Raw genomic sequence first — 47465 nt, forward strand, 5'->3', positions numbered from 1 at the left:
GACAAGCTCAACATCATGGGCCTGTCCTCGCCGGACTCCGCGATCCTGTCGGCGGTCATCTTCAACGCGCTGATCATCATCGCGCTGGTGCCGCTGTCCCTGAAGGGCGTGCAGTACCGGCCGGTGAGCGCCGACAAGTTGCTGCGGCGCAACCTCACGATCTACGGCATCGGCGGGCTGATCGCACCCTTCATCGGCATCAAGATCATCGACCTGCTCATCTCCCTCATCCCCGGGATCGGCTGACGGCCATGAACAACTCCGTAACGAACACAGCCCGGTTGCTCTGGGCGGGCCTGCGGGCGCTGCTCGTGTTGACACTGGTAACAGGTGTGATCTACCCGCTGGTCGTCACAGGTGTGGCCCAGGCGCTGTTCAACAACAAGGCGAACGGCTCGGAGATCAAGTCGGAGGGCAAGGTCGTCGGTTCCTCGCTCATCGGCCAACAGGGCTACAGCCTGCACTACTTCCAGCCGCGACCCGCCGACGGACTGGGTGTGAACTCGGTCAACACGCAGTACAAACTGATCCTGTCCGGCGCCACCAACCTCTCCGCCGACAGCAAGGTGCTGGTCGAGCAGGTGGAGAAGGCCAAGGCACAGGTCGTCAAGGACAACTCGGTGCCCGGCTACACGGTCAAGGCGTCCGAGGTGCCCGCCGACGCCGTCACCTCCTCCGGTTCCGGCCTGGACCCGGACATCTCCCCGGCCTACGCCGAACTGCAGGTCCACCGGGTCGCCGCGAAGAACGGCCTGTCCGTCTCCGCGGTGGAGAAGCTGGTCAAGGACCACACCGAGGGCCGCACGCTCGGCTTCATCGGCGAACCCCGCGTCAACGTCCTCGAGTTGAACATCGCGCTCAAGGATCTCGTGGCGAAGCAGTGACGGGGTTACGCGACCCGCGCGTGAGTCGGCGGTCCGGGGGCTGTCTCCGGTCCGCCGACTCCCGCCGTCCTGAAGGCGGTTGTGTCGCGGCCGGCGCGCACGGCCCGACGCACGACATGAGAGGCACACACCCATGACCCGGGTGCTCGTGGTGGAGGACGACCCGCAGTTGGTGCGGGCCCTCGTGATCAACCTGCAGGCTCGGCGGTACGGAGTGGACGCCGCCCCCGACGGGGCCACCGCGCTGCGGCTCGCGGCGGCCCGCCAGCCGGACGTGGTCATGCTCGACCTCGGGCTGCCCGACATGGACGGCGTCGACGTGATCAGGGCGCTGCGCGGTTGGACCCGCGTGCCCGTCCTGGTCCTGTCGGCACGGCAGGCGTCCGACGAGAAGGTCGCCGCGCTGGACGCCGGCGCCGACGACTACATCACGAAGCCGTTCAGCATGGACGAGCTGCTCGCCCGGCTGCGGGCCGCGGTCCGCCGTACCGAGGAGGCACCGCTTGCCCCCGAGACGACCCGGGTCGAAACGGACGACTTCAGCATCGACCTGCTGGCGAAGAAGGTCGTCTGTGGCGGACGGGACGTGCGGCTGACCCCGACCGAGTGGCACCTGCTGGAGATCCTCGTGGTCAATCCCGGCCGGCTGATCACGCAGAAGCACCTCCTCCAGGAGGTGTGGGGCGTGTCGCAGAGCAACAAGAGCAACTACCTGCGCGTCTACATGGCCCAGCTCCGCCGCAAACTGGAGACGGACCCCGCCCACCCCCGCTATCTGATCACCGAGCCCGGCATGGGCTACCGCTTCGAGGGATGACATGGCACGCGGCAAGCTCCGGATCCACCTCGGCGCGGCACCCGGCGTCGGCAAGACCTACGCGATGCTGTCGGAGGCACACCGCCGTACCGAGCGGGGCACCGACTGCGTGGTCGCCTTCGTCGAACGCCACCATCATCGACGTCGTCTCGACCGGCGGGCCGACCAGATCGAGGTGGTCGACATGTCGCCGGAGGCCCTGCGCCGCCGTATGGCGCACGGGAACATCTACCAGCCCGACAAGGTCGACGCGGCTCTGTCGAACTGCTTCCGGCCCGGCAACCTCACCGCCCTGCGGGAGTCCCCGGAGGACATCCGCAGCCGCGACGTCGGTCTGTAGCCCGCCCCCGAACACCCGGGCGGGCCGGTCACCCCTCACCCACGCCCGGCCGGCCCGCCCGGGCCCTCCCGTGGAGCGTGCCTACACCTCGATGTGCGAGCCCATGATGACCGTGCGGTCGCGAGGCAGGCCGAAGTACTCGGCGGCGTCCGCCGTGATGTAGGAGGTGGCGATGAACAGCCGCTTGCGCCAGGGCGCCATCGTCGGTGACTTCCCGCGCCGGAGCTCGATCGTCGACAGGAAGTAGGACGCCTGGTCGAGCTGCAACGGGCCCTCGGTCTGGGCCGGGTCGAGCATCGTGAGCGTGCCGGGCACGTCCGGGGTCTCCATGTAGCCGAAGCGGGCCGTCACGTGGATGATCCCGTCGTCGGCGTAACCGAGGCTGTCGACGAGGAGTCGCTCGGCGGCCGGGACGCGGGGCACCGGCTCGGTCTCGATGGACAGGATCACGACCTGGTCGTGGCGCACGTGGTTGTGCTCGACGTTGGCCCGCATGGCCAGCGGTGCGGTCTCCTTGCCCCGGTTGAGGAAGACGGCCGTGCCGGGGGCCCGGAGCGTCGGCAGCTCACCGCTGCGGAGTTGCTCGACGAACTCGGGCAACGGCCCCTCCTCGCGGGCGCGTTCGGCGGTGACCAGGTCCCGGCCGCGCTGCCAGGTCGTCATCACGGTGAACACGGTGAGGCCGATCAGCAGCGGCAGCCACGCGCCGTGCACCAGCTTGGTGAGGTTGGCCGCCACGAACAGCAGGTCCACGAAGAGCAGCACGCTCGCGCCGATCGCGATGAGCCACGTGGGCGTGCCCCACTTGGCGCGGGCGACGTAGAAGAACAGCAGCGTGGTGATGGTGATGGTGCCGGTGACCGCCATGCCGAAGGCGAAGGCCAGCGCGGTGGAGCTGCGGAACGCGAAGACCAGGGTGAGGACCGAGACCATCAGCAGCCAGTTGATCCACGGGACGTAGATCTGACCGATCGTGGACTCGGAGGTGTGCGCGATCCGCAGCCTCGGCAGATAGCCGAGCTGGGCGGCCTGCGAGGTGACCGAGTACGCGCCGGTGATCACCGCCTGGGAGGCGATGACGGTGGCGGCCGTGGCGAGGAGCACCATCGGCCAGCGCCCCCAGTCGGGCACCAGCAGGAAGAACGGGCTGCTGATGTTGGCCGGGTCGTCGAGGATCAGCGCACCCTGGCCGAGATAGCTCAGGATGCACGCCGGGAAGACGAGGAACAGCCAGGCCCGGGTGATCGCCCGGCGGCCGAAGTGCCCCATGTCGGCGTAGAGCGCCTCGGCTCCGGTGACCGCCAGCACGACCGCGGCCAGTGCGAAGAAGGCGGTGCCGAAGTGGCCGAACACGAAGCTCAGCGCGTAACTCGGCCACAGCGCCCGCAGAATGCCCGGGTGGTCGGCGATGCCGGTGATCCCGCACGCGCCGATGGCCGTGAACCAGGCGATCATGATCGGCCCGAACACCCGGCCCACCGCCGCGGTTCCCCGGCGCTGCACCAGGAACAGCAGCACGATGATGACGGCGGTGATCGGCACGACCGCACTCTCCAGCGACGGCTCGACGACCTTGAGACCCTCGACCGCGGACAGCACCGAGATCGCCGGGGTGATCATGCTGTCGCCGAAGAACAGCGAAGCACCGAAGATGCCGAGCGCGGCGAGGACGACGGCGGCCCGCCGCCCCTGCTGTGAACTCCACCGGCGCAACAGCGTGATCAGCGCCATGATGCCGCCCTCGCCGTCGTTGTCGGCGCGCATCGCGAGCAGCACGTACGTGACCGTGACGACGACCATCACCGACCAGAACACCAGGGACACCACGCCGTACACGTTCTGGGTGCTGACCGGGACCGGGTGCGGGTCGCTCGGGTTGAACACGGTCTGGAGGGTGTAGATCGGGCTGGTCCCGATGTCGCCGAAGACCACGCCGAGGGCACCGATCACGAGCGCGAGCCGCACGGCATCGCGCGCGCCCGGGCCGTGGGTTCCCGCCGGCACCGACGTCGATCCGCCGTCCGGCGTGGCCCCTTGCCGGCGATCGGCCATGGCACTCCTCCTCCGCTCGCGCGGCCCCGCTCCGGGGCCGACGCATCACGGCGGACGATACCGATCTCCTGCACAGCTGTTCGCAGCGCATGCCCCTGCGCGTCGTCAGGCGGCTCCGCCACCCGGCCGCCACCCCAGCGCCGGCCCCAGCTTCGTGGCCATGTCCGTCAGGATCTGCACGTAGTCCTCGTGCTCGAAGGTGAACGGCAGCGCGAAGGCGACCTCGTCGACCTCGCGGAACGCGGCGTGCGCGTGCAGCCGTTCGGCGATCTCGGCCGAGGTGCCGACGAGGTCGGGCGCGAACAGGAGCCGGGCGGGGCCCTGCGGCGACGTCGTACGAGGGGTGCGCTTGGCCGCGTACTCCTCGTACCGGGCGCGCTGCTCGGGCGAGGCGGAGTCGGTCGGGATGACGACCAGGCCCTGCGAGACGCGGGCCGCGTCGCCGTCGGGGTGGGCGGTGCGGAAGGCGCGGATGTGGGACAGCTGGATCTGGGCGAAGTCGAAGTCCGGTCCTTCGGCCCCCTCGGCCTTGACCACACTGCTGGTCAGGAAGTTCATGCCGTGCTCACCGGCCCAGCGCGCCGAGCTCAGGCTGCCGCCGCCGTACCAGAGCCGCTTGCCCAGGCCGGGCGAGTGCGGCTGCACCCGGTCGGAGAACACCTCGAAGCCCTCGATCCCGCTGAAGTCGGTCGCGCTCTTGCCCCGTACGAAGTCCAGCAGCCGCCGCACCCGCTCGTACGAGAAGTCCTCGGCGTCGGCCGTGTCCGGGTAGAGCGCCTCCTTGACCTGGTCGAAGTGCATCGGCGGACCCACGCTCACGCCCGGGTTGATCCGGCCCCCGGACAGGATGTCGACCGTCGCCAGGTCCTCGGCCAGCCGCAGCGGGTTCTCCCAGCCCAGCGGGATGACCGCGGTGCCGAGCTCGATCCGGCTGGTGCGCTGCGAGGCCGCCGCCATCACCGCGACGGGGGAGGAGATGCCGTACTGCAGGTGGCGGTGGCGCAGCCACGCGCTGTCGAAGCCGAGCCGCTCGCCCAGCTCGATGATCTCCAGCGTGGACTCGTGGCCCCGCCGCGGATCCGCCTCGTCGAACAGGCCGATGGTCAGGAAGCCCAGCTTGCGCAGGGGGCGAGGGGACGGCGACACGGGTTCCTCCGCTGTTGCTTGATGAATCAAGTATTACGGCAGTGCCAACCCGGTCGCCACGCGAACTGTTCCCATCACCTCGGTCAGGATCGGGTCAGGTCAGCGGGATCGTGACCTCGTCCTCCACCGGCGGTTCGACCTCCTGAGCGCGGTTGCCCGTGGCCGCGTAACAGCGCAGCCGGACGGCCTCCGGCGTGACGTCCAGGCGCAGGAAGCACTTGAAGAAGGGCGGGCTGTAGGTCGCCGAACCCGGCGAGAACAACTGCGTGTAGATCTTGCGCACCGGGAGGCGGAAGCGCGAGGTGCGGTCGGGGCGGCCGCCCGCGCCGAGCAGGCTCGCCACCAGGCGGGTACGGCGGGTCACGCGTGCCGGGGTGCCCGGGGCGCGGGTCGGCTCGATGCCCACGCGCTCGGCGATCACCGCCATCGCCTCGGCCTCGGTGAGCGTGAAGAACCGGCGCAGGCGCAGGCGGCGGCCGTAGAGCCGGCTGTAGAACGCGAGGGAGTCGCCGCGCAGCGGATAGCAGCGGAAGTCCTTCTCGGTGACGTTCGCGATGTCGACGCGCGGGATGGTGTGGGTGGCGTGCATGAACGCACCGCCACCGCCCGAGACCACGTACTGGAGGGTGCGGCCGTCCTCCAACTGGACGGGATAGCGCTGGTAGTTGTGGATGTCCCCGCCGATCGCCGCCACATAGTGGTGCGCGGGATCGCGGACGATGTCGTCGACCGTCCCGCCGCCGCCCTCGATCGTGCACGGGTCGTACTTCCCGTCCACGTACAGCGGCGAGCCAGTGATCAGGATCTTCGGACGGGGACCCTTCGACACCTCGCGCAGCCAGGCGCCCTGTTCGGCGTCGATGGTGCCGAGCAGACCCGTGTCTATGCCTATGAGGCGTACGGGTCCCGCGTCGATGGCCCAGTACGGGCCCGGCTGGACGGCCTGTTGGGCCGGTGCCGAGCGCAACTTGCGTGCCTCGTCCAGGTGTTGGCCGTCTGCCTTGCGGGGCCGGTGCCACAGCAGCGAGCGCAGCCAGGCCCCGGTGAGCGGGCGGGGCGCGGGTTCGGCGGTGAGCGGCGGGGCGTCCGCGCAGAAGACCCGCATGAACGCGCCGAGGCCCTCGTACCAGTCGTGGTTGCCCGGGACCGCGTAGATCGGCGCCGGGTAGTCCTGGTACGGCTGGAAGAACTTGGTGCGGTAGTCGTCGGCGGCGCCCACCGGGTAGATGACGTCGCTGGCGATCACGGAGAAGTTCGTGCCCTGACTGATCTTCAGGAAGCCCGGTACGACGGCGTATTGGGGATCGTCGCCCTCGCCGGTGTCGCCGATGACCATGAAGGAGAAGCGGTCCGGGTCGTCGCGTCGGATCACCTTGTCGGCGGGCGCGCCGGCGGCCTCGCGCTGGGCCACCCAGCGGCCGCGGGTACGGCCGGTCGGGTCGCCGAACCACGAGGCCAGCACGCCGTTGCGGGCGGCCCACAGCGTCCGGGGGTTGAGCCAGGAGAGCTTCTCGACCTTGTGCGGCATCAGCCGCTTGTACTCGCCGCGTTCGGCGGCACCCCAGCCGGCGCCTTCGGCGGTATCACGTGAAGAGTCAGACACCGGGGCACCGTAGCAACGTCGATCTTCTGTGCGCCTCGCGGGGTGAATTCCCCTGTGGTGGTGGGGAGGTGGATGCCCGGTGGCCGACACCGACGAACCCCAACCGGGCCCCGGGGAGCGGTCGGTGCCGCTGCGGCCGGCCACCGGCATCGCCGAGCGCGTGCGCACCGCGCCCTTCAGCCGCCCGGCCCCGGTCGTCCTGGGGGAACGCGTCGACACGGGCGAGGGAGCCTGAAGGCGGTCACGCGGGGGTGCCTCTGTCGGAGGGCGGGCGGCGGAGGTGGTGCAGGCAGATGACCGAGGCGAGGACGGTGCGTCGTTCGCCGGGGTCGAGGCGTGGGTCTGTCTCGACCCCGTACTGCTGCAGGCCGATCCACGAGTCGACAGTGCTCACCGTGACCCGGCCCAGGATCTCCGGGGCCGGGCTCTCCTCCGGGTCGGTCTCGGTGAGTTGCCATTGGATGAAGGGGAGTCCGGGCCGGGTGAGAAGGAGGCGGCGCTGCCCGGGCGTGTGGAGTCTCAGCTGACGGGTCTTCATGAGTCCAGGCGCATCGGCTGATCCGACCTCCTGGCCCGCGGCGTCGGTGAAGCGGAACTTCCTCGACCTGAACTGTTCGATACGGGCGATGAGTTGGCCGGCCGCTTCCGTCACGACCAGGTGTGTGTCGTCCGTGTACGTGACGGAGGCGAGCGGGGTCCCCGTCATGGTGGACACGGACAGGACGGGGCCGGTGTACCGGCGCCACAGCGAACGCTTCGGCTGCCTCACCACGACCGCTTCCAGGTCGAACAGACCGGCTTGTGTCATAGGAAACTTCCTTCCCCCTGCCCTGCCAAGTCCTTGTCAGCTCCGTCCGGAGTATCGGTAGCCTGCCTTGCGGATCGGCCAACGGGAAGGAAGACCAACCGTGATCCTGCCGAAGGTCAGAGATCCCCGCTTCGTCACCATCCGCCGTGGCGGCACTCTGACGGACGCGGATCACCATCTCCTCGCCCTGTGGGCGGCGGCTTGTGCCGAGCACGTTCTCGATCTGTTCGAGTCGGCTCGCCCCGAGGACCCACGGCCGCGGCAGGCGATCGAGCACGCCCGCGCCTGGACGCGGGGCGAGGTCCGGATGATGCAGGCCCGCGCGGCGGGCGGCCATGCCATGGGCGCGGCGCGCGACCTGCGCGGTGCGGCACGGCATGCCGCGTACGCCGCAGGACAGGCCGCGGTCGTCGCGCATGTCGCCGCGCACGAACTCGGCGCGGCAGCCTATGCGATCAAGGCCGTGCGCGCCGCCGCGCCGAAGGACGAGAGCGAGGCCGCCGGGCGACGGGAGTGCCGGTGGCAGCGCGAGCGGCTGCCAGAGGCGATCCGCGAACTCGTCCTCGACGACCAGCGGTTGCGGAACGACATCTGCTGGTCGGTGTTCGACTGCTGAGGTCCCGGCCCGGCCTGAGAGGATCAACGGCAAGCACCGCCCCCCGAAAGGCCACGCATGCCCGCCGACTTCATCGACCTCGTCCCCGACCCGGAGCAGGGCCGGCTGCTGCTGGGCATCCGCCACTTCGACGAGCCCTTCCTGCTCACCGTCTCCCTCTCCCAGGGCCTGGGTTCGAGCGAGTTGTGGCTGGACCGGGGGAGGGCGGGCAAGGCGCGGTCGGCGGAGTTCCGGCGGGTCGGCGACCGGGTGCTGTTCGTCGTACGCAACAAGCACTTCCTGACGTCCGGCGACGACGCGGCCGTGCGGGCCGGGCAGGAGTCCTTCGCGCTGTCCGTCGTGTGGAGCGGGCCGGTGCTGCGAGAAGCGGACGGTGCGGTGGTCGTGGACGCGAGCGGGCTCGTCCTGGCCGACCACGACCGCGTCGCGGAGCACCTGCTCGACAAGGAGCAGGGGGAGTACGTCGTCGACCAGGCGCGCAGTCTGCCGCTCGTCGCCGACAGCCGCACCGGACCGGCCGGGGCCCGGCTCCCCGCGCTGCTCACCTTCCGCGGCCCGGGTCGTGGCCCGGCGATCCGCGCGGTGGCCGCCGATCCGCGCGCCCTGACCCTCGTCCAGCAGCTCAACCTGGTCCGGCTGCCGTCGGATCCGATGCCCGCCCGCCGCTTCCACCCCAACTCCGGTGGTTACGGCGTCGGTTACGCCGATCACGGCAACGTCGGCCTGCGCGACACCCAGGTCAAGGTCCAGCCCCGCTTCCGCGTCGGCCCGGGCCGCGCCCCGATCGTGTTCCGGGTCGACCCGGCGATCCCGGAGCCCTTCCGTTCGGCGGTGATCGAGGGCGGCAACTGGTGGCAGGAGGCCTTCGAGGCCGCCGGACTGCCCGGCGCCTACCGGGTGGAGGCGGGCGACGCCGGCTTCGACCCGTACGAGCCCGGCGTCAACGGTGTCGTCTGGGTGCACCGGGCGGGCCGCGGCTGGTCCCTCGGGCAGGGGCTGACCGACCCGCGCACCGGCGAGATCCTGCATGCCCGGGTCCGGCTCGGCTCCCAGCGCGTCGAGCAGGTGCGCGCCCTCGGCGAGGCCCTGCTCGCCCCCTACGGCCACCCGGACGAGGCCGAACGGCTGGCCACTGTCGAGGAGTTGGTCCTCGCCCGGCTGCGCCACCTCGCCGCCCATGAGATCGGCCACGCGCTCGGCTTCATGCACAACTTCGCCAGTTCGACCCACCCGAAGCCGTCCGTCATGGACTACCCGCATGCCCGCGTCCGCGTCACCGACGACGCCCGCCTCGACCTCTCCGCCGCGTACACCACGGGCCTCGGCCCCTGGGACCGCTTCCTCGTCGCCCACACCTACGGCGACCACGAGGACGCGGCCCTCGCGGAGTTGCGCGAGGAGGCGGCTCGCGCGGGCCTGCACTTCATCGCCGACGAGGACGCCCAGGGCGCACACGCAGCCCACGCCGACGCCGTGCCCTGGGTGACGGGAGGGCACCCGCTGGAGGCGCTGGAGACCATGACCCGAGCCCGGCGTATCGCACTGGAGGGATTCAGCCGTGCGGTGCTGCCGCCCGACCGGCAGACCGGTGAACTCGAGGAGCGGGCCGTCCTGTTGCACCTCCTGCACCGCCACGAGGTGACCGCCGTGGCCCGCCTGGTCGGGGGAGTGCACTACGCGTACGGCCTCGCGGGCGATGCCGGTCAGGGCCCCCGGCCCGTCGACGCCACCACCCAGCACAGGGCACTGGCCAGGCTCGCGCAGCTCCTGCGCGCCGAGCAACTCGCCCTGCCGGACAGCGTGTTGAGCACCCTGACCCCGCCCGCCATTCGCTACGGACGCACCGACCAGTACCTCGACACCGACGCCGGCCGCGTCTTCGACCCCTTCGCGGCGGTCCGCGTCGCCGTCACCCTGGTCACCGAACCCCTGCTGGAGCCGGCCCGCCTCAACCGCCTCGCCTGGCAGCACGCCGCCGACCCCGCGGTACCCGGAGCCACCGACCTCGCCGACGCGCTGCTCGCGGCCACCTGGCGCCGCACCGACCCGGTCCCGGCCGAGGTCGTGGGAGGCGCGGCGGTGCAGCACACGGCCGACTGGACGCTCCTCAACCACCTGCTGACCGTGCTGCGGGACGGCGCCCTGCACGCCCAGGTCCGCGCGGCGCTGCGCGGTGCCCTGCGCCGGTTGGCCGGTGAGCTGCGGGAGGAGTACGAGGACGGCCGGCGCGAGGCGGCGGACCTGATCGACCGCGCCCTGGCCGACCCCGCCTCGGTGCGCCTCGACCCGCTGCCGCGCGTGCCGCCGGGCGCGCCGAACTAGGCGCGTCCCGCACGCCGTGGAGAAGGCCCCGGCTCAGCGGTCGCGCGAGCGTGGCGGGGCCCAGCGTGGTGCGGACTGCGGCGGGGTGCCGTACGCACCTTGCTGTCTCGGTGGCGTGGTGTACGAACCCTGCTGCCTCGGCGGGGCCGGAGCGTACGCGTCCTGCCGTGACCGAGCTGTTCGCGTGGCACCGTCGAAGAAGGGCTCACCGGCGAGCGGCGTGTTCTTCTGCGGCTCCTTGGCCGTGGCGGCGCGGCGGGCCGCGGCGGACTGGTTCCACTCGCCGTCGCCCAGCACCAGCAGCGGGTCGAACATGACCACCACTCCGGCCAGCAGCAGGAAGACCACCGGGCCCAGCAGCATGGGCAGCAGCAGGGACGTGGGCGAGTCGCCCGCCCAGGTCCCGGTGCCCTTGCCGTGCACATGGACGCTGACGGCGGCCATCGCCGTGTAGTGCATGCCGGACACCGCGACGCCCATGACCAGGCTTGCGCCGAGGCTCGTCAGGAAGCCCCGGACGGTGACGGCCGCCCACAGCGCTGCGGTCGCCGCGACGATCGCGATCGCCACCGACAGCAGGACCGTGCCGGTGTTGTACTCGATGTTGCCGTTCAGCTCCATCGCGGCCATGCCGAGGTAGTGCATCGCGGCGACACCGAGGCCGGTGATGGTGCCGGCGACGGCCAGCGTGCCGCGGCCTGCGCCGCGGTATCCGACGATGAACACGCCGATGCCGACCACGACGATCGCCACGGCCAGGCTGAGCAGGGTGAGACCGATGTCGTAGCGGATGCCGGTCTCCTCGACCTGGAAGCCGAGCATCGCGATGAAGTGCATCGTCCAGATCCCGCAGCCGATCGACGCCGCGCCGAGCGCGAGCCAACCGGGCTTCCAGGACTCTTCGTTGAGCAGGGAGCGGACGATGCAGCGCAGTCCGAGCGCCCCTCCCAGGCAGGCCATCAGATAGGCCGCCACCGGGGTCACCGCACCATAGCGGAACCCGTCAACCGTGCCTTGCATGTGCCAACTCCCCCCAGAGCCATGGCAGATTGTGGAGCAAGGTCTACGGGTGCGCGGCCAGTAAACGCAAGGGATTACCGCCGGTAAGTGATTAACTCTCAACTCTCAGTGGTTAACTCTTGTCTTACGATGTCGAGTTCCGGCCATGATCGGTCGACGCGGTCGGGCACGGTGACGTGGGCGTCCCCGACGCCCTCCGCACCGGCGGTCACCGCAGCGAACCGGCCACCTGCTCTACCGGCTTCTCGCCGGGCGATGGTGTTCATGGCCGGATCCGTGATGCGCGCCGGTGCGTCGGTAAGCGCGCCCGGCGTCACCCCTGTTGGACCGGGACGATGATCAGTTCCGCGACGTTCACATGCGGCGGCGCACTCACGGCGAAGGCGATGGCGTCGGCGATGTCCTCGGCGACCAGAGGCCGGATGCCGGTCCGCATGTCGTCCAGCGCCGACCGCAGACCGGCGTCCTGCATGTCCGAGCCCAACTCTGTGACGGTGACGCCGGGTTCCACGTTCTTCACGCGGACGCCACGGGGTCCCAGCTCGGCGCGCAGGTTGCGGGTGAGGTGGGCGACCGCGGACTTGGTGGCGCTGTAGACGGACCAGTTGGGGTAGAGGGCGTGCCCGGCCACGGAGCCGACGTGCACCAGATCCGCGGCCCGGCCGAGCTCCGCGGCGGCGAGCAGGTCGCCGGTGAAGGCGCGCGCGGTGTGCAGCAGCCCACGCAGATTGACGTCGATCATGCGGTCCCACTCGTCGGCGCGGCCGTCGGCGAAGGGTGCGCCGAGCATCGCCCCGGCATTCGCCAAGACGAGGTCGACGGGCCCGAGTCCGTCGCGGACGGCGCGGGCGGCGGTGTCCAGGGCGTCGGGATCGGTGAGGTCGACGGCCACGGGCAGCACGGCACCCGTGGCGATGGACCGCAGCTCGTCGGCCAGGGTCTTGAGCCGGTCCTCACGGCGGCCCAGCAGGGCGACCGCGGCCCCGTCGCCGGCCAGCCGGCGGGCCGTGGCCTCACCGATACCGCTGGAGGCGCCGGTCACCACCGCGACACGGCCGATGAGGGGCCGGGCGAAGTCCTTGCTCTTGCTGAGAAGTTCGGAAGTCATGCCCCACAGCCTGCGGCGATCCCGTATCCGGAACCAGGCAGCGCTTCTCGTGGGAGAGACGAACGTAGGAGTACGGCGGCCACCTTCCGCGCTCGCCGCCACGGCGGGGCCGTGCTTACGCTCGTGGGCATGGACAGCGCGAACCCGCTCGGGGAGTATCTGCGAGCCCGCCGTGCACAGGCGCGGCCCGAGGACTCCGGCCTGCCCGTCTCCGCCCGGCGCCGGGTCAAGGGGCTGCGCCGCGAGGAGGTCGCGATGCTGGCCGGGGTCAGCACCGACTACTACGTACGGCTCGAACAGGGCCGCGAGCGAAACCCCTCCGCCCAGGTGCTCGACGCCCTGGCCGGGGCCCTGCGCCTGGACGCCGACGCGGTCGACCACCTCCACCGGCTGGCCCGCCCGGCCCGAGGGCGGGTCCGCACCCGCAAAGCGCCGGAACAGGTCAGCCCGGCCCTGCTGCGCATGATGGACGGCTGGCACACGACACCGGCGGTGGTCCTGGGGCGTTGCATGAACGTCCTCGCCCACAACCCCCTGGGCCGGGCCCTGTTCGCGGGCCACACCCACAGCGACGACCTGCTCCGCCTGGTGTTCCTCGACCCGGACGCACGCGAGTTCTACCCGGACTGGGAGCGGGCGGCGGCCAACACCGTGGGCGCACTCCGTGCGGCCGCGGGCACCGACCACGACGACCCGCACGTCATCCGCACGGTCGGCGAACTCTCCCTGAAGAGCCCGGAGTTCCGCCGCCTGTGGGCCCGTCACGACATCCGCCGGAAGACCCACGAGACGAAACGCCTCCGCCACCCCCTGGTCGGCGAACTGACCCTCGACTACGAGTCGTTCACCATCAACAGCGCCCCCGGCCAGCAACTCGTCGTCTACGAAGCCGCGCCGGGCAGCCCCTCCGCGGAGACCCTCGCCCTGCTGGGCAGCCTCACCGCGGACCGCCCCGCCGAGGAACGGACCCCGTCCGGCGCCGACTGACCCCTCACCCCAGATCGAGCCGCATCACCACCCGGGGATGACCGGCCAGCACCGACCTGGTGTCGGCATGCACGAACCCGGCCCGCTCGAAGTTCTTCCGAACTCCACGGCGCCCGCGATGAGCGCGTGCGAGATGCCGGATGGTGCGGCTGCGCGCATACGTGGTGTCCGCGCGCGGCGCCACGGCGGCCCAGCCGACCGGCACGTCCCCGTCGTAGGCGAGCACCCCGGGCGGAGGCTCCGCACCGCACAGCCCGGCGACGTACTCCCCGCGGGCCGGCCCGCGCAGCTCCTCGTCGAGCTTGGACGCCCGAGAGCCAGAGATTCGAATGCATGTTTGAATCAAACGCCCGATGGTAGTTCCCCTGCGTGACGACACCCCCCTTTCCCGACCAACTCACCCGCACCCGCTGCTTCACCCTGGGCATACCGGACCGCTTCTCCATCACCCCCGACGGCCGTACCGTCCTCTTCCTCCGCTCCCGCTCCGGCGACGATCCGGCCTCCTGCCTCTGGGCGCTGGACCTCGACACCGGCACGGAGGACCTCCTGGCGGATCCGTTACGGCTGCGCGGGCACGCCCGATCGGGCATCGAGGCGTACGCCACCGACCGAACCGGCGGCCTGATCGCCTTCCCCTTGGACGGCGAGCTGTGGGCCGTCCGCCCTGGCCGGACACCACCACGACGCCTGCCGCTGCCGGGCCCGGTGCCCGACCCGCGCCCCGACCCCACCGGCCGGCACATCGCGTACGTCGCCGACGGCGCCCTGCGTGTCATAGCAGCGGACGGCGGCGCCGATCGCGCCCTCGCCCAACCAGGCGGCGCCGACATCGAGTTCGGTGCCGCCAAGCACACCGTCTCCACCTCGCCCGACGATCCGCGCGGCCACTGGTGGTCCCCGGACGGGACCCACCTGCTCGTCGCCCGCAGCGACTTCACCGCCGTCCCGCCCTGGCCGAGGATCGAAGGCGAAGAGCCCAAGCCGCGCTTCTCGGCCGTCGGTTGCCGCAATCCGGACGTCACACTCTGGATCGCCGACCTCAACGGATCGCTCACGCAGGCGCGTTGGGACCGCGACGCCTTCGAGTACGTCGTCGGCGCCGGCTGGGACGCCCACGGCCCCTACGCCGTCGTACAGTCCCGCGACCAGTGCACCGTCCGCTTCCTCGCGATCGACCCCACCGACGGGCGGACGGCGATCCTGGAGGAGCAGCGCGACGACCGCTGGGTCCGTCTCGTCCCGGGACTCCCCGCCCGCACCGCTTCCGGCGCCCTCGTCTCGCACGCCGACCAAGACGGCACCCGCCACCTGGCCGTGGACGGCGTACCGGTCACACCACCGGGACTCCAACTCCGGGCCCTACTGGGCACGGACGACGACGAGCTGCTGTTCACCGCCTCCGAGGAGCCCACCGAGACGCACCTGTGGAGCCACGACCCGGTGCACGGCCTCCGGCGGTTGACCTCCGCCTCGGCGGTCCACTCCGGTGTACGCCGTGGCGGCACCCTCCTCCGGGTGGCTCGCGGCGTCGACCGGCCCGGAGGGCGAGCCGAGGCGCTCCGGGAGGGACGACGCCCCGTGCCCGTCACCTCGTACGTCGAACAGCCGGTCCTCGACCTCCACATGACCCGCCTGGCCCTCGGCCCCCGCCGACTGCGCGCCCGGCTGCACCTCCCGTCCTGGTACCGCCCGGAGTGCGGGCGCCTGCCCGTGCTGGTCGACTCCTACGGCGGCGCGGCGCGCCAGCGCGTCACCGCGGAGGCGGACTGGAGGGTGCTGGTGTCGCAGTGGTTCGCCGAGCAAGGGTTCGCGGTGCTGGTCACCGACGGGCGCGGTACACCCGGGCGCGGGCCGGACTGGGAGCGCGAGGTCCACGGCGATCTGTTCGCGCTCGCCCTCGACGACCAGGTCACCGCGGTGCACGAGGCGGTACGGCGCCATCCCGACCTCGACCCGGAGCGCGTCGGCATCCGCGGCTGGTCCTTCAGCGGGGCGCTCGCCATAGCCGCCGTGCTGCGCCGGCCGGACGTCTTCCGGGTGGCGGTGGCCGGGGCTGGGGTCACCGATCAGCGGCTGTACGACGCCCACTGGCGTGAGCGCTTCCTCGGCCACCCCGAGCGGTATCCGGAGCGGTACGAGGCCTGCGACCTGGTCCGCGAGGCACCCCGTCTGACCAGGCCCCTGCTCCTGATGCACGGCCTCGCCGACGCCAACGTCCCGCCCGTCAACACCCAGCGCATGTCCGAGGCGCTGCACGCCGCCGGGCGTCCCCACGAGGTCTTGTACCTGCCGGGTGTCGGCCATCGACCGATCGGCAGCCCAGCGACCGAGGAGCTGTTGCATCGTCAAGTGCGTTTTCTGCAAGCCGATTTGGGTGCCCCACGCACAGAGGGATAACCCTCGATTACCCCGGACGCTGATGACATGGACTGGTCAAGGCTGCCACCATCCCCCCAACCGCCGCACACACCCCCCACGTTCTCAACACAGCCGGTCCCGCACAGCTCGGCTCGTCCCGGTCAGCACACCCGTCTGCCCGGTCTGGCACCGGCCGCCCCACGCGGCCAACGCAGTAGGAGAACGAGTGAGACGCATCCCCCGCAAGCGGACCGCGGCAGGAGCCCTGGTCTCCACCGCAGCCTTCCTCGCCGTCGGCATCCAGTCGGTTCCGGCGACCGCCACGCCCGCGGCCCCCCACCCAAGTCCCCTGCGCGCCGGGGGCCTTGAGGCCAAACTGACCCCGGCGCAGCACAAGGCGCTCGTCAAGAGCGCGGAGCAGAAGACCTCGGCGACCGCCCGCACCCTCGGCCTCGGCGCCAAGGAGAAGCTGGTCGTCAGGGACGTCGTGAAGGACAACGACGGCACCCTGCACACCCGCTACGAGCGGACGTACGCGGGTCTGCCCGTCCTCGGCGGTGACGTCGTCGTGCACACCCCGCCCGCCTCCCTCGCGGCCGGCACGGTGAGCACGACGTACAACAACAAGCACACCATCAAGGTCGCCTCCACCACCGCGACCTTCACCAAGGCGGCCGCCGCGACCAAGGCCCTGAAGGCCGCGAAGGCCCTCGACGCCGTACGGCCCAGCACCGACAGCGCCCGCAAGGTCATCTGGGCGGGCACCGGCACCCCGAAGCTCGCCTGGGAGACGGTGGTCGGCGGCCTCCAGGACGACGGCACGCCCAGCCAGCTGCACGTCATCACCGACGCCGCCACCGGCAAGGAGCTCTACCGGTACCAGGCGATCAAGACGGGCACCGGCAACACCCAGTACAGCGGCACGGTCACGCTCAACACGACGCTGTCGGGTTCGACGTACCAGCTGTACGACACCACGCGCGGCGGCCACAAGACGTACAGCCTCAACAACGCCACGTCCGGCACCGGCACCCTGATGACGGACACCGACGACGTCTGGGGCACCGGTTCCGGCTCCAACACCCAGACGGCCGGCGCGGACGCCGCCTACGGCGCCCAGATGACGTGGGACTTCTACAAGAACACCTTCGGCCGCAGCGGCATCAAGAACGACGGTGTCGCCGCCTACTCCCGCGTCCACTACAGCACGGCGTACGTCAACGCCTTCTGGGACGACGACTGCTTCTGCATGACGTACGGCGACGGCTCGGGCGGCACGCACGCGCTGACCTCGCTGGACGTCGCCGGCCACGAGATGAGCCACGGCGTCACCTCGAACACGGCCGGCCTGGAGTACAGCGGTGAGTCCGGCGGCCTGAACGAGGCCACCTCGGACATCTTCGGGACCGGCGTGGAGTTCTACGCCGGCAACAGCAACGACGTCGGCGACTACCTCATCGGCGAGAAGATCGACATCAACGGCGACGGCACGCCGCTGCGTTACATGGACAAGCCGAGCAAGGACGGCGGCTCCGCGGACAGCTGGTACTCCGGCGTCGGCAACCTCGACGTGCACTACTCGTCCGGCCCTGCGAACCACATGTTCTACCTGCTCTCCGAGGGCAGCGGCACCAAGGTCATCAACGGCGTGACCTACAACAGCACCACCTCCGACGGCGTCGCCGTCGCGGGCATCGGCCGGGCCGCGGCCCTGCAGATCTGGTACAAGGCGCTGACGACGTACATGACGTCCAGCACCAACTACGCCGGAGCCCGCACCGCCGCGCTCAACGCCGCCGCCGCGCTGTACGGGACCAACTCCACCCAGTACGCGGGCGTCGGCAACGCCTTCGCCGGGATCGCCGTGGGCGGCCACATCACCCCGCCGAGCAGCGGCGTCACGGTCACCAACCCGGGCAGCCAGTCCTCCACCGTGGGCACCGCGGTGAGCCTGCAGATCTCGGCCAGCTCCACCAACAGCGGCTCCCTGACGTACGCCGCCAGCGGGCTGCCGACCGGCCTGTCGATCAGCAGCTCGACAGGGCTGATCTCCGGTACGCCGACCACCGCCGGCACCTACAGCAGCACCGTCACGGTGACCGACAGCACCGGCGCGACCGGTACCGCGTCCTTCACCTGGACCGTGAGCTCCAGCGGTGGCGGCGGCACCTGCACCTCGACGCAGCTGCTCGGCAACCCCGGCTTCGAGTCCGGCAACACCACCTGGACCGCCACCAGCGGCGTCATCACCAACTCCAGCAGCCAGGCGGCGCACGGCGGTTCGTACAAGGCGTGGCTGGACGGCTACGGCTCCACCCACACCGACACGCTCTCGCAGTCGGTTGCCATCCCGAGCGGCTGCAAGGCCACCTTCACCTTCTATCTGCACATCGACTCCGCGGAGACGACCACCAGCACGGCTTATGACAAGCTGACCGTCACCGCCGGAACCACCACCCTGGCGACCTACTCGAACCTCAACAAGGCGACCGGGTACACCCAGAAGTCCTTCGACCTGTCCTCGCTCGCGGGGACGACCGTCACCCTGAAGTTCAGCGGTGTCGAGGACTCCTCGCTCCAGACCAGCTTCGTCGTGGACGACACCGCCCTGACGACCAGCTGACCTGTCGCACGACAAGGGCCTCACCCCGCATCGGGGTGAGGCCCTTCGGTGTCAGCTGAACGGGTCGAGCGTCAGATACGCCTGCTGCGGACTGCCGTCCTGGACCAGCGACTCGTAGTTGCCGACGTCGTCGAAGGCGAACGCGTACGCCTTGCCGTCGGCCATCTGGGCGTGGATCGCGCGGGCGTACTGGTTGGTCACCGCGTCCTGGTAGAAGTTGGCCGAGGACGTGTCCGGCTGGTTCGGGTTGACCAGCAGCGTGGTGCGGTTGAAGCCCGCGCACAGGGTGCGTGAAATGGGGCCGCGCACCTGGTCGTTGGGCGCGTCGAGCAGCTTGTGGCAGCCGAAGACGCTGTCCGCGTCCGGCTTCTGGAAGCTGGTGACGACCGCGCCCGAACTGTTCGTGAAGTTCATGACGTTGCCCGACACCTTGCCGAAGTACTTGGTGTTCGGCTGGTCCGCGAACGGCGTCACCGTCAGGGTCGCCGACGCGTACTTCTGCCAGACGCGGTTGATGTAGTCGTCCATCACGGACGCCGGCAGCGCACCGGACTCCAGTCCGTGCCCCGGCGCGAGCGCCCGCAGCACCGTCCCGTCGGACCGGGTCTGGATCAGCCCGGCCCAGCCGCCGGACTTGCCGCGCAGGTCGTTCAGGACCCCGTTGTAGCCACCCGACTTGAGGTGCCCGGTGCTCAGCGTGCTCCCGTCGGAGCGCTGCACACCCACCGCGTACGGCGCCGAGAACATGTCGACCTGCGTGCTGTTGAGCCACAGACCGGAGTCGCCCAGCGTGTACTCGGACCAGTTGAAGAGGATGTCGTGGTTGGGGTCGGTCGGATTCTGCACGGCGGGCTGCACCAGTCCGCCGGTGGTCAGCTTGAACACGAGCTTCTGCCCGTACGAGAAGTAGATCCGCCCCGAGAACTTGGGGATCTGGATCGTCTTCGACTGACCCGAGGCCGGTCCCGCGATCGACGCGTCCGGTGCGGGCGTCGGCGGGTTGCCCCCGGCCGGCCAGGCGTGGAAGGTGCCGTTCGCATCCGCCCAGCCCTGCTGGCCCGTCGAGAGCAGCGTGCCGATCGTGTAGACGTAGACGGCGTCGCCGCGGCCGGAGTTGTTGGTCACCTTCAGGGGAATCGTCGCCGGTACCGCCGCGTCGGCGGACGAGGGCGACTGGATCGCGATCACCGCGGCGATCAGGGCGGCTGCGGCCGTGGGGGCCGGCATGCGGCGCGTGAGCTTGTGGTGCACGCTCCACCTCCGTGTGTGGGGTCACTCGAGGGGATTGGTCCGTACCTGTTTTTGAGAGCGCTCTCAAACTGGCATCGGGGTGCGTGCATGTCAATGAGTTGAACACAGAACGACGCCCGCGGAGTTGAATCCGCGGGCGTCGCTGTGAGTTCTGAAGCCGGGCGTCAGAACGTACGGCCGAGCAAGTCGAGGAGCGCCGCCCAGTGCCGCTCGTCGGCCTCCTTGTCGTACGCGTCCGTGTCGGCCTGCGTGTACCCGTGCTGTGCACCGGGGTAGACCTCGCAGCGGTGCCGTACGCCCGCCGCCGTCAGGGTCTCCTCCAGCAACTGCTGCTGCTCGGGAGGCATGGAGGGGTCCTCGTCCGCGTGGGCGAAGTACAGCTCGGCGGTGACCTTGTCCGCCACCAGGTGCGGGCTGTCCGGCGCTTCCGTCGCCAGCCGCCCGCCGTGGAAGCCGGCCGCCGCCGCGACCCGGTCGGGGTAGGTGCCGGCGGTGAGCAGTACGAGCCGGGCGCCCATGCAGTAGCCGGTCAGCGCGACCGGTCCCTCGGCGACCAGCGGGGAGTCGGCCATCCATTGCAGATACGCACCCGCGTCCCGCATCGCCAGCTCCGGGGTCAGGGACTGCATCACCGAGGGGATCCGCTCCCAGAGGGCTCCCCGGGTGTCCGGGCCGATGAAGTCGGGGAGGTCGAGGACCGGCGCCCGCCCGTGCCGGTAGAACACGTGCGGAAGCAGAACCGTGTAGCCGGCGGCCGCCAGCCGGTCGGCCATCCCGTTCAGGTGCGGACGCGGCCCGTAGGCGTCCTGGTAGAGCAGTACACCGGGGTGGGGGAGGCCGTCAGCGGGGTGTGCCAGGTAGGCGTCGGCGACGCCGTCCTCGGTGGTGATGTCAACGGCCGTTCCCTGTACGGAGGTCATGGCGGGGGCTGCCTCTCTGCGTGCTCGGTGCCGACCGGCTCTGCTGCCCGACGGGCCGGATGCGGCCATCGTTGCACGAGCCACCTACCGTGCCGGAAGGGGCCCCGGGCTGCCGGAACGCTGGAGTTCACTCGAAGCGGGAGGTGTCCCCGGCTCCGTGGCGGACGATCTCCGCCTCGCCGTCCGAGAAGTCGATGACGGTCGTCGGCTCGGTGCCGCACTCGCCGGAGTCCACCACCGCGTCGAGCACGTGGTCGAGCCGGTCCTTGATCTCCCAGCCCTGTGTCATCGGCTCCTCCTCGTCGGGCAGGAGCAGCGTGCTGGACAGCAGCGGCTCACCCAGTTCGGCGAGGAGGGCCTGGGTGACGACGTGGTCGGGGATGCGCACGCCGACCGTCTTCTTCTTGGGGTGCTGGAGCATGCGCGGCACCTCCTTCGTCGCCGGCAGGATGAAGGTGTAACTGCCGGGCGTGGACGCCTTGATGGCCCGGAACACGTCGTTGTCGACCCGTACGAACTGGCCGAGCTGCGCGAAGTCCTGGCACACGAGGGTGAAGTGGTGCCGGTCGTCCAGGTGCCGGATGGTGCGGATCCGGTCGATGCCGTCCCGGCTGCCCAGCCGGCAGCCGAGCGCGTAGCAGGAGTCGGTGGGGTACGCGATCAGAGCGCCCTGGCGGACGCTGTCGGCGACCTGGGAGATGGTGCGCGGCTGGGGGTTGTCGGGGTGCACGTCGAAGTACTTCGCCATTCGCCGAGCTTATGCCGTGGTCACCTTGGCGACGAACGCGGCGAGGTTCGCCAGGGTGCGGCGGACCTTCTCCTCCAGGGTGATCGTCTCGTGCAGACGCGCGCCGACGCCCGCGTCCTTCTTGCCCCGCACGTACAGCGAGCAGGCGAGGTCGCTGCATATGTAGGCGCCCACCGAGTTGCCCTGCTGGCCCGCCTTGCCCGCTTTGGGCGCCACCATCAGTGAGACGCCGCCGGAGTGCGTGGTCAGGCACATCGAGCACATGCTGCGCCGGGTCTGCCAGGAGCCGGCGTTCGAGGCGCGCATGAAGAGGGCCCTCGGGCGGCCGTCCAGCGCGATCACCAGGTAGGCCCGGTCGGGCGCCTGCGGATCGCGCCAGCCGAGGTAGTCCAGGTCCGCCCAGGGCTGCTCGGCCAGGTCGCGCGGGATGTTCAGCCGCTTCGCCTCGCCCTTGGAGCAGTTCACGAAGGCGGCACGGATCTCTTGCTCGGTCAGCGGTTCCATAAGGCCACGCTAATTTGCCTAAAAGGTTTAGGCAAATGCATAATCGGTTCAGGCAAGCGGAAGGACGCTCATGGCGCGGGTGGGACTGACCACGGACCGGGTGGTCCGGGCGGGCGCGGAACTGGCCGACGAGGTCGGCTTCGACCAGGTGACCGCCTCGGAGCTGGCACGGCGCTTCGACGTCAAGGTCGCGAGCCTGTACGCGCACGTCAAGAACTCCCAGGACCTGAAGACCCGGATCGCACTCCTCGCTCTGGAGGAGCTCGCCGACTTGGCCGCCGACGCCGTGGCCGGCCGGGCGGGCAAGGACGCCCTGGTCGCCTTCGCGAACGTCTACCGCGACTACGGCCGCGAACACCCCGGCCGCGCCACCGCCGCCCGGATGCGGCTCGACCCCGAGACCGCGGCCGCGAGCGCGGGCGTACGGCACGCGCAGATGACCCGCGCCATCCTGCGCGGCTACGACCTGAGCGAGCCGGACCAGACCCATGCCGTACGGCTGCTGGGCAGCGTCTTTCACGGCTACAGCAGCCTGGAGCTGGCCGGCGGCTTCAGCCACAGCGCCCCCGACTCCGAGGAGACCTGGACCCGGGTCCTGGACGCCCTCGACGCCCTGCTGCGCAACTGGCCCGCCACACCCACCCCTTGAGCGACAGGTCGAGGACATGCACACCGAGCACGACTTGATCACCACGCCCGTCACCGCCGACCTGCTGCGCGGCGCCCTCGACGTGGAGCCGACCGAACACGGCCTGCTGCCGCACCGGTTGCCCGCCTGGGCCCGCGCCCAGAACACCGACCCCCAGCTGGCCATGGCGGAGTCCCAGTCCTCGGGCATACGGCTCGCCCTCCGCACCCGGGCGACCGTCGTCGAACTGGACACCCTGCGCACCAAGCGCGCCTACGTGGGGGCACCGCCGCGTCCCGACGGCCTGTACGACCTGGTCGTCGACGGCCGACTGAGCGGCCAGGCCAGTGTCACGGGCGGCAATACCATCACCGTCGACATGACGGCCGGCACCGCCGAGCTCCAGCCCGGCCCCGTCGGCACCGTCCGCTTCGCCGGCCTGCCCGACACGCTGAAGACCGTGGAGATCTGGCTGCCGCACAACGAGACCACCGAAGTCGTCGCCCTGCGCACCGATGCCCTCGTGGAGCCCGCACCGGCCGACGGCCGCAAAGTCTGGCTGCACCACGGCAGTTCGATCAGCCACGGTTCCGACGCCGCGAGCCCTACGACCACCTGGCCTGTGCTCGCCGCCTCCCTCGCCGGAGTGGAAGTGACCAACCTCGGCCTGGCCGGCAGCGCGCTCCTCGACCCCTTCACCGCCCGCACCCTGCGCGACACTCCGGCAGACCTGATCAGCGTCAAGATCGGCATCAACCTGGTCAACACCGACCTGATGCGCCTGCGCGCCTTCACCCCCGCCGTGCACGGCTTCCTCGACACGATCCGCGAGGGCCACCCCGACACGCCCCTGCTGGTCGTCTCGCCGATCCTGTGCCCCATACACGAGGACACTCCCGGCCCGAGCGTCCCGGACTTCAGCGACATCGCCGCAGGACGCCTGCGCTTCGCCGCGCTGGGCGACCCGGCGGAGCGCGCGAGCGGAAAGCTCACCCTGAACGTCATCCGCGACGAGCTCGCCCGCATCGTCGGGCAGCGCGCCGCCGATGACCCGAACCTCCACCACCTCGACGGCCGCGACCTCTACGGCGAGGCCGACACGGCCGAACTCCCGCTGCCGGACGACCTCCACCCGGATGCCGCCACCCACCGCCGCATCGGCGAACGCTTCGCCGAACTGGCCTTCGCCGACGGTGGGGCTTTCGGCGGCACTGCCCAGGGCTCGTGAGACGTAAGCTCGCCCGGCAGCGGCCGAGTCAGTCCCTCAGCCGCACCGGCACGTCCTCCCCGACCGCCAGTTGAAGGCCGGGGAAGCGCTCGAAGAAGGCGGGCAGTGCCGTCAGCGCCTCCACCCGGGCGAGCGACGCGCCGATGCAGCGGTACACGCCATGCCGAACGTCAGGTGGTCGTTGCTCCGCGCGCCGCGTCGAAGTCGGCCGCGTCCGCGCCGTAGTGCGCCGGATCCAGGCCCGCTGCGGCGAACGTCGCGATGATCGCGTCGCCCGCCGGGATCGTCACGACGTCGACCGCGTCCCACCCGATCTCCCCGGCCCGGACGGCCGCCAGCTGCGCGGGCCGCAACAGCAGCGAGCCCACGGCGTTGCCGATCAGCTCGGTCGTCAGATCGTCCCCTGTCCGCGGTCAACTCCTCCGGCACGCCGAAGAGTTCGCAGATGATCCGCATCGGCAGCGGCTGCGCGAACAGGGTCCGTACGTCGACCGCCTCACCACCCGCGCCCGCATCACCTCCGTACGCCGGTGCGTGAAGCTCGGCGTCACCAGCTTGCGCAGCCTCGCGTGGCGATCGGCGGCTACCCACGGTCGCCGACCGCTTCCGTGCGACACCGGCTGATTGCGCGGCGAAGTGCGGGTACTCGGACGGCCCCGCAACGACTACGGCTGGAGGCGGCCCGAATGACCAGCAGCAAGGAGACCGGCGGTGTGACCGGCACTCCGGACAAGGACTACAACCTCATCTGGTACGTCGAGGCGTGCCTGAGCAACGCCCTGCGCCTGGAGACGTACATCCAGGACGCGGAGCGCGAGAAGGACACAGAGATCGCCGACCTGTTCCGCAAGGCCCAGGCGGACAGCCGCAAGGGCGCCGAACTCGGCAAGACGCTCCTGAAGTCACGCCTCAACGGCGGCTGAACGTGCGCCTCCGCCAGTGACGAACGGCCCGGCCACGGCTACGGTACTCGCCAGTAACCGGACCGCGTCCAGGAGGCGACCATGCCGCAGCTCGAAGTCGACGGCGCAGTGCTGACGTACGACGACGAGGGGCCCCGCGACAGCGAGGGCGTGCCGCTGGTGTTCGTGCACGGGTGGACGGCGAACCGCCATCGCTGGGACCACCAGATCGAGCACTTCGCCGCCGGGCGGCGGGTCATACGACTGGACCTGCGCGGTCACGGAGACAGCACCGGGGCGGGCGTACGGGCCGTCGGCGAGCTCGCCGACGACGTCCTGGCCCTGCTGGATCACCTCAAGGTCGACCGGTGTGTCCTCGTCGGTCACTCCATGGGCGGGATGGTTGCCCAGACCATCGCCCTCGGCCGGCCGGACCTGGTGGAACGCCTGGTGCTGGTGGACTCGATCAGCCGGATGACCTACAGCCGCGGGCGGGGCCTGCTCATGGCGGTCTCCACCCGCGTGCCCTTCAAGCTGTTCGTCGCCGCCAACATCAAGCGGGCCTTCTCGCCCGGCTACCCGCGCGAGGAAGTCCGCAAGTACATCGAGGCCTCCGCGGCCACGCCGAAGGAGGTCGTCATGACCGACTACGGCGCGATGCGGGCCTTCGACGTCCTCGACCGGGTCGGCGAGATCGAGGCGCCGACGCTGCTCGTGCACGGCTACCACGACATCCAGCTGCCGCTGAAGCAGATGCTGCGCATGGCGAAGGCCTACCCGAACGCCGTTGTCCGCATCATCGACGCCGGCCATGAACTGCCGGTCGAGAAGCCCACGGAACTGACCGCCGCGCTCGCCGCGTTCCTACCCGAAGGGGCGTGAACGCTCTCCCGTGTTCCGGGACGTCACAGCTGACCGGCGAGCAAGTCGCTCAGCCGGGCGCCCTCCGCCCATCGCCGCAGCGCGGTCCCGTCGAGCAGACAGATCCTGCCCTCGCGGCGCGCCCAGCGGACGTCCCGCGCCCTGAAGGTTCCCCGGTGCACGACCAGGCGCAACGGCGACGCGTCTCCTCGGCGCCGGTGGGGGTGGAGCAGATCCTCGTCGGGGAGGGGCTCCGCCACCGGGCGGAAGGCCACTTCGAGACGGTGGCCGCCCTTGTCCCTGGCGCACAGGTGCGGCCGCTCCGGCGCTGACGTCATCCGCACGCGCCAGCCGTCCCGGCGCAGCATCCGGGCCACCGCCAGCGCGAGGCCCTGCGTGTCGAGTTCGAGCAGTTCGTCCGAGGTGTAGTAGCCGGAACGTCGGCGGTTGCCGGGGCGCCGGCTCCGGGCCCCCAACGCGACCAGCAACAGCACCACGGCGCCACCGGCGACGGGTACGGCGAGCCCGGCGGCGCGATAGCCCGCCGCCAACCCGGCGACCAGCGCGCACACGACCACCGCCAGCCCCGCGAGCGCCGGCAGCACATCGCGCAGTCGCGGACCGTAGCGCCCCTCGACGCGCAGCAGGCGCACCGCGTTCCGTCTCCGCGCTCGACGTGACTCGTTGGGCCGGTGAGCCCACGAAACGCGCGCCACAGTGCCAGCCCCCCAACGCCGCCCGCTTCCACCCGCGTTGGCATCGATACCCGGTCCGCGACCGAGTGCCCGATGGGCGGGAGGGAATCCGGCAGCACACACCGGCGCACGGAGGCGTCAGGGGTGGCTCGTCGCGCGCCCGCGCTCTCGCGGGCCCTGAACTCACGCCGTCAGCAGGCCCCTTCGTCCTGCCAGACACCCCAGTCGGAGGCGGTGGGCACCTCGTTCTGGGTCCACCACTTGGCCTTCCAGTTGTGCTTGTTGTACGAGACCTCGTCGCCGGCGGTGTACACCGCGCTCGAACTCCACGCCGTCTTGCACCCGGTGGGCGTCGGAGTGGGGGTGGGCGTGGGGGTCGTGGACGGCGGGGTGACGCCGGCGAACTTCACCGAGTACTTCGCGAAGTCCCAGGAGTTCTGCGCCACGCTGGAGCAAGTCCCGGACGTACGGCCGCCGTTGTCGGCCGGCGTGCACTGGCGGTCCCGGTTGAGGGACCAGAAGGTGAAGCGGTCCATGTTGTGGCTGGTGGCGTAGTCGAGCACGGTCTGGAAGTCGGCCTGGGTGAAGTACTCGCCGGTGTCGCTGCGCCCGTTCATGCCGGAGAAGCCCTCGTGGGCGTAGGCGGTGGCCTGGTCCCAGCCGAAGGTCGACTGGAGGATGGAGTTGAAGTTGGTCAGGGCACTGGTCTGTGAGGCCGCCCCGTTGAAGCCGCCGTCGAAGGGCATGATGGAGAAGTTGTTCGGCGTGAACCCCTGCGACTTGGCTTCAAGGAGCATCTGCTTGCCGAACCAGCCGGTGCCGTCCGCCGTGCCGGCCGTGGTGACGGAGACGTACAGGCCGGGGTTGTTCTGCTGGAGTATCTTCGCGGCGCCGATCTCGTTCTTGATGGCCGCGGTGTTCTCGTACTCCGGCTCCTCCAGGTCGAAGTCGATGGCGTGCAGGCCGTACTTGGTGATGACCTGCTGGTAGGCGGCCGCGGTCGACGCCGCGTCGGAACAGGTCTGGCCGAGCTTCGTACCGCCGTAACCGCCGATGGAGACGGACACGTCGCCGCCCTTGGCGCGGATGGTGTCGATGACCGACTGGACGGCCGTGTCCGAGGAGACCGGTGCCGTGCCGCCCCAAGTGGGCGAGCAGCCACCGCCGTTGGGGGCGAGGACGAAGGCGAGCTGGAAGGCCTTGAGGCCGGTGGCGTCCATGATGGCGGCCGGGTCCGGCGGGTCGTTGTCGAGCGGCATCAGGTAGGGGGCCGCGGCGTACCAGCGGTTGCCGAGCGCGGTGGTGGCGCCCGAGGCGTGGCCCGCCATCAGCGCCGTGGTTCCCGCGGCGGTGAGTCCGACGGCGGCGGCTGCGCCGAGACATGCGCGAAGACGTCTCACGGTGTGCCTCCGGTGAGGTGGGGGAGTGGCCCCCAGCTTCGGGCCGGGCGGTGGGCACGTCTACGGTTAGGTCTAGACCAAACCATCTATTGGCCTAGACCATAAGATTCCTTTGCGCTGGAAGGTGCGGTCGACGCGCACGGGTGCGGTACCCGGGGCATGCTGTCCGGACAAGCCGGTACCCGGGCGGGCGGAGGAGGAACGGTGCCGACGCAGGCGGAGGACGGGACCGACCCCCGGCGGTGGCAGGCGCTGTGGGTCACCCTGGTGGCGGGCTTCATGAGCCTGCTCGACGTGACGATCGTCGCGGTCGCGCTGCCGTCCATGCAACGGGACCTGCACACCACGGCACCCGCCATCCAGTGGGTCGTCTCCGGATACGCGCTCGCCTTCGCCCTGGTCCTGGTGACGGCCGGCCGCGTCGGCGACGCAGTCGGCAGACGCCGTATCTTCCTGCTGGCTCTCGCCGCCTTCGTGCTGTGCAGCGCGGCGGCGGGCGCGGCCCCCTCCATCACCTGGCTCGTCGCGGCCCGCCTCGCGCAGGGCGTCGCCGCCGGCTGCCTCGCCCCGCAGAACTCCGCGCTCATCCAGCAGATGTTCCGCGGCGCCGAACGCGGCCGCGCCTTCGGCCTGTTCGGCGCGACCGTGGGCATCTCGAGCGCCGTCGGCCCCGTCGTCGGCGGCCTGATCCTCGCCCTCGCCGACGGCCCCCAGGGCTGGCGCTGGATCTTCTACGTCAACGTCCCGGTCGGCGCGATCGCCTTCCTGCTCGGCATCCGCCTGCTCCCGAAGACCGCCCCCGGCCACCGGGAACGCCTCGATGTCGTCGGCGTGGCACTCCTCGGCTGCGGAGTCCTCGCCCTGATGCTCCCGCTGGTCCTCGCCGAGTCCGGCGGCGTACGACGGCTGTGGTGGCTCTTCCTTGTCGGGCCCGGCTTCCTGTGGGCGTTCGTCCGCTGGGAGCGACGCGTCGCGGCCCGCGAAGGCCACCCACTCCTGGACCCGCGCCTGCTGACCGACACCCGCGGCTACGCCACCGGCGCCGCCATCGCCACCCTCTACTTCGTCGGCTTCAGTGGCGTCTGGCTCGTCTTCGCCCTCTACTACCAGAACGGCCTCGGCTACTCACCCCTGCGCTCGGGCCTCGCCGTGACCCCCTTCGCGCTCGGCTCCGCACTCGCCGCAGCGCTGGCCGGCCGGCTGGTCGACCGCCTCGGCAGAGTGCTCACCGTCTGCGGCCTCGCCGCCGTCACGCTCGGCCTCGGCGGCACCGCCCTGATCCTGCGCCTCGCCCCCACCGACCTGGCCGCCTGGATCACCGTCCCCGCCATGTTCCTGGGCGGCCTGGGCAGCGGCTGCGTCATCTCGCCCAACGTCACCATGACCCTGCGGGACGTACCCGTCCGCATGGCCGGAGCCGCGGGCGGCGCCCTGCAGACCGGACAGCGCCTGGGCGGATCCATCGGCACGGCGGCACTGCCCGGCCTCTTCTACCTCGTCCTCGCCGCCGACGACCACGACTACCGCACGGCCGTCGCCACCGCCGTGGGCCTGGGTATCGCGCCGGTCGCCTGCGCGCTGGCCCTCGCCGTCCACGACTGGCACCGCGACCACCGCGCCAGAAAACAGCCCTGTCCGCCCGAGGTCTCCCACAGTCACCTGCACGCGGGCCAGGGCTGACGGCCGGGCCGATCCGGTCAGGCGGGCTGCCAGAGCTCGATCCGGTTCCCCTCGGGATCGGTGACCCAGCCGAACCGGCCCACACCCTCCATGTCCTGCCTGTCCTCGGCCACGTCCGCCCCCTTGGCGCGCAGCTGCGCGAGCATCGCGTCCAGGTCGCGGACCCGGAAGTTGAGCATGGTCCGCTGATCGCGGGACCCGAAGTAGTCGGTCCCCGACTCGAACGTCGCGAACACCGTCGCCCCGGCCTCCTGGCGCCACAGCCCATGTTCATCGGCGTCCAGACCCAGGCAGTCGCGGTACCACGCGCTCAAGGCCACCGGGTCGGCGGCCTTGATGAAGTAACCACCGATTCCAAGCACACGTTCCATGCCGCCATCGTGCCAGTACGGCGATCGAGCGGCCTGGCACCACACCGCCCTCCGAGCGATGGCCGGTTCCTTTCTCTCCGGACGTCCCGATTCCAGATTCTGAGAAGTTGTGGACGTGGTGTGGAGCTCGACTGTTTAAACTTTGGACTTCGCACGGAGAGGGAACAAGTGAGCGAACCGACGGGCCCCGTCTGCCCAGAATGCGGCAAGTCCCGGGCAGCGGACGGCACTCCGTCCTGCTCCTGCGGCCGCCGCGCCTCCGACGCCCACCGCGCGGCCCGCACGGCGGAGGCCGCGGCCGCGGAGGACTTCGACCCGGTACGCATCCGGCCGTTCGTCGAAGTCGGCGACGAGCCGGGGCAGTCGGAGACTCCCGAGGACCAGGCAGACCCATCGGAGGCCGTCGGAGAGCAGCAACTCCCGGCCAACACGGCCGACTTGGCCGAGACCGTCCCCGATCACGACACGTCCCCACCTCCCGGCGGGCACCCCGTACCGCCGCCCCCGCCCGAGGACACCCCGACCCGCAGGCGACGCCCCCGTGCCGTACTGGTCGCCGGAGTTGGAGCCGCCGTGGCCATCGTCGTGACCGCCGGCTTCGTCGGGGGCGTCTTCTGGTACGACGGCCCCGCCCGGGACGACTCCCTGTCCGGCGGCGTGCGCGCCGACCTCCCGGAGGCTTCGCCCTCGGCGGGCGACACGTCCTCCCCGGACCCGTCACAGGGAACGCCCTCCGCGGACTCGTCGCCGACCGTGTCCTCCTCACCCGGAGCGACCTCCACCGAACGCTCACCCACGCCGACCGGCTCCACCGCTCCCACCGGCCCTTCGTCCAGCGCCACCGCCACGACCACGGGCGCCCCCGCACCGACCGAGTCCGGCGGACAGGCCCCTGTCCTCCGCCTCGGCGACAAGGGACCCGAAGTCGTCGAACTCCAGCTCCGCCTCAAGCAGATCGGCTACTACGACGGAAACGCGGACGGCGACTTCGACAGCGACGTCCAGAGCGCCGTCCGCAGCTATCAGTTCACCCGCTTCATCCTGACGGACGAGTCGGGCGTGTACGGCCACCCGACCCGGACCGCCCTCGAAGCCGAGACCACGGAGCCGTGACGGAGGGCTGGCCCAACTGCTCTCACCGGCACGGAGGTTGCCCCTGCCTCTCCGCTCACTCGGCGATGGGCCTTGAGGACATCCACCTGTGCAGCACCGGGCGGCATCCGCTCCTCGAACTCAGGGAAGAGCCGGTCCGGTAGATCCGGTCGAGACCGTCATTGGTCGCGGCGGCGAACCGCGCCACCAGGCCGACGGGGTCGGACAGGCCCGCCTGCCGCAGGGTGTCGCGCAGGACCAGGCTGTGCTGGAGGCTCTTCGCCAGTCCGCGGCCGACGGTCGGGACGGTGTAGGCCCAGGCGTCGCCGACCGCGACCACCCCGGTGACCAGGGGCTCCTCGACGTCGTAACGACACCTCACCAGACACGGACACCAGCCGCCTCGGCCAGGGTGTCGAACCGGGCGTCGTCCGCGCGGAGTTGACCGCGCAGCCCCGGCTCCGGCGCGATCGCGTTCGTGCGCTCGGCTCCGAGCAGCAAGGCGGTCTGCGGACCGCCCAGCGCGGCCCCGAGTGTGACGATCCTTGCCATGAAAGCCCATTCCGGTCGGCCCCGCACGCCCGACTAGGCGGCCGGGCTCATCTTCCCTTCCCGCGCACCCCGCAGTGCGGTGGACCAGCTCATCACCTGGTCGAGCATGTCGCCCACCGAGGCCTCGAGGCCCTCGCCGGGCACGAAGGTGCCGGAGGCGAAGGTGGGGATCAGCGGAACGGCGGGCTGTGCGCGGACGGTGGCGACCTGGAGCTCGGCGAGCACGAGCCGGAGCGCCTCGGCGGCCCGGACTCCGGCCGCCCATCCGCCGTAGCTGACGATGCCGGCGGCCTTGTCGTTCCACTCCCGGTAGACGTAGTCCAGGGCGTTCTTGAGTGCCCCGGGAAAGGAGTGGTTGTACTCGGGCACGAGGAACACATAGCCGTCGAAGCCGTCGACCAACTCACCCCAGGCGCGGGTGTGTTCGTGCTGGTACTGCTGGTGGTTCGGGTTGCCGGGCTCGTCCAGGTTGCCGAGGTCGTGGTGGGCCAGATCGACGAGCTCGTAGTCGGCACCGCCGTGGGCGCGTGCCGTGTCGAGCAGCCAGGAGGCGATCTGATCGCCGCGGCGTCCGGGCCGGGTGCTGCCGAGGATGATCCCTATACGGAGGTTCATGGCGTCCTTCCGGGAGGTGAGAGTTGACGTGTCAACTCTAGGGAGGGCGAGTTGTCGCGTCAACTCTTGCTCGGTAGCCTTGCCCCATGCGGAAATCGGATGCCCTGAGGCCGGAGGAGTGGGACCTCTGGGACACCTGGATGCAGGCCCAGCGGCTGCTTCTCCAGGAGATCGACCGGCGCCTGCAGGCCGAATTCGGCATCTCGAAGGCCGAGTTCAGCGTGCTGGTGACCCTGCTGCGGGCGCCCGGCAGCGAGATGCGCGTAGTGGACCTGGCGGCGTCGCTCGGCTGGGAGAAGAGCCGGGTCTCGCACCAGCTCACGCGGATGGAGAGCCGCGGGTTCGTGGTCCGCACCGAGAGCGGGGCCAGCGGGCGCCGCACCGGGATCGGACTGACGCCGGAGGGGCGCGGCCTCGTGGAGCGGGCCGTCGTCGCGCATGGCGGCAACGTCCGCCGCTACTTCCTCGATCCGCTCGCACCCGAGCAGGCCGCCGCCATCAGGGCCTGGAGCGAGCAGCTCATCGACCGCCTCGAAGGCGGCGGCACCGAGAGCGCAGAGGGTGCCGCCGCCGTGTGAGGCGCTGGCGCGCTACTCCTTGACGGTGGCCGAGCGGCGCGTCGGGCTGCCCAGCGCCCAGAAGAGAACGCCGAGGAGGACGAATGCGGCGAGCGGGACGGCCTCCGTCAGCAGGTACTTCCAGCGCTCGCCGTAACTCCAGCCGTCCGGCCGGAAGTCGGAGCCGAACCAGTGGTCGCCGAGCCCCGGAGCGATCAGCTGCACGCTCGCGAACAGGATGAGCACGGTGAGCACTGTGGCGATGGTGCGAGGGAACGGCGCCTTGTAGGGGCGCGGGATGTGCGGGGCCTTGCGGCGCAGGACCGGGAGTGCCGGGAAGATGCCCAGGTAGCTGATGAGCGTGGTGGAGATGGCGAGGCCGAGGACGGCACCGAAGAGCTTGGCGGCGCTGCCGTTGGTCAGTTCGTGGGCCAGCACCAGGACGAGGGTGGAGACCAGCCCGCTGAGGATGTTGACGCGCACCGGCGTGCCGAACCTGCTGGAGATCACGCCCAGGAAACGCGGCGCCGCGCCGTCGTAGCCGGAGACGGCCAGCGCCCGGTCGGAACCCATGACCCAGGTGACGCCGGAGGACAGCACCGTCAGGATGAACATGATCGCGGCGAGGTCACCCAGCACACTCCCGGCACCGCTGAGCGAGACGCTGCCGTCGGCGCCGACTTGACCGCCGTACACCGTGAAGACCTGGCGGATCGCGTCGATGAAGCCGCCCAGGCCCGTGACGGCCTTGACCGGCAGGACGAGGAGGATGCCGAGGATCGGGAGCGCGTACAGCAGCACCGAGAGGAAGGCGCTGCGGAAGATCGCGAACGGCACGTCCTTCTGGGCGTCGGTCATCTCGTCGCCGGCGGTGTTGGGCAGCTCGAAGCCGACGTAGTTGAACATCAGCACCGGCACCAGGAGGACGAATCCCGCGTACGTCGGCGAGAAGTCGCCGACCCCGAATCCGTGCAGGCCGTGCTTGATGCCGTAGACGACCACGGTGACGGTGAACAGGCCCAGCAGCAGGAAGCGGCTCCAGGCGCCGAGGGTGGGGATCCACTTGCCGATGTCGAAGGAGAGGATCGCGGCGAGCACGCCGATCCAGATGAAGGCGAGGGTGAAGACGTAGAACCCCGTGGTGCTCAGGTCCTTTCCGTCGTTGAAGAAGGTGGTGTAGGCGGTGACGGCGGAGACGGAGAGGGTGCCGCCGAGCCAGACGGGGTTGGTGATCCAGTACAGGAAGTTGTTGACGGCACCGGCGAGACGGCCGAAGGCCCTGCTGGTCCAGATGTACGGACCGCCCTCGTCGGCGAACGCGGCGCCGAGCTCGGCGGTCAGCAGGGCGGAGGGAACGAAGAAGACGGCGGCCAGGACGATGAGCCAGGTGAACGCCTCGGCACCGTTGGCGGCCACGGTGCCGATCGTGTCCACGCCGACGATGGTGCACAGCAGGAAGAAGAGGATGTCGAAGCGGCCGAAGTGCTTGCGCAGCTTCCGCCGCTCCTCCTGGGCTGCCGCCGGTACGGCGACCGGCTCGGGTGCGATGGGGCCAGCGGTCACCGGGGACTCCTCGGGGGCGCGGGAGGGGTGTGCGATTCGGCCAATGATCGATGCCCCGGCACAAGCGCACAAGCGTTCGTGGTGAAGTCTTGACCATTGCCTCTCCACATTTCGTATGCGCCGGCCTCCCGCGCTATCCGGCCATCCGTCCCGCTCAGCCGACGGGCGGCTCGGTGGCAGCGTCGTGGTGGACGGGCGGGGAGATCGCGGGCTGACCGGTCACGTTGAACACCGACCTGAACACCCCCATCGGACAGCTGTTGAGCAGCGCCGTCAGGGGATGCTCCTCGACGCCCTCGCGCCAGGCACCGACGAGCGGCGGCGACACGCCATCCTGGGCGTGAAGAGCAGGTCGAACCCGGCGACGAAGCCCTCGACCACGCGGCCCACACCGCCGCCCGGGTGGCAGCGGAGATCGGCTACGCCGGCCAGTCCCACCTCCACCGAGACGTCAGGGCGGTCGCGGCGGCAGCGTGGCTCGCGGTGGGCGACGTGGCGTGGGCGACGCCGGCCGGGCTATTGGGTCGTCGTGGGAGCCACGATGACCGCGTTGGCGGAGCAGGTCCGCAGGAAGGCCGCGTCCTCGGCGCAGACGGCCACCTTCATGGGGCTGGTTCCGGGCCACGGAAGGGTCACCGAGGTGCCGGTGAGCGGCGGTGAGGTGACCTCGACGAAGCAGATGCCGTCGTCGCTGCACGAGCCGAGGCGGTAGCCCACCGTGTCGGTGTCCGTCGCGGCCTTGGGGTTCCAGGTGACGGTGTAGGTGCGGGCGACCGGGTCGATGGACCCGGTGACTCCGGTCGGCGCGGGCGGCCGGATCATGTCCCGGGACTTCCAGGTCAGGGTCGCGGGGGCCGACCGATTGCCCGAGGTGTCCACCGCGATGACCGCGTAGTAGTACGTGGCGCCGGTGGGGTACGGGGTGTCGTAGAAGCTCAGCGCGTTGAAGGGCGTCGCCACGCTGCGCAGATGCGCCGCGTCCAGCGCCACCGGTGTCGTGTCGGACCGGTAGACCAGGTAGCCGGCGAGGTCCGAGGCCGTGACCTTGTTCCAGGTCAGGGTTATCGTCGCGGTCGACGCCGGTTGGGTCGCTTGGAGCCCGGTCGGCGCGGGCGGCGGCGTGGTGTCGGCCGCGACCCGGGCCGGCGCGGCCGCTTCGGCGACCCCGCCACCGGCCATCACCCCGCCGGCCAGCAGGGCTGACGCGGCGATGCCGGTGAGGACATGTCTTGCACGCTTGATCGTGCCCATCGTCTCTCCCATGAAGGCGCCAGTGATTCCTCCCTGTCTGACGCACGATCATGGCGAGCCGTTGTGCACACCGTTACGCCGGACGGTCCGGTACGGGACCGTCCGGCGTATCACTTCTGGGCGATCGCCGACTCGGCCGCCGCCTTGATCCGGGCGCCGAAGGCGGGGGCGTCCTTGCGGGCCGCGCCCAGGGCCACTCCGACGAGGAGCTTGCCCAGCCCGTGGCCCTCCAGGACGTTGAAGATACGGACGCGGGTCCGCTCCTCGCCCAGTGCCTCCAGGTCGTAGCCGCCCTCGCTCGCCGTCACGCTGTTCTTCGAGACCTCGGCCCAGCGCAGCTTCACCGGCGCTTCGAACTCGGTGATCCGGAACTCCCGGGACGACTTCATCCCGGCGTCCTTGACCGTGCTCCGGAAGACCGTGCCCACGGCGGTCGGGCCGTCGGGCGTCCGGTCGATCCTCAGGACCCGGGGGCTGAACTGCGGATCGTTGCGCCCGTCGGCGAGGTAGGCGAAGACCTCCTCGACCGGCCGGTCGACCTCGACCACCGCTTCGAACTGTCCTGACATGGGCACTCCTCATCGGCCGCGCCGTATCGCCGCCCGTGCTGTCACAGCGGCACCGCGACCCTATGGGACGACCGGACATCCCGCGAGGTGAACGGCGGGTGTACGGCCCCCGGAGGCCACTCCGGACCCGAGTCGGGCGGCCATCTCCGCCGAACGTCCCACCCGGGCCCTCGACGCCTCCTCATACAGGAGACCCACTCCATCTGCGTCTCCGTGTCATACCCACCGGACACGAAGACGCGGCCCGGCCCCGCGGCGAGCCGCTTTCGTCCCGTGTCAGTGGCCCGTCGTAGTCTGATCAACAGGCCGCCAGGGAGCGGACGTTCGAGCAAGAGGGGCAGCCTAGTGGGGGTGGCGGAAGCGTTCGAGGTGCGGCCCGTCGCGGAGTTCCTCGTCGAGAACTCCGTGCGCTACGGCGACAAGCTCGCGTTCGCCGACGACCGGCGCGGGGTGAGCTGGGCCGAACTGGAGCGCAGGACCGCCCGGTTGGCGGCCGGACTGGGCGTCGGTCGGGGCGCCCGGGTGGTCTTCTGCCTGGACGCCGCAGTCGAGGTGGTCGAGGGGCTGCTCGCCGGTGTGCGGGCCGGCGCGGTCGGCGTGCCGCTCAGTTCCCGCGGTACCGACGCCGAGATCGCGGAGCTGCTGACCGACTGCGATCCGGCCGTCGTGGTCACCGACCGGCGCAACCTGCCCCGCATCGCCCGGCTCACCGCGGGCTGGTCGCTCCGGCTGATCGTGACCGGCGAGGGTCCCCTGCCGCAGCACGCCACGAGCTTCGAGGCCCTGATCGCCGAGTCCGCGCCTTCGCCCGCCGACGACCTCGGCCTCGACGAGCCCGCCTGGCTCATCTACACCTCCGGCACTTCCGGCACCCCCAGGGCCGCCGTCTCCAGCCAGCGCTCCGCCCTCTGGTCCTCCGTCGCCTGCTACCTCCCTCGGCTCGGACTGTCGTCGGCGGACCGCGTCCTGTGGCCGCTCCCGCTCTCGCACACCTACGCCCATTCGCTCTGCGTCCTGGGCACCACCGTCGCGGGGGCCGGCGCCCGGATCACCGCGACGCCCGACCCGGCCGAACTGGTGCGACTCGTCGGCGAGTTCGCGCCGACCGTGCTGGGCGGTGTGCCCCTCACCTACCGCCAGCTGCTCGACGCCGGGCTGGGCCCGGTCCCGTCGCTGCGGTTCTGCGTGACCGCCGGGGCACCCAGTGAGCCGGACCTTCGGGAGCAGGTCGAAGCGAGGTTCGGCGCCCCGCTCCTCGACGGGTACGGGAGCACCGAGACCTGCGGCAAGATCGCCATGGAGTCGCCCGACGGGCCGCGCGTGCCCGGCGGCAGCGGACGGCCGCTGCCCGGGATGGACATCCGGCTCGTCGACCCGGAGACGGGAGGCGACGGTCCGGACGGCGAGGGCGAGATCTGGGTACGCGGCCCCGGCGTCATGCTCGGCTACCACAACCGGCCCGACGACACCGCCGACGCCGTACGGGACGGCTGGTACCGCACCGGTGACCTCGGCCGGCTCGGCGAGCACGGCTGTCTGACCGTCACCGGCCGGGTGAACGACCGGATCGTGCGCGGCGGCGAGAACGTCGACCCGGCCGAGGTCGAGCACGTACTACGCGGACTGCCCGGAATCCAGGACGCGGCCGTCGTGGCGCGCCCCCATCCGCTGCTCGGCGAGGTCCCGGTGGCCTTCGTGGTGCCCGAGCGGCAGACCCTCGACCGAGCGGCCCTGCTGCGGGCGTGTGCCTCCGTGCTCTCCGCGCACAAGGTGCCCGACGAGATCCTGTTCACCCCGGCCGTGCCGCGCACCGCCGCGGGCAAGCCGCGCCGCGCCCTGCTCCGCGAGGCACTCGCCGCGCGCCCCGCCGAACCCGCCCTCGCCCGCCTCGCCGACCGCATGCCCGGCGAACGGCGCGCCGCGCTGACCGACCTGGTCTGTACGGAGGTCTCGGCGATCCGGGGGAGCGCGGCCGACGCCGGCACGGCCTTCGCCGACCTCGGGCTGACCTCGATGGACGCGATGACCCTGTGGCACCGGCTCAGCCTGCGCACCGGCCTGAGCCTCCCGGCGACGCTGGTCTGGGACCACCCGACTCCGGCCGCCGTCGCCGCGTACCTGGACACCCGGCTGCACGGCACGCCCACGCCCGTGGCCAGGCCGCCGCGGCGCCGCGGCCCGGAATCCGAACCCATCGCGATCGTCGCCGTCGGCTGCCGCTATCCGGGCGGGGTGGCCTCACCCGAGGACCTGTGGCGAGTGGTGGCCGAGGGCGCCGACGCCACCGGCGACTTCCCCACCGACCGGGGCTGGGACCTGGCCTCCCTCTACGATCCCGACCCCGACCGGCTCGGGACGTCGTACACCCGCCGTGGCGGCTTCCTCGACGGCGTCGCGGACTTCGACCCGCTCTTCTTCGGCATGTCACCCCGCGAGGCCCTCGCCACCGACCCACAGCAGCGACTGCTGCTCGAGGTCGCCTGGGAGACGCTGGAGCGCGCCGCGATCCCCGCGCCGACGCTCCGCGGCAGCAGCACCGGCGTGTTCGTCGGGCTGATGCACGTGGGGTACGGCAGCGGGCTCGCGCCGCACGACCTGGAGTCGCACGTCGGCATCGGCTCGTCCGGCAGCGTGGCCTCCGGGCGGGTCGCCTACGTCCTGGGGCTGCAGGGCCCGGTGATGACCCTGGACACGGCCTGCTCGTCCTCGCTGGTCGCGATGGACCTGGCCGCCAAGTCGCTGCGGGCGGGAGAGTGCACGCTCGCGCTGGCGGGCGGGGTGACGGTCCTGTCGAGCCCACAGCCGTTCATCGCCTTCAGCCGTCAGCGCGGCCTGTCGCCGGACGGCCGCTGCCGGTCGTTCGCCGCGGGCGCGGACGGCACCGCCTGGGCCGAGGGCGTCGGCCTGGTGCTGCTGGAGAAGCTGTCGGACGCGCGGCGCAACGGCCATCCGGTGCTCGCCGTCCTGCGCGGCTCCGCGGTCAACTCGGACGGCGCGTCGAACGGCCTGACCGCCCCCAGCGGCCAGGCCCAGCGGGCACTGATCCGGCTGGCACTGGCCGACTCGGGACTGCGGGCCTCGGACGTCGACGTCGTCGAGGGACACGGCACGGGCACCTCGCTCGGCGACCCCATCGAGGCCGGCGCCCTGCTCGCCACCTACGGACAGGACCGCGACCCCGCCGACCCGGTGTGGCTCGGCTCGGTCAAGTCGAACCTCGGGCACACCCAGGCCGCGGCGGGCATCGCCGGCCTAATCAAGATGATCGAGGCGATGCACCACGCCGAACTGCCCGCCTCCCTCTACGCCGATCAGCCGTCACCGCACGTCGACTGGGACTCCGGCGCCGTACGACTCCTCGACCGGGCGCGCCCCTGGCCACGCGGCGAGCACCCGCGACGCGCGGCGATCTCGTCGTTCGGCATCGGCGGGACCAACGCCCACGTGATCATCGAGGAGCCGGGGGAGGCCGATTGGGCTTCCGATGCCGGTTCTGGCGCGAGCGGCCTCAAGTCGCACCTGCCGGTCACCCCCTGGCTCGTCGGAGGCGGCGACGAGGCCGGACTGCGCGCCCACGCAAGGGAGTTGGCGGTCGCGCTGGCCGACGTGTCCGACCCGTCCGCCGCGCTGGACGCCGCGTACTCGCTGGCGACGACCAGGGCACCCCTGTCCCGCCGCGCGGTCGTCCTGGCCACCGATGCCGAAGGGCTGCTCGCCGGGCTGCGCGACCTGGCCGCCGGCGTCGACAATCCGGCCGTGCTGCGGGGCAGCGCGGGCACGCGTCCCAAGACGGCTCTCGTGTGCGCGGGCCAAGGCGCCCAGCGCACCGGCATGGGGCGTGAACTGCGGGCCGCCTTCCCGGTTTTCGACGCGGTGTTCACCGAGTTGTGCGAGGAGTTCGGCCCGTGGCTGGAGCGGCCGCTGCTGGAGGTGATCGACGCGGCCGACGACAGCCTCCTGAACCGCACCGACTACGCGCAGCCCGCGCTGTTCGCCTTCGAAGTCGCCCTGCACGCCCTGCTCGCCGAGTGGGGCGTGCGACCGGACTACCTGGTCGGCCACTCGATCGGCGAACTCGCCGCCGCCCACATCGCCGGCGTGTTCTCCCGCGCCGACGCGGTACGACTGGTCGCAGCCCGCGGCCGGTTGATGGCGGCACTGCCCACCGGCGGGGCGATGGTCGCGGTCCGCGCACCGCTGGCCGAGGTGACCCGACAACTGGACGAGACATCGGGGCGGGTAGCGGTCGCGGCCGTCAACTCACCGTCGTCGGTGGTGCTTTCCGGCGACGAGGACGCGGTGACGGACCTGGTGTCCCGCATCGGACGGCCCTCCCACCGCCTCCGCGTGAGCCACGCCTTCCACTCGCCGCTCCTCGACCCGATGCTGGCCGAGTACCGCACGGTCGCCGAGTCGGTGACGTACCACCAGCCGTCCGTGCCCGTGGTCTCCACCCTGACCGGCCGCCAGGAGCGGGACGCACTCACCACCGCCGAGCACTGGGTACGGCAGGCACGCGAGACGGTCCGATTCGCCGACGCGGTGCGGCACTTGGCCGACGAGGGCGTCACGGCGTTCGTCGAGGCCGGCCCGTCCGTTTCCCTCGGCACGGCGATTGAGGAGTGCGTCGGGCCGGACGCGGTGATCACCCGATGGGCGGATGCGGGCACGGCGTTCGAGGCGCTGGCCGCACTGCACGTGCACGGGGTCGAGGTGAACTGGCAGGCGGCGTACGCGAGCAGCGGTGCCCGCCGACGCCCGCTGCCCACCTATCCCTTCCAGCGGCAGCGTTACTGGCTCAACGCCGTCCGGCACCGGCCGCCGGCCGGCCACCCCCTGCTGGGGCAGCCCCAGCCCGACGCCGACGGACCAGGCATCCGGCACACCTCCGTACTCTCCACCGCACACCACCCCTGGCTCGCCGACCACGCCATCGGCGGCCGAGTGGTCGTCCCCGCCGCTCTCTTCGCGGAGTTGGCCCTCCGTGCCACCGGCACCTCCGGCCCCGCCCGGCTGGCCGAACTGGTCCTGCACGAACCCCTGGTGCTGTCCCCGGAGGACCGGACGCAGGTGCAGGTGGTGGCCGGGGCCCCCGACGAAGCAGGCGCCCGACCGGTCACCGTCTGGGCCCGCCCGGCCGACACCACACAAGCGTGGAAGCGCCATGCGACGGCGACGATCGCCCCCGCCGAGGCGCCGCCCGTCACCAACCAGCCCGGGACATGGCCGCCCACGGGTGCCGCGCCCATCCCGGTCGACTATCCGCGCCTCGAAGCGAACGGCCACCACTACGGGCCCGCCTTCCGCGCGGTCACGGTCCTGTGGCGCCAAGGCGACGACCTCTTCGCCGAACTCGCCCTGCCCGGCGGGGAAGCGGCGACCGCGGGCTCGTACACCCTGCACCCCGCACTGTTCGACGCGGCACTGCACTCCGCACTGCTCGCCGAGAACTCCGGTGAGCGACCCCGCGAGCCCCGGGTCCCCCTCGCCTTCACCGGCCTGACCGTGCACGCACCCGGAGCCTCCGCAGCACGCGCGGTCATACGGCGCCTCGGGCCGGACGAGTTCCGGGTCACCCTCACCGACCTGGCCGGTCGGCCCCTCGCCGCCGTCGATTCCATGGTCACGCGGCCGATCCCGGCACACCTCACCGTCGCCGACGACATCTACGGCGTCACCTGGCGGCCGGTCGCGGCGGACACGGGCCCGTCGAGCACCCCCGCGGAGCGTGAACTTCTCGACGTGCCCCGGCTCGCCGCCGCCCTCCCCGAGGACACCACCCCGCCCGACCGCACGCGGGCGCTCCTCACGGCCGTACTGGAACGGATACGCGACTGGACCGGCGACATCCGGCCCGGCCGTCTGGTCGTGCTCACCCACAACGCCACCGGCGAGGACCCGGACCTCGCCGAGGCGGCCGTCGCGGGGCTCGTGCGCAGCGCCCAGTCCGAGCACCCGGGCCGGATCGTGCTGGTGGACCAGCGGGGCGTACCGGCGTCACCGGCACAACTGGACGCGGCCCTGCGGTCCGGCGAACCACAAGTGGCCCTGCACGGCGGCACCGTCCTGGTGCCCCGGCTCGCTCGCGTGGAGGCGCCCTCGGCCGAGCCGCCCGCCCTGGACCCCGAGGGGACGGTGATCGTCACGGGCGGCACCGGTGCTCTCGGACACGCGCTGGCCCGATATCTGGTCGCCGAACGAGGCGTGCAGCACCTGTTGTTGACGGGTCGTAGTGGACGGGTCCCGGACTGGGTGGGGGACTTGCCCGCCAAGGTGCGCGTGGTGACGTGCGATGTGAGCGACCGCGCGGCCGTCGACGCCCTGATCGCGTCCTGCCGGCCCGCGCCGACGGCCGTGTTCCACCTCGCCGGAGTCGTGGACGACGGTGTGGTGGACACCATGACCCCCGAGCGGCTCGCGAGCGTGCTCGCGCCGAAGGCGGACGGTGCCTGGCATCTGCACGAGGCGACAAAGGAGTTGGGCCTGACCGCCTTCGTGCTGTACTCCTCGGCCGCGGGTGTGCTCGGCCGACCGGGGCAGTCGAACTACGCTGCCGCGAACGGGTTCCTCGACGCACTCGCCCGGCACCGGGTGGCTCACGGGCTGCCCGCCCAGGCGCTGGCCTGGGGTCCCTGGACCACCGCCGGGGGCGACGGAGGGATGGCGGGCCGGGTGGCGCCCGAACGGCTGGGCGAGGGCGGCGTTCTGGCCGTCACCGAGCAGGAGGGCATCGCGCTCCTCGACGCGGCCCTGCACAGGACGGAACCCGTACTCGTGCCGATCCCGCTGGACCTCGCCGCCGCGGACGCACCGGTCCTCGCCGACCTGGTGAAGCGGCGTCCGGCCCGGACCGCGCCCACCGACGCCGGCGCGCCCCCGGGTACCGCCAGCAGTCAGGTGGCTCAGACACCCGGTGCCTGGCGCGAGCGACTCGCCACCGTCGACCCGCACGAACGCGAGACCGTGCTCGCGGAACTGATCCGCGCCGAGATCGCCGCCGTCCTGGGCTTCCCCGACCCGGCGGCGCTCCCTGTGGAACGCTCCTTCACCGAGCTCGGCTTCGACTCCCTGGCCGCGGTGCAGGTCCGTAACCGGCTGAGCGTCTTCACGCGCGTACGACTGGCTCCGACCGTCGTGCTGGAGTACCCGACACTGCCCGCCCTGGCCGCGCACGTGCATGCGGTGCTGATCGACGCGGGCGCGCTGCCACAGGGCGAATCCGAGCCGGAGACCGACGGGGGTTCGGACGGCGCGGTGCCGGGGGCGTCGTACCGCTTCAGCGTGCTCTACCACCGGGTGCTTCGGGAGCAGGGGCCGTTGGAGGCGATGGGCCTGCGCCATCTCGCCTCCCACGCCCTGCCGGGCATCACCGACGGCGAGCGCGGCCGGTACAGCGTTCTGCCGGTCCGGCTGACTCAGGGCGCCGGCACGCCGGTGGCGTACATACCGGACTACCTCTCGCCGTACACGCGCGTACCCGCCGGTCTGGTCGAGCAGTTCGCCGGTGAACGGGACCTGTTCCTGCTGGAGCATCCCGGGTTCGGCGCCCGCCGTGGTGTCCCCGACAGTGTCGCCACACTGGTGCGCGCGCACGCCGACACCCTGCGCGCGCTGTCCGCCGACAGGCCGCCCGTCGTCGTCGGATACTGCGCCGGCGGCGCGATCGCCCACGCCGTGGCCCGCCACCTCGCACGCGAGGGGCAGCCGCCGGCCGGCGTGATCCTGCTCGACTCCCACGCCGGACTGCTGCGCCGCGGCGATCCGCGCGGGCTGGCCCTGATGGCCGCGGCGACCGACCTGCCGGACGAGGCGGCCGAGCAGATGGACGACTCGCTGCTGATCGCCGGGGGCGGCTACGCGCGCGTGCTGGAGGACTGGCGCCCCGAACCGTCACCGGTGCCGACCCTGCTGCTGCGCGGCCGCCCCACGCCGCACATGCGGCGGATCGACCCCGACAGCGACTGGGCGGCCGACTGGCCGCTGCCGCACGACGCGGCGGACCTCCCCGGCGACCACTTCACGCTCCTCCAGCGCGACGCCGGCGCCACGGCGGCGGCGATCCGCGCCTGGCTGCCCGACTGACCACCCGCTGCCCAAGTGACAATCCGTGTACGAGATTTGAACGACCCGCAGAGCAGGAGACCCGGAATGACCTCGGAGTACGACCTCGTCGTCGTGGGCGGCGGACCCGCCGGCTCGACCGCCGCGACCGCTGTGGCGATGCGCGGACACCGGGTGCTCCTGCTGGAGCGGGACACCTTCCCGCGCTACCAGATCGGCGAGTCGCTCCTGCCCGCCACCGTCCACGGCGTGTGCCGTCTGCTCGGCGTAGCGGACGAGGTGGCACAGGCCGGCTTCACCCTCAAGCGCGGTGGGACCCTGCGCTGGGGCCGTGATCCGGAGCCCTGGCAGTTCTCGTTCTCGATGACCCCGCGGCTGCCCGAGCCGACCGCCACCGCCTTCCAGGTGGAGCGCTCCCGCTTCGACGACATCCTGCTCCGCAACGCCCGGCGTGTCGGCGTCGAGGTCCGCGAGAACAGTCCGGTGCGCCGTGTGCTCACCGAGGGCGCGCGGGTGCACGGCGTCGAGTACACCGACGCGGACGGCACGACCCGCACCGCGCACGCCCGGTTCGTCATCGACGCCTCCGGCAACACCAGCCGCCTGCACAGCCGGGTCGGCGGCGCCCGCGTCTACTCCGACTTCTTCCGCAACCTCGCCGTGTTCGGCTACTACGCGGGCGGCCGCCGGCTGCCCGAACCCAACAGCGGCAACATCTTCTGCGCCGCCTTCGACGCCGGATGGATCTGGTACATCCCGCTGCGTGACGACCTGACCAGCGTCGGCGCGGTCATCGCGCCCGAGCACTACGTGGCCGTCCAGCACGACGCCCGCGCCGCCTGGCAGGACATGATCAAGGCCTGCCCGGAGGTCGACCGGCTGCTCATTGACGTGCCGGTCGCGACCGAGGCGCCGTACGACCAGGTCCGCGTCCGCAAGGACTACTCGTACTGGAAGAACTCGTTGTGGACACCGGGCATGGCGCTGGTGGGCGACGCCGCGTGCTTCGTGGACCCGGTGCTCTCCTCGGGTGTCCATCTGGCCACCTACGGCGCCCTGTTGGCCGCCCGCGCGGTGAACTCCGCGCTGGACGGCAGTGTTTCCGAGGAGACCGGCTTCGCCGAGTTCGAGGCGCGCTACCGGCGCGAGTACGGCGTGTTCTACGAATTCCTCATCGCCTTCTACGACATGGAGCGCAACGATCGGTCGTACTTCTGGTCGGCGAAGAAGGTCACCCGCGTGGACCTCGACGAGGCCGCCGCCTTCGCCGAGCTGGCCGGGGGAGTGGCGTCCGGCGACACGGCGGTCGGCGCGCCCGCGGGCCTCGGCGCCCACTGGAGCGCCGCGGCGGCCGAACTGGACGGCGCGGTGGGGAAGTTGACGGCCGGTGACAACCGCGTGAACCCGCTGCTGTCCACGCGTGTCGTGGCCGAGACCTTCCGCACCGGCAACGACCTCCAGGAGCAGGCCCTGTACGGCGGCCCGCTCGACGACCCGGGCCCGGCCGCCCGCAACGGCCTGGCGGTCACCGCCGACGGTCTGGCCTGGGCCGCGTCGTAATGCCGGTTGGGCGGGTGCTGTTCGGCCCCGCCATTCGGTGATCGTTGAGCGCGCCGGTTCGGACCGTTTTTCGCCACATTCCGAAGGGTTCATGATCGTTGTTCGGACGCACATTTCCTGCCAAGGCGACCGTCCGACCGGTTTCCCGGCGCCGGAACGGTGTGTCGGGCGTGTTGCGACAGGGGACGAATCGGTCCCTCGGCTGGCCGGGTTGGTCGAGAGTCGCGTCGGACGTGGTGAAGAGGCGGTGAAGCGGAATCGTTTCGGCGGGCCGAGGGTCTGTTTCTGTGGGGATGTGTTTACGCCAGAGTGCGTTGAGTGGCGTAGGGTTGCTGACCGTTAACTGTCCTGTCTTGTACGGGAGTTGACCTTTGCTGCGCGCTGCGTGCCGCGCGTCCTTGCTGGTTGACCGAGAGGACTCCGATGCCCGAATCTCCGCCTTACGCAGTGCGCGTGGAACCAGGTCAGGCGGCCGCGGCGGGACCGACGCGAAGCAGGCGCGGTCGGCATTCGGGGCAGGACGAACTCGGGGAGGCGGCGAGCCGGTCCCGCGCGGTGCGTCTTGGCGTGCTGCCCGCGGCCGTCATGGCCGTTCTCGCTGCCGGGGTGGTCGTGTTCGTGCTGCGCTCGCAGTCGGGCACCGCCGACGCGGGCACCTGGACCGTCCTCGTCGGCGCCGCGGTACTGGGCTGCGGTGTCCTGGCCGCCGCCGTGTACGCGGGCCGCGCCGAGGACCGCCGCACGGCACGGCAGTACGAGGCGCTGCGCCGGTCCGTGACCGCGGGACAGGCCGACCTGCACGCCGTGCTGCAGCGGCTCGAGCGGGGCGAGCCGGTCGAGCAGACCCCGTTCAGCGGCGCGGTCCCGCCGCGGACCGACCCGCTGGGCATGCTGGCGTACGAGATAGCCGTCGGGATGTGGCAGGTGCGCGCGGCGCTGGCCCAGACGGCGCAACTGCCCCGCGGCAACGCGCAGGACAGCGGGGAGCGGGTCGAGGTCTTCGTCAACCTCGCCCGGCGTCTGCAGTCGCTCGTGCACCGCGCGATCAACATGCTCGACCAGCTGGAGAACGAGGTCGAGGACCCGGAGCTGCTCAAGGGCCTGTTCACCGTCGACCACCTCACCACCCGCATCCGCCGCCACGCGGAGAACGTCGCCGTCCTCGGCGGCTCGGTCTCCCGCCGCCAGTGGACGCGCCCGGTGACGCTCACCGAGGTGCTGCGCTCCTCGATCGCCGAGGTCGAGCACTACTCCCGGGTCAAGCTGGTCCCGCCGATCGAGGGGACCGTGCGCGGGCACGCCGTCGCCGACGTCATCCACCTGCTGGCCGAACTCGTCGAGAACGCCACCGCGTTCTCCGAGCCGCACACCCAGGTGCTGCTGCGGGCCCAGCGCGTCGCCTCCGGACTCGCGGTGGAGGTCGAGGACCGAGGCCTCGGCATGCCGCCGCAGGAGCAGGCACGCATCAACGCACTGCTCGCCGAGCCCGACCACGTCGACCTCAGCAAGCTGCTCGCGGACGGCCGGATCGGCCTGTACGTGGTGTCGGCGCTGGCCCGCCGCCACGGCATCGCGGTCCGGCTGCAGAGCAACATCTACGGCGGCATCCAGGCCGTCCTGATCCTGCCCCCCGGGCTGCTCGGTGACGAGAACGCCGCAGGGCCCGCCCGGACGCCACTGGTGCCAGGCCGTCCGCGCGAAACGGGTGGCCAGGTACTGGCGGGTGCGGTTGTACGGGTCCTCGCCGCGCAGCCGGTCCCAGCACGCGTA

At 71.4% G+C, this 47465-nt stretch carries 39 protein-coding genes and 3 pseudogenes; 20 read left to right on the forward strand and 22 right to left on the reverse strand.

What is annotated here, in order from left to right; genetic code table 11:
* The 4 genes and pseudogenes from ABZ848_RS46775 to ABZ848_RS46790 all read left to right on the forward strand — a co-directional run.
* A pseudogene (locus tag ABZ848_RS46775) lies at positions 1 to 246 on the forward strand (potassium-transporting ATPase subunit B); the annotation flags it as partial.
* A 5-nt stretch (positions 247 to 251) separates the two neighbouring features.
* Positions 252 to 884: a potassium-transporting ATPase subunit C gene (locus ABZ848_RS46780; protein WP_360842410.1), complete on the forward strand. Its 633-nt coding sequence runs from the start codon at positions 252 to 254 to the stop codon at positions 882 to 884.
* A 133-nt stretch (positions 885 to 1017) separates the two neighbouring features.
* Positions 1018 to 1701 (forward strand): response regulator, encoded by a 684-nt coding sequence (locus ABZ848_RS46785; protein ID WP_360842413.1) that lies wholly within the window; start codon positions 1018 to 1020, stop codon positions 1699 to 1701.
* 1 nt (position 1702) lies between these two features.
* Positions 1703 to 2002 (forward strand): annotated as a pseudogene (locus ABZ848_RS46790) (histidine kinase); the annotation flags it as partial.
* Positions 2003 to 2122: 120 nt separating this feature from the next.
* On the opposite strand, the gene ABZ848_RS46795 reads toward ABZ848_RS46790, so the two are convergent.
* The 3 genes from ABZ848_RS46795 to ABZ848_RS46805 all read right to left on the reverse strand — a co-directional run bounded on the left by ABZ848_RS46795 (position 2123) and on the right by ABZ848_RS46805 (position 6842).
* Positions 2123 to 4093: a potassium transporter Kup gene (locus ABZ848_RS46795; protein ID WP_360842416.1), complete on the reverse strand. Its 1971-nt coding sequence runs from the start codon at positions 4091 to 4093 to the stop codon at positions 2123 to 2125.
* 105 nt (positions 4094 to 4198) lie between these two features.
* The gene (locus tag ABZ848_RS46800) at positions 4199 to 5239 is read right to left on the reverse strand and encodes an LLM class flavin-dependent oxidoreductase (protein ID WP_360842419.1); all 1041 of its coding nucleotides are present in this window, start codon (positions 5237 to 5239) and stop codon (positions 4199 to 4201) included.
* Positions 5240 to 5333: 94 nt separating this feature from the next.
* Positions 5334 to 6842 carry a metallophosphoesterase gene (locus tag ABZ848_RS46805; RefSeq protein WP_360842422.1) on the reverse strand — a complete coding sequence of 503 codons (1509 nt, stop codon included), beginning with the start codon at positions 6840 to 6842 and terminating at the stop codon, positions 5334 to 5336.
* Positions 6843 to 6921: 79 nt separating this feature from the next.
* On the opposite strand from ABZ848_RS46805, the gene ABZ848_RS46810 reads away from it, so the two are divergent.
* Complete coding sequence (locus ABZ848_RS46810; protein ID WP_360842425.1) at positions 6922 to 7077, forward strand: hypothetical protein; 156 nt, start codon at positions 6922 to 6924, stop codon at positions 7075 to 7077.
* Positions 7078 to 7083: 6 nt separating this feature from the next.
* Here ABZ848_RS46810 and ABZ848_RS46815 read toward each other — a convergent pair whose 3' ends face one another.
* Positions 7084 to 7650, reverse strand: a complete 567-nt coding sequence (locus ABZ848_RS46815; protein WP_360842428.1) for a hypothetical protein — start codon at positions 7648 to 7650, stop codon at positions 7084 to 7086.
* Positions 7651 to 7750: 100 nt separating this feature from the next.
* Between ABZ848_RS46815 and ABZ848_RS46820 the strand changes: the two genes are divergently transcribed.
* Both ABZ848_RS46820 and ABZ848_RS46825 read left to right on the forward strand, forming a co-directional pair.
* The gene (locus ABZ848_RS46820) at positions 7751 to 8266 is read left to right on the forward strand and encodes a putative immunity protein (RefSeq protein ID WP_360842431.1); all 516 of its coding nucleotides are present in this window, start codon (positions 7751 to 7753) and stop codon (positions 8264 to 8266) included.
* Between the two features lie 57 nt (positions 8267 to 8323).
* Complete coding sequence (locus tag ABZ848_RS46825) at positions 8324 to 10588, forward strand: zinc-dependent metalloprotease (protein WP_360842433.1); 2265 nt, start codon at positions 8324 to 8326, stop codon at positions 10586 to 10588.
* Between the two features lie 33 nt (positions 10589 to 10621).
* Here ABZ848_RS46825 and ABZ848_RS46830 read toward each other — a convergent pair whose 3' ends face one another.
* Together ABZ848_RS46830 and ABZ848_RS46835 are read right to left on the reverse strand one after the other, a co-directional pair.
* On the reverse strand, positions 10622 to 11608 hold the full coding sequence (locus ABZ848_RS46830) for an MHYT domain-containing protein (protein WP_360842435.1): 987 nt from the start codon (positions 11606 to 11608) through the stop codon (positions 10622 to 10624).
* 313 nt (positions 11609 to 11921) lie between these two features.
* Positions 11922 to 12716: an SDR family oxidoreductase gene (locus ABZ848_RS46835; RefSeq protein ID WP_360842437.1), complete on the reverse strand. Its 795-nt coding sequence runs from the start codon at positions 12714 to 12716 to the stop codon at positions 11922 to 11924.
* 129 nt (positions 12717 to 12845) lie between these two features.
* Between ABZ848_RS46835 and ABZ848_RS46840 the strand changes: the two genes are divergently transcribed.
* Positions 12846 to 13703, forward strand: coding sequence for a helix-turn-helix transcriptional regulator (locus tag ABZ848_RS46840; RefSeq protein WP_360842440.1), 858 nt, complete (start codon positions 12846 to 12848; stop codon positions 13701 to 13703).
* 4 nt (positions 13704 to 13707) lie between these two features.
* Here ABZ848_RS46840 and ABZ848_RS46845 read toward each other — a convergent pair whose 3' ends face one another.
* Positions 13708 to 14049, reverse strand: a complete 342-nt coding sequence (locus ABZ848_RS46845) for a hypothetical protein (protein ID WP_360842443.1) — start codon at positions 14047 to 14049, stop codon at positions 13708 to 13710.
* 23 nt (positions 14050 to 14072) lie between these two features.
* On the opposite strand from ABZ848_RS46845, the gene ABZ848_RS46850 reads away from it, so the two are divergent.
* Positions 14073 to 16103 (forward strand): prolyl oligopeptidase family serine peptidase, encoded by a 2031-nt coding sequence (locus tag ABZ848_RS46850; protein WP_360842446.1) that lies wholly within the window; start codon positions 14073 to 14075, stop codon positions 16101 to 16103.
* A 187-nt stretch (positions 16104 to 16290) separates the two neighbouring features.
* Positions 16291 to 18687 (forward strand): M4 family metallopeptidase, encoded by a 2397-nt coding sequence (locus ABZ848_RS46855; protein WP_360842448.1) that lies wholly within the window; start codon positions 16291 to 16293, stop codon positions 18685 to 18687.
* 51 nt (positions 18688 to 18738) lie between these two features.
* On the opposite strand, the gene ABZ848_RS46860 is transcribed toward ABZ848_RS46855, so the two are convergent.
* The 4 genes from ABZ848_RS46860 to ABZ848_RS46875 form a co-directional block, all read right to left on the reverse strand.
* Positions 18739 to 19914 carry a glycoside hydrolase family 64 protein gene (locus tag ABZ848_RS46860; protein WP_360842516.1) on the reverse strand — a complete coding sequence of 392 codons (1176 nt, stop codon included), beginning with the start codon at positions 19912 to 19914 and terminating at the stop codon, positions 18739 to 18741.
* A gap of 188 nt (positions 19915 to 20102) precedes the next feature.
* Complete coding sequence (locus ABZ848_RS46865) at positions 20103 to 20858, reverse strand: dienelactone hydrolase family protein (protein ID WP_360842451.1); 756 nt, start codon at positions 20856 to 20858, stop codon at positions 20103 to 20105.
* Between the two features lie 127 nt (positions 20859 to 20985).
* Entirely contained in the window at positions 20986 to 21606 is a 621-nt protein-coding gene (locus ABZ848_RS46870) for an L-threonylcarbamoyladenylate synthase (protein WP_360842456.1), read from the reverse strand.
* A 9-nt stretch (positions 21607 to 21615) separates the two neighbouring features.
* Entirely contained in the window at positions 21616 to 22110 is a 495-nt protein-coding gene (locus tag ABZ848_RS46875) for an FBP domain-containing protein (protein ID WP_360842458.1), read from the reverse strand.
* Between the two features lie 70 nt (positions 22111 to 22180).
* Between ABZ848_RS46875 and ABZ848_RS46880 the strand changes: the two genes are divergently transcribed.
* Positions 22181 to 22759: a WHG domain-containing protein gene (locus ABZ848_RS46880; protein ID WP_360842461.1), complete on the forward strand. Its 579-nt coding sequence runs from the start codon at positions 22181 to 22183 to the stop codon at positions 22757 to 22759.
* Positions 22760 to 22775: 16 nt separating this feature from the next.
* Positions 22776 to 23966, forward strand: a complete 1191-nt coding sequence (locus tag ABZ848_RS46885; RefSeq protein ID WP_360842464.1) for a GDSL-type esterase/lipase family protein — start codon at positions 22776 to 22778, stop codon at positions 23964 to 23966.
* A 28-nt stretch (positions 23967 to 23994) separates the two neighbouring features.
* On the opposite strand, the pseudogene ABZ848_RS46890 reads toward ABZ848_RS46885, so the two are convergent.
* Positions 23995 to 24544: pseudogene (locus tag ABZ848_RS46890) on the reverse strand (cytochrome P450); the annotation flags it as partial.
* A gap of 108 nt (positions 24545 to 24652) precedes the next feature.
* On the opposite strand from ABZ848_RS46890, the gene ABZ848_RS46895 reads away from it, so the two are divergent.
* Positions 24653 to 24889 (forward strand): hypothetical protein, encoded by a 237-nt coding sequence (locus tag ABZ848_RS46895; RefSeq protein ID WP_360842466.1) that lies wholly within the window; start codon positions 24653 to 24655, stop codon positions 24887 to 24889.
* 81 nt (positions 24890 to 24970) lie between these two features.
* Positions 24971 to 25750, forward strand: coding sequence for an alpha/beta fold hydrolase (locus tag ABZ848_RS46900; protein WP_360842468.1), 780 nt, complete (start codon positions 24971 to 24973; stop codon positions 25748 to 25750).
* Between the two features lie 23 nt (positions 25751 to 25773).
* On the opposite strand, the gene ABZ848_RS46905 is transcribed toward ABZ848_RS46900, so the two are convergent.
* Both ABZ848_RS46905 and ABZ848_RS46910 read right to left on the reverse strand, forming a co-directional pair.
* The gene (locus tag ABZ848_RS46905) at positions 25774 to 26382 is read right to left on the reverse strand and encodes a hypothetical protein (RefSeq protein WP_360842471.1); all 609 of its coding nucleotides are present in this window, start codon (positions 26380 to 26382) and stop codon (positions 25774 to 25776) included.
* Between the two features lie 233 nt (positions 26383 to 26615).
* Entirely contained in the window at positions 26616 to 27824 is a 1209-nt protein-coding gene (locus ABZ848_RS46910; RefSeq protein ID WP_360842474.1) for a chitinase, read from the reverse strand.
* Between the two features lie 204 nt (positions 27825 to 28028).
* Here ABZ848_RS46910 and ABZ848_RS46915 point away from each other — a divergent pair, with 204 nt between their 5' ends.
* Positions 28029 to 29504, forward strand: a complete 1476-nt coding sequence (locus tag ABZ848_RS46915) for an MFS transporter (protein WP_360842477.1) — start codon at positions 28029 to 28031, stop codon at positions 29502 to 29504.
* 17 nt (positions 29505 to 29521) lie between these two features.
* On the opposite strand, the gene ABZ848_RS46920 is transcribed toward ABZ848_RS46915, so the two are convergent.
* Positions 29522 to 29875, reverse strand: a complete 354-nt coding sequence (locus ABZ848_RS46920) for a VOC family protein (protein WP_360842481.1) — start codon at positions 29873 to 29875, stop codon at positions 29522 to 29524.
* Positions 29876 to 30043: 168 nt separating this feature from the next.
* Between ABZ848_RS46920 and ABZ848_RS46925 the strand changes: the two genes are divergently transcribed.
* The gene (locus tag ABZ848_RS46925) at positions 30044 to 30988 is read left to right on the forward strand and encodes a peptidoglycan-binding domain-containing protein (protein ID WP_360842484.1); all 945 of its coding nucleotides are present in this window, start codon (positions 30044 to 30046) and stop codon (positions 30986 to 30988) included.
* Between the two features lie 55 nt (positions 30989 to 31043).
* Here the strand turns inward: ABZ848_RS46925 and ABZ848_RS46930 are convergent, their stop codons facing one another.
* From ABZ848_RS46930 to ABZ848_RS46940, 3 genes are read right to left on the reverse strand one after another with little or no spacing between them, the layout of a single operon-like run.
* Positions 31044 to 31349, reverse strand: a complete 306-nt coding sequence (locus tag ABZ848_RS46930; protein ID WP_360842487.1) for a hypothetical protein — start codon at positions 31347 to 31349, stop codon at positions 31044 to 31046.
* Entirely contained in the window at positions 31346 to 31519 is a 174-nt protein-coding gene (locus tag ABZ848_RS46935) for a hypothetical protein (RefSeq protein WP_360842490.1), read from the reverse strand. Before ABZ848_RS46935 ends, ABZ848_RS46930 begins: the two co-directional genes overlap by 4 nt.
* A gap of 33 nt (positions 31520 to 31552) precedes the next feature.
* Positions 31553 to 32134, reverse strand: a complete 582-nt coding sequence (locus ABZ848_RS46940; protein ID WP_360842493.1) for an NAD(P)H-dependent oxidoreductase — start codon at positions 32132 to 32134, stop codon at positions 31553 to 31555.
* Between the two features lie 86 nt (positions 32135 to 32220).
* Here ABZ848_RS46940 and ABZ848_RS46945 point away from each other — a divergent pair, with 86 nt between their 5' ends.
* The gene (locus tag ABZ848_RS46945) at positions 32221 to 32712 is read left to right on the forward strand and encodes a MarR family winged helix-turn-helix transcriptional regulator (RefSeq protein ID WP_360842496.1); all 492 of its coding nucleotides are present in this window, start codon (positions 32221 to 32223) and stop codon (positions 32710 to 32712) included.
* 12 nt (positions 32713 to 32724) lie between these two features.
* Here the strand turns inward: ABZ848_RS46945 and ABZ848_RS46950 are convergent, their stop codons facing one another.
* From ABZ848_RS46950 to ABZ848_RS46965, 4 genes are all read right to left on the reverse strand, one after another.
* Entirely contained in the window at positions 32725 to 34254 is a 1530-nt protein-coding gene (locus ABZ848_RS46950; RefSeq protein ID WP_360842499.1) for an APC family permease, read from the reverse strand.
* Positions 34255 to 34408: 154 nt separating this feature from the next.
* Positions 34409 to 34582 (reverse strand): hypothetical protein, encoded by a 174-nt coding sequence (locus ABZ848_RS46955; protein WP_360842502.1) that lies wholly within the window; start codon positions 34580 to 34582, stop codon positions 34409 to 34411.
* Between the two features lie 188 nt (positions 34583 to 34770).
* Positions 34771 to 35505, reverse strand: a complete 735-nt coding sequence (locus ABZ848_RS46960) for a hypothetical protein (RefSeq protein ID WP_360842505.1) — start codon at positions 35503 to 35505, stop codon at positions 34771 to 34773.
* A 110-nt stretch (positions 35506 to 35615) separates the two neighbouring features.
* Entirely contained in the window at positions 35616 to 36074 is a 459-nt protein-coding gene (locus ABZ848_RS46965) for an SRPBCC family protein (RefSeq protein WP_360842507.1), read from the reverse strand.
* A gap of 351 nt (positions 36075 to 36425) precedes the next feature.
* Between ABZ848_RS46965 and ABZ848_RS46970 the strand changes: the two genes are divergently transcribed.
* The 3 genes from ABZ848_RS46970 to ABZ848_RS46980 all read left to right on the forward strand — a co-directional run.
* A complete protein-coding gene (locus ABZ848_RS46970) occupies positions 36426 to 44156 on the forward strand; it encodes a type I polyketide synthase (protein ID WP_360842510.1) in 7731 nt (2576 codons plus the stop codon).
* A gap of 66 nt (positions 44157 to 44222) precedes the next feature.
* Positions 44223 to 45695, forward strand: coding sequence for an FAD-dependent oxidoreductase (locus tag ABZ848_RS46975; protein ID WP_360842513.1), 1473 nt, complete (start codon positions 44223 to 44225; stop codon positions 45693 to 45695).
* A 585-nt stretch (positions 45696 to 46280) separates the two neighbouring features.
* On the forward strand, positions 46281 to 47465 hold a 1185-nt coding region (locus ABZ848_RS46980), incomplete at its 3' end, for an ATP-binding protein (RefSeq protein ID WP_360842519.1).

This window comes from Streptomyces sp. NPDC047081 (assembly GCF_040643775.1).
In the GTDB taxonomy this organism is placed as follows: domain Bacteria; phylum Actinomycetota; class Actinomycetes; order Streptomycetales; family Streptomycetaceae; genus Streptomyces.

What these genes read in the sequence shown, in the direction of transcription:
- ABZ848_RS46780 (WP_360842410.1), top strand. Translation starts at nt 252, where the DNA reads ATGAACAACTCCGTAACGAACACAGCCCGGTTGCTCTGGGCGGGCCTG.
- ABZ848_RS46785 (WP_360842413.1), top strand. Translation starts at nt 1,018, where the DNA reads ATGACCCGGGTGCTCGTGGTGGAGGACGACCCGCAGTTGGTGCGGGCC.
- ABZ848_RS46795 (WP_360842416.1), bottom strand. Translation starts at nt 4,093, where the DNA reads ATGGCCGATCGCCGGCAAGGGGCCACGCCGGACGGCGGATCGACGTCG.
- ABZ848_RS46815 (WP_360842428.1), bottom strand. Translation starts at nt 7,650, where the DNA reads ATGACACAAGCCGGTCTGTTCGACCTGGAAGCGGTCGTGGTGAGGCAG.
- ABZ848_RS46825 (WP_360842433.1), top strand. Translation starts at nt 8,324, where the DNA reads ATGCCCGCCGACTTCATCGACCTCGTCCCCGACCCGGAGCAGGGCCGG.
- ABZ848_RS46830 (WP_360842435.1), bottom strand. Translation starts at nt 11,608, where the DNA reads ATGCAAGGCACGGTTGACGGGTTCCGCTATGGTGCGGTGACCCCGGTG.
- ABZ848_RS46835 (WP_360842437.1), bottom strand. Translation starts at nt 12,716, where the DNA reads ATGACTTCCGAACTTCTCAGCAAGAGCAAGGACTTCGCCCGGCCCCTC.
- ABZ848_RS46840 (WP_360842440.1), top strand. Translation starts at nt 12,846, where the DNA reads ATGGACAGCGCGAACCCGCTCGGGGAGTATCTGCGAGCCCGCCGTGCA.
- ABZ848_RS46860 (WP_360842516.1), bottom strand. Translation starts at nt 19,914, where the DNA reads ATGCCGGCCCCCACGGCCGCAGCCGCCCTGATCGCCGCGGTGATCGCG.
- ABZ848_RS46865 (WP_360842451.1), bottom strand. Translation starts at nt 20,858, where the DNA reads ATGACCTCCGTACAGGGAACGGCCGTTGACATCACCACCGAGGACGGC.
- ABZ848_RS46870 (WP_360842456.1), bottom strand. Translation starts at nt 21,606, where the DNA reads ATGGCGAAGTACTTCGACGTGCACCCCGACAACCCCCAGCCGCGCACC.
- ABZ848_RS46875 (WP_360842458.1), bottom strand. Translation starts at nt 22,110, where the DNA reads ATGGAACCGCTGACCGAGCAAGAGATCCGTGCCGCCTTCGTGAACTGC.
- ABZ848_RS46880 (WP_360842461.1), top strand. Translation starts at nt 22,181, where the DNA reads ATGGCGCGGGTGGGACTGACCACGGACCGGGTGGTCCGGGCGGGCGCG.
- ABZ848_RS46885 (WP_360842464.1), top strand. Translation starts at nt 22,776, where the DNA reads ATGCACACCGAGCACGACTTGATCACCACGCCCGTCACCGCCGACCTG.
- ABZ848_RS46895 (WP_360842466.1), top strand. Translation starts at nt 24,653, where the DNA reads ATGACCAGCAGCAAGGAGACCGGCGGTGTGACCGGCACTCCGGACAAG.
- ABZ848_RS46900 (WP_360842468.1), top strand. Translation starts at nt 24,971, where the DNA reads ATGCCGCAGCTCGAAGTCGACGGCGCAGTGCTGACGTACGACGACGAG.
- ABZ848_RS46920 (WP_360842481.1), bottom strand. Translation starts at nt 29,875, where the DNA reads ATGGAACGTGTGCTTGGAATCGGTGGTTACTTCATCAAGGCCGCCGAC.
- ABZ848_RS46935 (WP_360842490.1), bottom strand. Translation starts at nt 31,519, where the DNA reads ATGGCAAGGATCGTCACACTCGGGGCCGCGCTGGGCGGTCCGCAGACC.
- ABZ848_RS46940 (WP_360842493.1), bottom strand. Translation starts at nt 32,134, where the DNA reads ATGAACCTCCGTATAGGGATCATCCTCGGCAGCACCCGGCCCGGACGC.
- ABZ848_RS46945 (WP_360842496.1), top strand. Translation starts at nt 32,221, where the DNA reads ATGCGGAAATCGGATGCCCTGAGGCCGGAGGAGTGGGACCTCTGGGAC.
- ABZ848_RS46960 (WP_360842505.1), bottom strand. Translation starts at nt 35,505, where the DNA reads ATGGGCACGATCAAGCGTGCAAGACATGTCCTCACCGGCATCGCCGCG.
- ABZ848_RS46965 (WP_360842507.1), bottom strand. Translation starts at nt 36,074, where the DNA reads ATGTCAGGACAGTTCGAAGCGGTGGTCGAGGTCGACCGGCCGGTCGAG.
- ABZ848_RS46975 (WP_360842513.1), top strand. Translation starts at nt 44,223, where the DNA reads ATGACCTCGGAGTACGACCTCGTCGTCGTGGGCGGCGGACCCGCCGGC.